The following is a 57,671-nucleotide window of genomic DNA, read 5'->3' as shown; positions in this document are numbered from 1 at the left end:
GTGCGCCCCGCCGAGGAACTTACCGGCCCTGGATGCGGCCGCGCGGCCCGGAGGTCCTGCGCACTCCGCCCGGCGCGAGCGGAGTCCGCCGCCGCGCGAGCCGCACCCCACCGATCACGCCAATCTCCGGCGCGGCGAACCCGCCGGCGGCCTCCCGCGCCCTCGCCACGGGGACCCGGCCGTCCCCCGGACCGCCCCCGGAATGCTCGCGACGAGCGCCGCACCGGGGCTCCGTACCGGCGTCGAGCGCCTGCGCCCACGGTAGTTACCCGTCGGTAACTCAAGGCTCAAAGCCGTACACGAATTGCACACATCCCCTCTACATACTCGTCCCGATGGTCTAGATTGACCGTGCTTCAGCGGTTCGGCCACGAGGCGATCAGTGAATGATCTCGAGTTCCGGCGCTTCGGCAGGCCGGCGGTCACGTCCCCTGCGCCGGATCGCGGAAGTGATCGATTCATGGTGCCCGTAAGGGGATCCCGGGTGCGGGGAGCAGCCGGGAGTTCCGCGGGTTCTGGCGTACCTCGAGAGTCTGGCGGCACGGGCTGACGCCCTGTCGCCGGGGTGGGTTGCTCATGAGGCGCCTAGGGGGCGGGGATTGTCGTGCGCGGAGGGCGGGGGCCTTCCGCGGGGGATGAACGACGCGGTGGGCGGGGGCCCTCCGTGGGAGAGGAACAGTGTTAGGCGAGCACGTCGAACCACTGGGACCTGGGGGGTTCTGTGCGGCAGGGGGGATTAGTCAGCCCGTTTCCGACGGCGCGCGGGCGTCTTGCGGACGGGGCGATCAGCGGCACCACGATCGACTGGGAACAACGGTATCGCCGTACCGTGATCACCAGCGACGCCGTGACCACCGCTTTCGTGGTGGCGGCGATAGGCAATTTCTTCGGGGCCCGGGACGCGGCCAACTGGCACGAGAAGTGGGGAATTCTCGCATTCGGCACCTGGCTGCTGGTGCTGGGGGCGCTCGCGGTGAGCCGTTCATGGGCTCCGGTCGTACTCGGGCAGGGCGCCGAGGAATTCCGCAGGCTCGGCCGCTCCCTTTTCACGGCGACCGTCGTGCTCGCGCTCGGCGGAATAGCCCTCACCTCGCGCAACATCAAGTTATGGATCTTCGTCGCGGTCCCCGCGATCGCGATCGTCACCATGACCACGCGCTATCTGCTGCGCCTCTGGCTGCACCGGCAGCGCAAGGAGGGGCGGTGCCTGAGACCGGTGCTCGCCGCCGGCAGCAGGGCCACCGTGCACGACCTGATCACCCGCACCCGCAAGTTCCCGCACCTCGGCTGGCGGGTGGAGGCGGTGTGCACGACGGACGGTCTCGGACCGGACGGCGACCAGTTGGACGGGGTGCCGGTCGTCGGCCGGCTGGCGGAGGTCGCCGGTCACGTCCGCCGTGACGGCTACCGCGTCGTCGCGGTCACACCGGACCCGCACTGGTCACCGGACCGGCTGCAGCGGCTGGCCTGGAACCTCGAGGGCAGCGATGCCGAGATGGTCGTGGCGCCCGTGCTGATGGAGGTGGCCGGCCCGCGGCTGCACGTCGACGCGGTGCTCGGGATACCGCTGCTGCGGGTCAGCATGCCGACCTTCACCGGGGGCCGCCGGGCGATCAAGGGCGTCGTCGACCGGCTGGGCTCGGCGCTCCTGCTGGTCCTGTTCGCGCCGCTGATGATCCTCGTCGCGCTGGTCGTGCTGGTGGACAGCCGGGGCGGGGCCTTCTACCGCCAGCGCAGGGTCGGCAAGGACGGCCGCGAGTTCACGATTCTCAAGTTCCGCACCATGGTCGCCGGGGCCGACAGGGCGCGGGCCGAGCTGGCCGAGCGCAACGAAGGCGCCGGACTGCTGTTCAAGATGCGCCGGGACCCGCGGGTGACGCGGGTGGGAACGGTGCTGCGCCGGTACTCGCTCGACGAACTCCCGCAGCTGTTCAACGTGCTCACCGGATCGATGTCGCTCGTCGGTCCACGGCCTCCTTTACCGGAGGAGTCCGCCGCCTACGGCCCGGACATCCGGCGGCGGCTGCTGGTCAAGCCCGGACTCACCGGCCTGTGGCAGATCAGCGGACGCAGCGATCTGCCGTGGGAGGAGGCGGTCCGGCTGGACCTGCGGTACGTGGAGGACTGGTCGCTCGCCCTGGACACGGTGATCTTGTGGAAGACGCTGCGTGCGGTGCTGTACGGGCACGGGGCCTACTGATGCGCGGGGGGCGCCGCGAAGGCGCGCGGAACGCAGGCCGTCAGGGCCTGCCTGGGGGGAGGAACGAGTCATGAGAGTCAGCGTTTTCGGGCTCGGCTACGTGGGCTGTGTGTCGGCCGCGTGCCTGGCCGGCATGGGTCACGAGGTCGTCGGGGTGGACGTCAACCAGGTGAAGGTCGACCTGGTCAACGACGGCAAGGCCCCGGTGGTCGAGGAGCGGATCGGCGAGCTCATAGCCGAGGTCGTGGAGTCCGGGGCGTTACGCGCCACCGCCGACGTCCGCGAGGCGATCAGGGACAGCGAGGTGTCGCTGGTCTGCGTGGGCACGCCGTCCGAGCCCAACGGCAGCCTGTGCACCACGTATCTGGAGCGGGTCACCGAGGAGATCGGCGCCGCGCTGGCCGAGCGGGGCGGGCGGCACACCGTGGTGTTCCGCAGCACCATGCTCCCGGGCACCTGCATCGGCCTGCTGCTGCCGATCCTGGAGAAGTACGTCGGCGGCACGGCCGGGGTGGACATCGGGGTCGCGGTCAACCCGGAGTTCCTGCGCGAGGGGACGAGCGTGCGGGACTTCTTCGACCCGCCCAAGACGGTCATCGGCGAGCTCGACACGGCGAGCGGCGACACGGTGATGAAGCTGTACGAGGGCCTGCCCGGCGAGGTGTTCCGGGTGCCGGTCCCGACGGCCGAGGCGATCAAGTACGCGGACAACGCGTTCCACGGCCTCAAGATCGGCTTCGCGAACGAACTGGGCGCGGTGTACCAGGCGCTCGGGGTGGACTCGCACCAGGTGATGGACGTCTTCCTGGCCGACCGCAAGCTGAACATCAGCCCCGCCTATCTGCGGCCCGGCTTCGCCTTCGGCGGCTCCTGCCTGCCCAAGGACCTGCGCAGCCTGGTCCACGCGGCGCAGCGGGCCGACGTGTCGGTGCCCATCCTGTCCCACGTGCTGCCCTCCAACGCCGACCATCTGCAGCGCGCGGTGGAGCTGGTGGAGCGCACCGGGAAGCGCCGGGTGGGCCTGTTCGGCCTGTCCTTCAAGCCGGGCACCGACGACCTCCGCGAGAGCCCGCTCGTCGAGCTGGCGGAGCGGCTCTTCGGCAAGGGGTACGACCTGAGGATCCACGACGCCAACGTGAGCCTGTCGCGGCTGCTCGGCGCGAACCGCGAGTACATCGAGACCCGTCTGCCGCACCTCGCGCACCTGCTCGCGGACTCCGTCGAGGAAGTGCTGGAGCACGCCGAGGTGTGCCTGGTCGGGACCAAGGACCCGGCCGTGCTCGCGGCGCTGCCCCACGGCGACGGTCCGGTGATCGTCGATCTCGTCCGCCTTCCCGACGCCGACGCGCGCCGAACCGAACCGGGGTACATGGGTCTTGCTTGGTAACACGTTCGACGAGAAAGCCGGCGGCGGCCGGACGGGCCGGCGCGCGCTGGTCCTGGTGGAGAACCTGTCGGTGCCGTTCGACCGGCGGGTGTGGCAGGAGTGCACGACGCTGCGCGACGCGGGCTGGCGGGTGGACGTCATCTGCCCCCGGGGAAGCAAGCGGGACACGGAGGCCGAGACGGTCGTCGACGGGGTGCGCATCCACCGCTATCCGTTACGCGCGGCCACCGGAGGACCGGCCGGCTACCTGCGGGAGTACGGGTCGGCGCTGTGGCACACGTTCCGGCTGGCCCGCAAGGTCGGCCCGGTCGACGTGGTCCACGCCTGCAACCCGCCCGACCTCCTCTTCCTGCCGGCGCTGTGGCTGAAGCGGCGCGGCGCGCGGTTCGTCTTCGACCAGCACGACCTGGTGCCGGAGCTGTACCTCTCGCGGTTCGGCCGCGGCAAGGACCTGCTGTACCGCGCCGTGTGCGCGCTGGAGCGGCGGACCTACCGGGCCGCGGACATCGTGCTGGCCACGAACGAGAGTTACCGGGACGTCGCGGTGCGCCGTGGCGGCCGGCGGCCCGAGGACGTCTTCGTGGTGCGCAGCGCTCCCGCGGTCGACCGGTTCCAGCCGGTGCCGCCCGAGGAGGAGTTGAAGCGCGGCAAGCCTCATCTGCTGTGCTACCTGGGCGTCATGGGGCCGCAGGACGGCGTCGACTACGCCCTGCGGGCCCTCGCGAAACTGCGCGACGACCTCGGGCGGACCGACTGGCACGCGGTGTTCGTCGGCGCGGGCGACGCCTTCGACGCGATGGTGGAGCTGTCCCGGCGGCTCGGACTCACCGACCAGGTGGAGTTCACCGGGCGCATCCCGGACGCCGAGCTGGTGCGCTATCTGTCCACCGCGGACGTGTGCCTCTCCCCCGACCCGTGCAATCCGCTCAACGACGTGTCGACCATGAACAAGGTCCTGGAGTACATGGCGATGGCCCGGCCGGTCGTCTCGTTCGATCTGAAGGAGGCGCGGGTCTCCGCCGGTGACGCCGCCGTCTACGCGAGTGCCGACGACGAGGCGGAGTTCGCGGGGCTCGTCGCGATGCTGCTGGACGACCCGGAGAAGCGGGCCCGGATGGGCAAGGTGGGCCAGGAGCGGATCACCGGGGAGCTCTCCTGGCGGAACTCGCAGGCGTCGCTGCTCGCCGCCTACACCGCCGCCTGCCGCGACCGCGCCCCGGTGGCGGCGGACGGCCCGGCCCGTACGGGGAGAAGGCCGCGCCGTTGAGCGACGACACGATACGCCTGGTCACGATCGGGCGGATGCTCCGTCGGCGAAGCCGGTTCCTCGCCGTTCTCGTCGTGGTGGGCGCGCTCGTCGGCTACGGCACCTCGATCCTGTTCCCGCCCCGCTACACGGCGTCGGCGTCGGTGCTCCTGCCGGGGCAGTGGGAGGAGCGCGAACTGCTCACCCAGGCGGAGATCGCGAGCAGTTCGGCGGTGGTCGACCGGGTGGCCGCCTCGCTGCGCTGGAGCGGCGTCAGCGGCAGCGACCTGCGTGACCAGGTGAGCGCCAAGGCCGCCGACGGCAACATCATCAAGATCTCGGGTACGGCCGGCACACCGGAGCGCGCGCAGCGGCTCTCCGACCGGGTGGCCCAGGAGTTCGTCACGTTCGCCGCCCGGATAGCGGGCGACAGCACCGACCCCGACGCCGCGGCGGGGCCCGAGGCGCTGCGGCAGGAGGTGCGGCGGACCAACCGCCGCATCACCGACCTGGCCGACGCGGCCGACCCTGGGCGGACCGTGGAGGGCGTGCAGGCCCGGACCGAGCTGGAGAAGCTGCGCACCGCGCTGCAGGACGCCATGAAGAAACTGGACGAGGCCGACCCGACGGCCAACGAGGCGGGCATGGTCGTCATGGGCCCCGCGGCCCGGCCGGCCGGCGAGGCGCCGCCGACGAGGACGCAGTTCGTCGTCGCCGGGGCGCTGCTGTTCCTCGTGCTCGCGGTCGTCGGCCATCTCGCCGCCGCACGGATGAACCGCCGGATGCGCACCGAACCGGAGATCGCCGCCGCGCTCGGTGCGCGGCTGCTGGGCTCGGTCGGGGTTCCCGACGAAGGCCGCGCGCACCGTCCGGGGGCCCGCGGCGCGCGGGCCCGGACGCGCCGGCTGCTCGGCATCGACACCCGGTGGGACGTTCCGGCCCCGCAGGCGCCCGTCGACGAGGCCGGCATGAGGCTCCGCTACCGGCGGGTGTGCGCCCGTCTCCGGGACCGGCTGCCCGCGTCCCGGCTGCTGGTGGTCGTGCCGGACGGGGACGGGGTCGCCCGCCGGGCGGCCGAGCGGCTCGTCGCCGAGGCCGGGAACGATCCTTCCCCGGCCCCTGCGGGCAGGAAGTACCCCACGCTGCGCGTGGTGGAGGTCCCGGTCTCCCTGCCGATGGTGCCGGACCGCGGCGCCGAGTCCGGTGCCCTGGTCGTGGTCAGCGCCGGCAGCCGGACCGCCGAGGAGCTCGCCCAGATCGCCGAGGCGTGCGCGGACGGCAGGCACGAGGTCGTCGGCGTCGTCGTCGCGGGCACGGTCCGGGTCCGTCCGGCGCGTACCGCCGGCCGTCCGGCGGACGACGCCGTCGAGGCGCTCGCGGTGCGCGGACACGCGGCGGGAGGTGCCGTGTGACGACGGACAGGACTTCCGAGCCGGCGGCCGCCGCTCCGCTGCTGGATCTGCAGGCGCTCGTGGTGGCGGTGCGCAGGCGCCGCCGCCTCTGGTACTCCATGGCGCTGCTGGGGCTGCTGGCCGGCGCCGCGTTGGCGGTGCTGCTGCCGCCGCCTCCGACCGCGGTGACCAAGGTGCTGGTCACGCACCAGGAGGACCAGCCGAACGACACCGGGACGCTGATCCGCACCGACGTCGAGCTGCTGGGGACCACGCGGATCGCCGACAAGGCCCTGCGGTCCCTGAAGTCGGCGGAGGACCCCGAGGACTTCCTGCGGGACTACCGGGGCACCGGCCTGACGAACAACCTGCTGCGGATCGAGGTGACGGGCGACAGCGACGCGGACGCGGTGGCCCGCGCCGAGGCACTGGCCCAGGCGTTCGTCTCGGACCACGTGAAGCGGATGCGGCAGGCCGCGCAGGCCGAGTCGCAGGCCCTGCTCGACCAGCGCGACCGTATGCGGGGAGAGCTCGACGAGGTCAACAAGGCGATCGGGGACCGCACACCGGAGAGCGACCCGAAGGCGTCGGCGAGCCTGGAGTCGCTCTTCGCCCGCCGGGCCGAACTCAACTCGCGCATCGCCGACTTCGACGAGCGCTCGGCGGAGGCGCGCACCGGCACGCCCAAGGTCATCGCCGGTACGCAGATCGTGGACGCCCCGCGCGCGATACGGCACTCCCTGCCCAGGGCCGTGGTCACCGACGGCGTGATCGGGTCGGTCCTCGGGCTCTTCGTCGGGCTCGCGCTGGCCGCGGTCGGCACCGTGGTGGCGGACCGGCCCGTGCTGCGCCGGGAGATCGCGGCGAACCTGGGCGCCTCGGTCGTCGCGGAACTGCGCCGCACGCGCCGCCGGCAAGGCGGGCGGTGGCAGCGCCCGCGGACCCGGAGGGCACGCGAACGGCTCACCCGCACTCTGGCGCGCACCGTGGGCGACCTCGGGGAACCGGTGTCGCTGCTCGAACTGGGCTGTGCCCGCACCGCCGGCGCGATCGCCCTGGACCTCGCCGGGGCACTGTCGGACCGGGGGCCGGTCGTCGTCGTCGACGGCCTGCCCGGCCCGGAGCTCTCGCGCCGCACCGGGCCGGGAGGCCCGGCCGTGGTCGGCGGCGAGCAGGTGGCGGCCGTCGCGCCCGGGGAACGCCGGCTCGGCGTCGGCTCGGTGGCGCCCGGCACGGCGTGGACCGACCTGAGATACCTCGGCTCGCGGACCGTGCTCGTCGTACGGGCCGGGCACGGCAGCACCGCATGGCTGCACACCGTGGCGCGGCAGCTCGCGGACCAGCGGATCACGGTGATCGGTGTGGTGCTGATCGACCCCGATCCGCGTGACCGGACCGACGGCACGCTGTGGGACGGCCCGCACTCCGCGGCGCGCGTACGCGGTGAGCGGCGGGCCCGGCAGAACAGTGGGGGTACCTCCCACGCCGTCGAGACGGTGGGCGAGGGCCTGCCGCGGACGGAACGGCCGTCGGTGCCTGCCGCACGGGTCCCGGACAGCGACCAGGAGGCACGGTAGAACATGTGTGGCATCGCAGGCACGTACCGATGGCCGGACGGGAAGGCCGTGGCCGACCGGCTCACCGAGGTCCTCGCCCATCGCGGGCCGGACGGGGCCGGCCGCTACAGCCACCCGGTCGGCGACGGCGAGGTGCACCTGGGACACCGGCGCCTCGCCATCCTCGACCTGTCCGCGACCGGCGCCCAGCCGATGGTCTCGGGCGGCCTCGCCCTCACGTACAACGGCGAACTGTACAACGCGCCCGAGCTCCGGGCCGAACTCGCCGCCACCGGCGTGCGCTTCCGCGGTACCTCCGACACCGAGGTGCTGCTGGAGGCGTGGCGGCGCTGGGGGACGGACTGTCTGCCCCGGCTGCGCGGCATGTTCGCGTTCGCGGTCTTCGACGAGCGCACCGGCGACCTGGTGCTCGCCCGCGACCAGCTCGGCGTCAAGCCGCTGTTCCTGCTCCGGCGAGGCGAGGGCCTGGTGTTCGCCTCCGAGCTGAAGGCGCTGGCGGCCGTGACCGGCGGGAAGCTGGAGGTGGACCACGCCGCGCTGGTGGCGTCGCTGCTGTACTACTGGGTGCCGGACTCGCGCTGCGCGTTCCGTGAGGCGGAGAAGCTGCCGCCGGGGAGCTGGCTGCGGTGCCGGGCCGACGGCCGGGTGGAGCGCGGCCGGTTCTGGAACCTGAAGGACGTCGCCGCCGAGGGCAGGGAGCGGGCCCGGGCCGGCGAGCGGCCGGACCTGGCCGCGATCGTCGAGGAGTCGACCAGGCGGCACCTGCTCTCCGACGTACCCGTGGCGACCTTCCTGTCCGGCGGTCTCGACTCCAGCTATCTGACGGCGCTGGCGGCCCGCCACCGGCCCGGGATCTCCGCCTACACGATCGGATTCCGCGCCGAGGACTCCCGGTTCGAGGCGATGCCGGACGACCTGCGGTACGCCCGGCAGGTGGCCGGGCGGTTCGGCGTGGACCTGCACGAGATCGAGATCGCCCCGGACGTGCTCGACCTGCTGCCGCGCATGACGTACCACCTGGACGAGCCGATCGGCGACCCCGCCGCCATCAACACGTTCCTGATCTGCCAGGCCGCCCGGGAGGCCGGGGTCAAGGTGATGCTGTCGGGGATGGGGGCCGACGAGCTGTTCGCCGGTTACCGCAAGCACCTGGCCAACCTGCTGGCGCTGCGCTACCAGCGCGTCCCCGAACCCCTGCGGCGCGGCGTGTCCGGGGTCGTGGACCGGCTGCCGGTCGCCTCGGCCCGCCGGGGGTACCGGTCGGTGCGCTTCGCGAAGCGGTTCCTCTCCTTCGCCGATCTGCCGGAGGAGACCGCGTTCCGGCGCAGCTACACCATGTACGACCGGGAGGAGCTGCTCGCCCTGATCGATCCGGATCTGGCCGGGACGGTCGACGACGTGCTGACCGAGCACGCGGACGTCTACGAGGACAACGACCTCGACGACTTCGTCAACCGCATGTGCCTGGGCGACGCCCGGATGTTCCTGCCGGGCCTGAACCTCGCCTACACGGACCGCTCCAGCATGGCCGCGTCGACCGAGGTGCGGGTGCCGTACGTGGACGTCGAGGTGGTGCGGGCGGCGTTCGCCGTGCCCGGCGACCGCAAGATCACCGGACGGCAGGGCAAGGCCGTCCTCAAGGAGGCGGCCGCGTCGGTCCTGCCCCGGGAGATCGTGTACCGGCCCAAGGGCCTGTTCAGCGCCCCGCTGCGGGCCTGGATGAGCCGGGATCTGGCACCGCTGGTGCGCGAGGTGGTCAACGACGGCGAGCTCGTCCGCTCCGGGCTGCTGCGCCGCGACGCCCTGGCCCGGATGGTCGCCCAGGACGCCGCCGGGCAGCGGGACTTCTCCAAGCATCTGTGGCATGTGCTGACCCTCGAGTACTGGTACCGCGGCGCGGTCTGCGGGGCCGGCCAGAACGCTTCATCGACGGTGTAGGCCCCGGCGCGAGGACCGCCACCAGGACAACCGGCACGGGCGACCGGCGCGGACGACCGGCAGAGAGACAAGAGGACTTCGGGTGAAACAGGTTGTGCAGAACTACAAGAGCGGCGAGCTGGCGCTGCTCGACGTGCCGGTGCCGGGCTGCAAGCCGGGCGGTGTGCTGGTCCGCAGCGCGTACTCGCTGATATCCACCGGGACCGAGCTGATGAAGGTCTCCGAGGCCGGCATGTCGATGCTGGGCAAGGCCCGTTCCCGGCCGGACCAGGTGGCGAAGGTCGTGCAGAGCGTGGCCACCAACGGCGTGCCCGCCACCTACCGCAAGGTGATGGGCAAGCTGGACTCGTACACGCCGCTGGGCTACTCGCTGTGCGGGGTGGTCGAGGAGGTCGGCGCCGGGGTCGACGACGTGAAGGCCGGCGACCTCGTGGCCTGTGCCGGCAACGAGCACGCGCTGCACGCCGAGCTGAACTGGGTGCCGAAGAACCTCTACGCCCCGGTGCCGGACGGTCTCGCGGCGCGGCACGCGGCCTTCGGCACCGTCGGGTCGATCGCCCTGCAGGGCGTCCGCCAGGGCGAGTCGCGGCTCGGCGAGGTGGCCCTGGTCATCGGCCTCGGGCTGATCGGGCAGCTGGTGACGCAGCTCCTCACCGCCTCGGGCGTCCGCGTCGTGGGGGCCGACCCCGACCCGGAGCGCTGCGCACTCGCCGAGCGGCTGGGCGCGGCGGCCTGCGGCGATCCCGCGTCCGCTGCCGTGGAGAGCGCGGTCGCCGAACTCACCGGCGGCCACGGCGTGGACCAGGTGTACCTGGCCGCGGGCGGCGGCAGCAACCAGCCCGTCGAGCTGGCCGCCCGGCTGTGCCGGGACCGCGGCCGGGTCGTCGACATCGGCAAGTGCCGTCTGGACCTGCCGTGGAACGCGTACTACGAGAAGGAGCTCGACGTCCGGTTCTCCCGCTCCTACGGTCCCGGGCGCTACGACCCGGAGTACGAGCTGGAGGGGCGTGACTACCCGATCGGCTACGTGCGCTGGACCGAGCGCCGCAACCTGGCGTGCTTCCTCGATCTCGTCGCCCGGGGCCGCGTCGACGTGGAGCCCCTGGTCTCCCACGTCGCCGGCTTCGACGACGCCGTCGAGACGTACCGGCGGCTGAAGGACGGCGATCTGAAGGCCGTGGCCGTGCTGTTCCGCTACCCGGAGCAGGCGGCGGAGAAGGAGGCCGCGGCGCCGGTACTGACGGTACCCGCGGTGCGGCGCAACGGCGCGGCGCCCGCCCCGGCGCGGGCCGCGGGCCCGGTGCGCCTCGCGTTCGTCGGCGCGGGCAACTACGCGACGTCTATGCTGCTGCCGCACCTGGCCGGGCGCGACGGCGTCGAGCTGTCCACGGTCGTCACCACGACGGCGCTGTCCGGGGCCAACGCGCAGCGCAAGTTCGGTTTCGCCGGGGCGACCACCGACCTCGACGCCGTGCTCGGTGACACGTCCGTCGACGCGGTGTTCGTGGTCACCCGCCACAGCTCGCACGCCGAACTGACCCGCAAGGCGCTGCTGGCCGGCAAGGCGGTGTTCGTGGAGAAGCCGCTGGCGCTCACCGAGGACGAACTGGCCGGTGTGCTCGCCGCGGTGGAGGAGTCCGGCAACGACCGGCTGCAGGTCGGCTTCAACCGCAGGTTCGCGCCGCTGCTGCGGGAGGGAAAGCAGCGGTTCGGCGCCCGCACCGGCCCGGCGAGCCTGCGCTACCTGGTCAACGCGGGCCGGCTCGACCACGGCAGCTGGTACCTCCGGCAGGACACCGAGGGCTCCCGATTCGCCGGTGAGGGCGGGCACTTCATCGACACGGCGAGCTGGCTGCTCGACGCCGACCCGGTGTCGGTGTACGCGGTCGCCGCCCCCGGCAACGAGGACCTCCAGGTCGTACTGCGCTACCCGGACGGGTCCACCGCCACCATCAGCTACGTGACCACCGGTGCGGCCGGCTTCCCCAAGGAGACGCTGGACCTGGTCGCGGACGGCAAGGTACTGCGGCTGGACGACTTCGTCCGTGCCTCGCTGTTCGTGGACGCAGGTGGCGCCCGCAAGCGGTGGGTGAGTTCGCGGCTGCCCAAGGCCCGGGACAAGGGGCAGGAGGCCGAACTGGCCGCGTTCGTCAGGGCCGTGCGGACCGGTGGGCCGATGCCGGTGCCGCTGGAGTCGCTGGCCGCCACCACGGCGGCCACCCTCGCCGTGCGGACCGGCCTGGCGGGCGGCGTGCCGGTGACACTGGCGGGGGCCCGATGACGGTCGGCTCGGGGAGCGCGGGCTGGTATCTGCGGCGGCTGTCCCGGATGGGGCCGCGGGAGGTCGGCGGCCGGGTGGGCGACACCGTGCGCAGGCGGCGGTGGCGCTCCGCGCCGCCGCCCGACTGCCCCGGCGTGACCGGCGCCCGGTTCACCGCGGTGCTGCCCGCCGGGACGGTCTCCGCGGTGCCGCCGGACGCCGCCAAGCGTCTCGTCGCCGAGGCGGACCGGCTGATGGCCGGGCACGCCACGTACTTCGGGGTGGACCGCGACGACCTGGCCGACCCGGACTGGTGGTTCGACCCGAGAACCGGACGCCGGGCGCCGGCGGGCTACGCCTTCGACGTGCCCTACCGCGACGAGGACGCGGTCGGCGACATCAAGCAGATCTGGGAGCTGTCCCGGCACCAGTACCTCACCCGGCTGGCGGCCGCCTACGCGCTCACCGGGGACGAGCGGTACGCCGAGCGGGTGGCCGCGCACCTGCGGTCGTGGTGGGCGTCCAACGCGCCGCTGCGCGGGGTGCACTGGACCAGCGGCATCGAGCTGGGGATCCGGCTGCTGTCCTGGGTGTGGGTGCGCCGGCTGCTCGACGGCTGGCCGGGCGCCGCCGCCCTGTTCGAGGACAACCCGGTGGCGCTGAACCAGATCTGGCACCACCAGCGCTGGCTGGCCGCCTTCCCGAGCCGGGGGTCGTCGGCGAACAACCATGTGATCGCCGAGGCCGCCGGGCAGTTCGCCGCTGCCTGCGCGTTCGGCTGGTTCCCCTCCTCGGCGCGCTGGCGGGCCGAGGCGCTGCGCTCCCTCGAACGGCATCTGCGCGCCAACACCTTCCCCTCCGGCCTCAACCGGGAGCTGGCCACCGAGTACCACGGGCTCGTACTGGAACTCGGCCTGGCCGCGGTGGCGGAGGCGGACGCCGCCGGTGTGCCGGTTCCCGCGACCGTCCGGCTGGTGCTGCTGCGGATGACCGACGCCCTCGCGGCCGTCGTGGACGACCGCCTGCGGCCGCCGCGCCAGGGGGACGCGGACGACGGGCACGGTCTGGTCGTGGACGGCGCGGGCACCGACCGCTGGGCCTCGCTGCTGGCCACCGGGGACGCCCTGTTCGGCCGGCTCGCCTGGTGGCCGACGGTGACCGGCACCGACGTCCGCACCACCCTGCTGACGGCGCTCCTGCGGGCCCGGCCCGCCCCGGCCGCGGCCCGCCTGGCGAGCCGCCCGGCCCACTTCGCCGACGCGGGCATGACGATCCTGCGCGGTCCGGAGAAGATCTGGTGCCGCTGCGACGGCGGTCCGCACGGCTTCCTGTCCATCGCCGCGCACGCCCACGCGGACGCACTGTCCGTGGAGGTCCGGCACGACGGGGTCGACGTGCTCGCCGACCCCGGGACGTACTGCTACCACGGGCAGCCCGAGTGGCGGCGGTACTTCCGCTCGACGCTCGGGCACAACACCCTGGAGCTGGACGGCGTCGACCAGTCCGGCTCGGGCGGCCCGTTCCTGTGGACCCGGCACGCCCGCACCCGCGTCCTGGCCGTGGACGCCGGCGCCTCGGACGGCGGGACGGCCCGCTGGAGCGCCGAGCACGACGGCTACCCGAGTTCCGTGCACCGCCGCCGGGTGGAGCTGACGGCCGCGAGCGGGGAGCTGCGGGTGGTCGACGAGGTGCGCGGCGGCCGGCGGCCCGTGCGCCTGGCGTTCCACCTCGGCCCGGCGGTCACCGCGGACCTGACGGGCAGCCGCGCGGTGCTCACCTGGACCCGGGACGGCGAGGACCGCTCCGCGGTGCTGGACCTGCCCGGGCAGCTCGACTGGCGGGCGCACCGGGGCGAGAGCGCACCGCCGCTCGGCTGGTACTCCGCCGGTTTCGGGCGCAAGGAACCCACCACCACGCTGGTCGGCACGGGTGTCGCCGACGGCGTGGAGGGGTTCGTCACCGTACTCGGGTTCCGGGGCTAGGGGGGAGGAGCGGCGTGGGGATCAAGGGGCGTTACCGGGCATGGCCGGCGGCACCGCTGGTGCTGGCCCTGCTGGCGACGGCCGGCTGCGACGGCACGCCGGACGCGCGGCCGGAGCCGACCGCCGCGCCGTCCGCGTCCGTGGCCCGGGTGTGCGCCGAGCCCGCGGCCGGGCCGGCGAGGGCCCCGGCGGGCGCGGTGACGGTCGACCCCGCGGTGACCGGTGACCTGGCCGCCAAGACCAGGAGCCACCCCGCGCACACCACGTTCTGGCTGCGGCCGGGCACCCACCGGCTCGAGTCGGACCGCTTCGCGCAGGTCGTCCCGAAGAAGGGGGACGTCTACCTCGGCGCGCCGGGCGCGGTGCTCGACGGCCGGAAGAAGAACCAGTACGCGTTCGGCGGCACCGCCCAAGACGTCACCATCCGCTATCTGACCGTGCGGCGCTTCGTCGCACCGCACGACGAGGGTGTGGTCAACCACGACTCGGCCGACGGATGGGTGATCGACCACGCGACGATCCGGGACAACTCCGGCGCCGGGCTGATGGCGGGCGCCCGTCAGCGGGTCAGCGCCAGCTGCCTGCGCGACAACGGCCAGTACGGCATGAACGCGTACAAGGGCGGTGGCGGTCTCGACGGCCTGGTGGTCGAGGGCAACGAGATCGTGGGCAACAACACCGGTGACTGGGAGAAGCGGCAGCCCGGCTGCGGCTGCACCGGAGGCGTCAAGTTCTGGGCCGTCGACGGCGCCGACGTACGCGGCAACTGGGTGCACGACAATCGCGGAACCGGGCTGTGGGCGGACACCAACAACAACGACTTCCGCATCGAGGGGAACCTGATCGAGGAGAACGACGGTGCCGCGCTGATCTACGAGACCAGCTACAACGCGGTCATCCGCCGCAACACGATCCGGCGGAACAACTGGGTGGAGGGCCGCAAGTACGCCGAGCGCGGCGACACCTTCCCGTTCGCGACCCTCTACCTGTCCGAGTCCGGCGGCGAGCCACGGATCCACGCCCGCACCGACAGGATCGAGATCTCCCGGAACGTGCTGGAGAACAACTGGTCCGGGATCACCCTGTGGGAGAACGCCGACCGGTTCTGCAACAGCCCGGCCAACACCTCGTCCGGAGACTGCACGCTGCTGGTGAAGCGCAAGAGCCGCTGCGCCCGGCCGAAGATCGCCACCGCGCCGCTGTACGCCGACTGCCGGTGGAAGACGCAGCGGGTGGACATCCACGGCAACCGCTTCGTGCTGGACAAGTCCGTCGTCGACTGCACGGCCAAGTGCGACCGCATGGCGGTGCTGGCCAACTACGGCACCTACCCGGACTGGTCGCCGTACCAGGGCGAGCGGGTCGCCGAGGCGATCACCCGCAAGCAGCACAACCGCTGGCACGACAACGTCTACGTCGGACCGTGGAAGTTCGTCGCCCACGACCCGAGCCGGATCCTCGACTCCTGGCAGTGGCAGGCCGCGCCGTACGACCAGGACGCGGGCAGCACCTTCCGCGGACGGGACGGTGGCTGACATGACGCCGGACCACTCGCCGAGGATCGTCGGGACCGTCTGGGGGCTGCTGGTCCTCAACACGCTCGGCTCCGCCGGGGCGAAGACCATCGTCCCGCTGCCCCGCTCCCTGATCCAGATGGTCACCATGGGCGCGCTGGTCGCCGCGTTCACGCTGGCGCTCCTGGTCAATCTCCGGCTGCGCGTGCGGCCGAGCGCCTACGTGTTCCTGCTGACCCTGCTGCTGGTGCCGAGCGTGATCTCCAGCGCGAACCTGGAGTCCGGGTTCGGCGCGCTGTTCCGCTGCGCCCGGCTGGCTCTGTTCGTCGGCACGCTGTGGCTGCTCAGCCGCTGGTGGGACGGCGGCCTGACGTTCGTCCGGCACCACATCCGGATGTACTTCGCGGTGCTCGGCTCGGTGGCCGCCGGCCTGGTGCTGTCGCCGGGCGCGGCCCTGCCCGAGCTGTACGGCGGGCGGCTGGTGGGCGCGTTGTGGCCGCTCACCCCGCCGCAGATCGGCCAGTACGCGGCGGTCATCACCGGGCTCGCCGTGCTGCTCCTGCTGGGCCGCCGGACCGACCGGACGAGCGCGGCGGTGGTCATCGTGCCGTCGCTCGTCCTGCTCGCGCTGACGCACACCCGCACGGCCACGCTCGGTCTGTTCCTCGGCCTGGCGCTGGCCATCGGCTCGCTGTTTCTGACCAGTGCGGCCGCCCGCCGGTTCTTCACCTGGGCGGTGCTGTGCGCCGTGGTGGCCGCCGTGGGGTTCGGTTCCTGGCTGCAGGCGTGGTTCCTGCGCGGGCAGAGCCAGGAGAACTTCTCCAGCCTCACCGGGCGGGCCAAGGTCTGGGACGCGCTGCTGTCGGCGCCGCGCACGCCCTTGGAGTACCTGTTCGGCGCGGGCCTCGGCGACAAGTCGTTCGGCGGGCTGCCGATCGACAACAGCTGGCTGGCCGTCTTCAACGAACAGGGTGTGACCGGTGTCGTGCTGGTCGCGGCGGTCATCGTGGTGCTGGGCGGCGTCGCGCTGCTGCGGCCGCCGTCGCTGTCGAGGGCCTGCGCGATCTTCCTGATCAGCTACTGCGCGATCGCGTCGTACACCGAGGCGGGGCTGGGCGACGCCTCGCCGTATCTGCTGCATCTGGGCGTGGCCGCCACGCTGCTGGCGGCGCCCGCCGCGACCACTCCCCCGCCGGCGCCCGAAGCCCCTCGGCGGCGCGTCCCGCGATGGGCCCGGACATCGGAGGTGATGTGAGCATGCACGTCCTCGTGGTGCACAACCGTTACGCCTCGGCGCAGCCGAGCGGGGAGAACAAGGTCGTCGACCAAGAGGTGGCGCTGCTGCGCGAGGCCGGCCACCGGGTCGGGGTGTTCGAGCGGCGCAGCGACGACATCGCCGCCCGGTCGCTGCCCGCCAAGGCCGCGCTGCCGCTGCTGGTGCCGTGGAACCCGGGGGTCCGCCGGGAGCTCGCCGACCGGCTGCGCGCCGAGCGGCCGGACGTGGTGCACGTCCACAACGTCTTTCCGCTGCTGTCGCCCTCGGTGCTGGCCGCCTGCGCCGACGCCGGGGTGCCCGCCGTCGCGACTCTGCACAACTACACGCAGGTCTGCCCGCCCGGCACGCTGCAGCGGGACGGCCGGCCGTGCACCGAGTGCGTCGGGGCCCGGACACCGCTCCCGGCCGTCCGCCACGGCTGCTACCGCGGCTCCCGGCTGGCGACGGTGCCGCTCGCGGTCAGTCTGTCGGCCAACCGGCGGCGCTGGTGGTCCGGTGTGGAGCGGTTCCTCTGCATCTCGGCGGCGCAGCGCGACGTGCTGGTGCGGGCCGGTATGCCGGCCGGGCGGCTGGCGGTGAAGCACAACTTCGTGCCCGATCCGGGCGCCCTGCGCACGGGCCCCGGGGAGCACCTGCTCTATCTCGGCCGGCTCGCGGAGGCCAAGGGCGTGCGGCTGCTGATGGCCGCGTGGGACGAGATCGCCGCGGGCGGCGGTGCGGGCGTGCCGCTCGTGATCGCCGGTACGGGGCCGCTGGAGCCGGAGGTTGCCGCCTGGGCGGCGGGCCGGGACGACGTGCGGTACGTCGGCCTGTACGACACGGCGCAGTGCAGGCAGGCCGTCGCGCGGTCGGTCGCCGTGGTGGCCCCCTCGACGTGGCTGGAGGCGTTCGGCCTGGTGGTCGTGGAGGCGATGGCGGCGGGGGTGCCGGTCGTCGCCGCCGGGCACGGGGCGTTCGTCGAACTCGTCGAGGACGGGGTGACCGGCCTGCTGCACCGGCCGGGCGAGGTCGCCTCGCTCGCGTCCTGTCTGCGCCGGATCACCGCCGATCCGGTCCTGGGCGGGGAGATGGGCCGGGCGGCCCGGCGCCGGTACGAGCGGGACTTCAGTCCGGCCGTCGGTCTTGAGCGCCTGGTGGAGGAGTACCGCACCGCGATCGCGGGGCGGTCGGCACTGGCTCGTGGCGGGGACACCCGCGCGGGCAGGGGGGATGGGGACAACAGATGACACGATGCCGACTCTGCGGCTCGGAGGCGATGGCGAGCGTCGTCGATCTCGGGGCGACGCCGCCGTGCGAGAGCTTCCTCGCCGCGGACCAACTGGACCGGCCGGAGCCTGCGTACCCGCTGCACCTGCGGGTCTGCACCGACTGCTGGCTCGCGCAGATCCCTCCGCTGATCACTCCGGAGGAGACGTTCAGCGAGTACGCGTACTTCTCGTCGTACTCGACGTCCTGGGTGGAGCACGCGCGCACGTTCGTCGCCGACGCCGCGCGGCGGGTGGGGCTCAGCACCGGCTCCTTCGTGGTCGAGGTCGCGAGCAACGACGGGTACCTGCTGCGGCACGTGGTGGACCGGGGGGTCCGCTGCCTGGGCATCGAGCCGTCGGTGAACGTCGGCGCGGCGGCGCGGGAGGCGGGGGTGCCCACGCTCACCGAGTTCCTGAGCCCGGACACCGGCGCGGCCGTCCGCGCCGAGCACGGCCCGGCGGACCTGGTCGTGGCCAACAACGTGTACGCGCACATCCCCGACGTCATCGGGTTCACCGAGGGGCTGCGCGCGCTGGTCGCCGACGACGGCTGGGTCTCCATCGAGGTGCAGCACCTGCTGACGCTGATCGAGGAGAACCAGTACGACACGATCTACCACGAGCACTTCCAGTACTACACGGTCGCGTCCGCGATCCGGGCGCTGGCGAGCGGCGGGCTCACGCTCGTGGACGTCGAGCTGCTGCCCACGCACGGCGGCTCCATCCGGCTGTGGGCCCGGCCGTCGGAGGCGGCCGGTGAGCCGTCGCGGAACGTGGCCGACGTGCTGGCAAGGGAGAAGGCCGCCGGGCTCCAGGAGCTGTCGGGGTACGCCGAGTTCTCCGCCCGGGTCGCCAAGGTGCGCCGGGACCTCCTCACGTTCCTGATCGGGGCGGCCGAACGCGGCGAGACGGTCGTCGGCTACGGCGCCCCGGGCAAGGGCAACACGCTGCTCAACCACTGCGGCATCCGGCCCGACCTGCTCGCGTACACCGTCGACCGCAACCCCTACAAGCACGGCAGGTTCACCCCGGGCACCCGCATCCCGGTCCTGCCGCCCGAGCGGATAGCCGCCGACCGGCCGGACTACGTCCTCGTCCTCCCGTGGAACCTGCGGGCGGAACTCGTCGAGCAGCTGTCCTTCGTGCACGAGTGGGGCGGCCGGCTCGTCTTCCCCATCCCCGAACTGAGCGTCGTCGAGGCCGCGTCCCGAGAGGTCACAGCATGAAGGTCGTACTGTTCTGCGGCGGTTACGGGATGCGCATGCGCAGCGGCGCGGCGGACGACGTGCCCAAGCCGATGGCGATGGTCGGCCCCCGGCCGCTGATCTGGCACGTGATGCGCTACTACGCCCACTACGGCCACACGGAGTTCGTCCTGTGCCTGGGGTACGGGGCGCACCACATCAAGGACTTCTTCCTCCACTACGAGGAGACGACCTCCAACGACTTCGTGCTGCGGGGCGGGCGGACCGAGTTACTGTCCACCGACATCTCGGACTGGACGATCACGTTCGCGCAGACCGGCATCGAGTCGCCGATCGGCGAGCGGCTGCGCCGGGTGCGGCACCACCTGGACGGCGACGAGATGTTCCTCGCCAACTACGCGGACGTGCTCACCGACGCCCCACTGCCGGAGATGATCGACTCCTTCGCCCGTCGCGACGCGGGTGCCTCGATGATGGTCGTGCCGCCGCAGTCCTCGTTCCACTGCGTGGACCTTGGCGAGAACGGCCTGGTGGGGGGCATCACCCCGGTGAGCGAACTGCCGCTGTGGGAGAACGGCGGCTACTTCGTTCTCCGCCAGGAGGTCTTCGACCACATTCCGGAGAACGGCGACCTGGTCGCCGACGGCTGCGGTCAACTGGCCAAGCGGGGACGGCTGGTGGCGCACCGGCACCGCGGCTTCTGGAAGCCGACCGACACGGTGAAGGAGCGGGCCGCGCTCGACGAGGCCTACGCCCGGGGCGACCGCCCGTGGGCCGTGTGGGAACGCGACGGCGCGGGGGTGAGCGCGTGAGAGGGCTCGGGGCCGGGCCCGTGGACCGGATCGTCGCGGTGGGCGCGCACTGTGACGACATCGCCATCGGCGCCGGCGGCACGCTGCTGACGCTTTGCCTCGCACGGCCGGGTGTCCGCGTCGACGCGCTGGTGCTCTCCGGCGGTGGCGGTGAGCGGGAGCAGGAGGAGCGGGCCGCGCTCGCCGCCTTCTGCCCCGGCGCCGACCTGCGGCTGACCGTCCTGAAGCTGCCGGACGGCCGGATGCCCGTGCACTGGGAGGAGGCCAAGGCCGCGGTCGAGGAGCTGCGCGGACAGACCGAGCCGGACCTGATCCTGGCCCCGCGCACCGACGACGCGCACCAGGACCACCGCGGCCTGGCGCGGCTGATACCCACCGCGTTCCGCGACCATCTCGTACTGGGCTACGAGATCGTCAAGTGGGACGGCGACCTGGGCCGTATGGCGGCGTATCAGCCTCTCTCACCACAGACCGCCGAACGGAAGGTACGACTGCTGCAGGAGCACTACGCCTCGCAGCGGCACCGGCCCTGGTACGACCGGGAGGCCTTCCTCGGCCTCGCCCGGATCCGCGGTATCGAATGCCACGCGCGCTACGCCGAGGCGTTCGCCGTCACCAAACTCACACTCAACCTGGGGGGTTGAACCTTGCGCGTACTGCTGACCGGACACCAGGGCTATCTGGGCACCGTGATGGCACCGGTGCTCGAGGCCGCCGGACACGACGTCGTCGGCCTGGACTCCGGCCTGTTCGCCGACTGCGTGCTGGGCCCGCTGCCCGGGGACCCGCCGGGACACCGCGTGGACCTGCGCGACGTCACGGCCGACCACGTGGCCGGGGTGGACGCTGTGATCCACCTGGCCGCCCTCTCCAACGACCCGCTGGGATCGCTGGCGCCCGAACTCACCTACGACATCAACCACCACGCGTCCGTACGCCTCGCCCGGCTGGCCCGCGAGGCGGGGGTGCGGCGCTTCCTGTACGCGTCGACCTGCTCCGTCTACGGCGCCGCCGGCGGCGACGAGCTGGTGGGCGAGGACGCCCCGCTGCGCCCGGTGACGCCGTACGCGGAGTCCAAGGTGCGGGTGGAGGACGATCTGCACGCGCTCGCCGACGGCGACTTCACCCCGGTGTACATGCGCAACGCCACCGCCTTCGGCTACTCGCCCCGGCTGCGCGCCGACATCGTGCTCAACAACCTGGTGGGGCACGCCCTGCTGTCCGGCGAGGTGCTGGTGCTGTCCGACGGCACTCCGTGGCGCCCGCTGGTGCACGCCGCCGATATCGCACGGGCCTTCACGGCCGCGCTGACCGCGCCGCGGGAGGCGGTCCACGACCGGGCGTTCAACATCGGCAGCGAGGTCAACAACGTCACCGTCGCCGAGATCGCCGGGCAGGTCGCCGAGGCGGTGTCCCGCTCCGAGGTGGTGATCACCGGGGAGACCGGCGCCGATCCGCGCTCGTACCGGGTGGACTTCTCCCGCTTCCGCGCCGCGATACCCGGCTTCGACTGCGAGTGGACGGTGAAGCGGGGCGCCCTCGAACTCGCCGACGCCTACCGCGAGCACGGGCTGACCCGGGAGGACTTCGAGCAGCGCTTCACCCGCCTCGCCGTGCTGCGCGGGGCGTCCGAGGCCGGCACCGTCGACGACACCCTGCGGTGGCGCCGGTGACCGAGGTCGGCGAGGAGATGCACGCGCTGGTGGAGCGGCTGTACCCGCTCTGCCGGAGCATCACCGGCGACGGCGTGCGCGCCACCCTGGAGATCGTCGACGAGTACGTCCCGCTCCAGGTGCACGAGGTGCCGACCGGGACGCAGGTGCTGGACTGGACGGTGCCGCAGGAGTGGAACATCCGGGACGCGTACGTCGCCGACGCGGCGGGCAACCGGGTCGTCGACTTCCGTGCGTCCAGCCTGCACGTGCTCGGCTACAGCGTCCCGGTGTCGGCGACCATGCCGCTGGCCGAGCTGCGCCCGCACCTGTACACCCTTCCGGACCAGCCGGCCCTGGTCCCGTACCGCACCAGCTACTACCAGCCGGAGTGGGGGTTCTGCCTGTCCCAGGAGACCCTGGACGCGCTGCCGGACGGCGAGTACGAGGTGCGGATCGACTCGACCCTCGCCGACGGCCATCTCACCTACGCCGAGCACGTGGTCCCCGGCCAGGTCACCGACGAGGTGATCGTCTCCTGCCACGTCTGCCACCCGTCGCTGGCCAACGACAACCTGGCCGGCGTCGCGGTGGCGGTGTTCCTGGCCAGGGAGCTGGCCGAGCGGAACCCGTACTACACCTACCGGTTCATCTTCGCTCCCGGCACCATCGGGGCGATCACCTGGCTGGCCCGCAACAGGGAACGGGTGGGGAAGGTCGGACACGGCCTGGTGCTGGCCTGCGCGGGCGACCGCGGCCCGCTCACGTACAAGCGCAGCAGGCGCGGCGACGCGGAGATCGACCGCGTGCTCACCCACGTACTGGCCGCGTCCGAGCGTCCGCACCGCGTCACCGGGTTCACCCCGTACGGCTACGACGAGCGGCAGTACTGCTCACCCGGGTTCGACCTGGGCGTGGGCTCGCTCACCCGGACCCCGTACGCGGGCTACCCGGAGTACCACACCTCCGCGGACAACCCGGACTTCGTCTCCCCCGAGGCGATGGCGGACACGCTCGCCGTCTGCCGCGAGGCGTTCGCCGTCCTGGACCGCAACCGGCGGTACGTCAACCTCAGCCCGTACGGGGAGCCGCAGTTGGGCCGGCGCGGGCTGTACGAGTCGCTCGGCGGCCGCAGCGACGCCAAGCAGGCCCAGATGGCCATGCTCTGGGTGCTCAGCCTCTCCGACGGCGAGCACGGTCTGCTGGACATCGCCGAGCGGTCCGGGCTGCCGTTCGACACCGTGGCCGCCGCTGCCGACGCCCTGCGCGGCGCCGCACTGATCAAGGCATGACGCCGATGACCACCGAGGGGGAGAAGACGATGGCACCGGCGGCACCGGCCACACCCGCCGGGCGCAGTGCCAGGCGGGCCGTCGTCGGCCGGCTGTCCTGGGGGCTGGCCGACCAGGCGGCCTCCAGCGTGTCCAACTTCGCGGTGGGCATCTACGTGGCGCGCTCGCTGGGGCCGACCGCGTTCGGTGTGTTCAGCCTGGCCTGGGTGACCTACGGCGTCGTGCTCAACGTCTCCCGCGGGCTGGCCACCGACCCGCTCGTGGTGCGCTTCAGCGGGGTGCCGGAGGCGTCCTGGCGCGGGGCCGTGGCCCGGTCCTCGGGTACCGCGCTCGGCGTCGGCACCGCCCTCGGCGCGGTGTGCCTGGCGACCGGTCTGGGCGTCGGCGGCGGCGTGGGGGCCGCGTTCGCCTGCCTCGGCGTCGTGCTGCCGGGGCTGCTGCTGCAGGACGCCTGGCGGTTCTCGTTCTTCGCCGCGGGCACCGGGCGGAAGGCGTTCGTCAACGACCTGGTGTGGGGCGTCGCGCTCGTCCCGGCCCTGTTCGCGGCGGCGCGCGCGGGCAGCGTGGCCGCCTTCGTGCTCGCCTGGGGCGCGTCCGCCGCGGTGGCCGCCGCGTACGGCTGTCTGCAGACGGGCATCAGGCCCCGGGTCTCGGGGGCGCGCGGGTGGCTGCGGGAGCAGCGCGACCTCGGCTACCGGTACCTGGTCGAGAACGTCAGCCTCAGCGGCGCGAGCCAGCTGCGGGCGTACGGGCTCGGCGCGATCGTCGGCGTCGGCGCCGTGGGCGCGGTGCGGGGCGCCGAACTCCTGCTCGGCCCGTTCCTCGCGGTGCTCATGGGGCTGTCGCTGGTCACCGTCCCGGAGGCGGCACGGGTGCTGCGGCAGGCCCCGCACCGGCTGGGGAAGTTCTGCCTCCTCCTCGGCGGCGGCCAGGCCGGCGCCGCGCTGCTGTGGGGCGGGGCGCTGCTGCTGGTGCCGGACCGGCTCGGCGAGCTGGTGCTCGGCGACGTCTGGCACTCCGCGGCCGAGCTCATCATGCCGGTGACCCTCAGCGTCGCGGGCGCGGGTCTCGGCACCGGAGCGGCGGCCGGGCTGCGCGCGCTCGGCGCGGCCCGCCGCAGCCTGCGCTGCCAGCTGTTCGCCTCCGCCTGCTACGTCGGCGGCGGGCTCGGCGGAGCGGCCGTGGGCGCGACGGTCGGCTCGGCCTGGGGCGTCGCCGCCGCGACGGTCAGCGGCTCGGCCGTCTGGTGGCTGCAACTGCGGTCCGCCCTGCGCGAGCACCACCGCGATTCGATCCACGAAGTGAGGACTTCATGACCGACCGACCCAGGCTGAGCATCGGCCTGCCCGTGTACAACGGCGAGGAGTACCTGGCCGAGTCGTTCGACGCCCTGCTCGGCCAGACCTACGAGGACTTCGAGCTGATCGTCTCCGACAACGCCTCGACCGACGGGACCGAGGACATCTGCCGCCGCTACGCCGCGAAGGACTCGCGCGTCCGGTACCTGCGGCTGCCCCGCAACGTCGGCGCCACGCCTAACCACAACCGTGTGTTCGCCGAGGCGCGCGGCGAACTGTTCAAGTGGGCCTCTCACGACGACCTGTACGCCCGCGACCTGCTGCGCCGCTGCGTCGAGGCGCTGGACGAGCGGCCCGGCGTGATCCTCGCGCACACCGGCCAGGCGGTCATCGACGGCGACGCCCGGCTGAAGGTCCCCTACGAGTACGGGCTCGCCACCGACTCGCCGCACGCGCCGGAGCGGTTCCGCAGCGTGCTCTTCGAGCCCGGTGGCGACGACTTCTACGGGGTGCTGCGGGCCGACGTGCTGCGCCGGGTGAAGCCGCTCGACAGCTACCACCACGCGGACCGCACCTTCGTCGCCGAGATCGCCCTGCACGGCCCCTTCCACCAGGTCCCGGAGGTGCTGTACTTCCGCCGCGACCACCCCACCCGCGCCGAGCGGGCCAACCCGTCCAAGCGTTCCCGGTGCGTCAACCTGGACCCGCGCCGGGCGGGTCCGCTGCACCCGACGCCCCGGCTGCTCGCCGAGTACGTGTGGGGCTTCGTCGCGGCGATCGGTCGGGCGCCGCTGTCGCGGGCCGACCGGCGCGCGTGCTACCGCCACCTGTCCGCGTGGATGACCAGCCGGGTCAGACCGGGCGCCGGCGAGCGGGTCGAGGACCGGACGCCGGCCGGCCCGGACGCGCTCGGTGTCTGTGTGGACGCCCTCGTCGCCGGCCGTGAGGGGAGGCGGGCATGACCTCCCGTGACGGGACCCCGGTGCGTGTCGGGGTGTTCGGCCTGCTCGGCTCCGGGAACCTGGGCAACGACGGATCGCTGGAGGCCGTGCTCGGGTACCTCCGCGCCGAGCACCCGGAGGCGGTCGTGGAGGCGCTGTGCGGCGGCCCCGAGGTCGTCGCGGCGCGCTACGGGATCCGTGCGACGCGGCTGCACTGGTACCGCGGCGAGTACCGGACCGCGTCACGGGCGGGCGCGGTCGCGGCGAAGGGGCTCGGCAAGGTCGTCGACGCCTTCCGCACGGCCGCCTGGGTGCGCCGTCACGACGTGGTGATCGTGCCGGGCATGGGCGTCCTGGAGGCCACGCTGCCGCTGCGGCCGTGGGGCTTCCCGTACGCGCTGTTCCTGCTCTGCGCGAGCGGCCGGCTGTTCGGCACCCGGGTCGCCCTGGCCGGTGTCGGCGCCGCCCCGATCGGCGACCGCGCGACCCGGGCCCTGGTGCGCTGGTCGGCGCGGCTGGCCTCGTTCCGGTCCTACCGGGACGACCTGTCCCGCGACGCGATGCGGGCGATGGGCGTGGACACCGCGCGCGACGCGGTCCACCCGGACCTCGCGTTCGCCCTGCCGGCGCCGTCGGCCACTGACCCGGGTTCCGCGGGCCCGGTCTGTGTCGGCGTCATGGACTTCCACGGCGGCAACGACGACCGCGCCCGGGCCGAGGAGATCCACAGGCGCTACCTCGACGGGACGACCCGCTTCGTCCGCGCACTGGCCGAGGACGGCAGGCCGGTCCGGCTGCTGACGGGCGACGAGTGCGACCGGCAGGTGGTCGACGCCATCCTCGACGCGGTGGACTCCCCGCTGGTCACCGCCTCCGAGGCGGCCTCGCTGACCGACCTGATGAAGGAGACGGCGGCCGCCTCCACCGTGGTGGCGACCCGCTACCACAACCTGATCTGCGCGCTGAAGTCCGGCACGCCGACGCTCGCCCTCAGCTACGCGGCCAAGAGCGACGCGCTCATGGCCCGGATGGGACTCGACGCGTACTGCCACCCGGCCCGCGAGGTCGACGCCGGCCGGCTGCTCGAACAGTTCCGGGAGCTGGAACGGCGGTCGACGGAGCTGCGGCGGACCCTCGCCGAACGGAACCTGGCCGCCACCGGGCAGGTGAGGCGCCAGTTCGCCGCGATGACCGCGTCCCTGTTCCCCATGACCGACCCCGCACACGCACACGCCCACGCCCCGCAGGAGAGTCCATGAAAGCGACCGAGGTACCGGCGATCGCCGGCGCCCTTCTCTTCGAACCGGCACCGCACGCCGACGAACGCGGCTTCTTCTGCCGCACCTTCGACGCCGACGTGGTCCGCTCGGTGGGCCTCGACCCGGACGCCTTCGTCCAGGACAGCGTCTCCCGCTCGGTCCGGGGCGTGCTGCGCGGACTGCACCTGCGGTCCGGCGCCGGCGAGGCCAAACTGGTGCGGTGCTCGTACGGGAAGGTCTTCGACGTCGTCGTGGACCTGCGGGCGGACTCGCCGACCTATCTGGGCCAGGCCTTCTTCGACCTGTCCGACGAGACCCAGGCGACCGTGTACGTGCCCGCCGGATGCGCGCACGGCTTCCAGGCGCTGACCGCGACCGCCGACGTCTCGTACCGCATCGACCGCCCGCACGACCCGGCCGAGGACGTGACGATCGCCTTCGACGACCCGGAACTCGCCATCCCCTGGCCGCTGCCGGCCACATCGATGTCCCCGCGGGACCGCGAGGCGCCGAGCCTCGCCGAGGTCCTGAAGCACAGGGAGAGTTGAGGCAGGCGTGACCACCGACGAATTCCGGCTGCCCCGGTCACGGGAGGCGAACGAGCGGCTGCACGCCCTGGTCCCCGGCGGCGCGCACACCTACGCCAAGGGCGACGACCAGTACCCCGAGGGCCTGGCCCCGGTCATCAGCCACGGCCGCGGCGCCCACGTCTGGGACGTCGACGGCAACCGCTACGTGGAGTACGGCTCCGGGCTGCGGTCGGTCAGCCTCGGCCACGCCCACCCGCGCGTGACCGAGGCGGTGCGGCGGGAACTCGACCGCGGCAGCAACTTCGTACGGCCGTCGATCATCGAGGTCGAGGCCGCGGAACGCTTCCTGGCCACGGTGCCGACCGCGGAGATGGTGAAGTTCGCGAAGAACGGTTCCGACGCCACCACCGCCGCGGTGCGCCTGGCCCGCGCCGCGACCGGGCGCCCGCGGGTGGCCCTCTGCGCCGACCATCCGTTCTTCTCCGTCGACGACTGGTTCATCGGCACCACGGCGATGTCCGCCGGCATCCCGGAGCAGGTCGGCGAGCTGACCGTGTCGTTCCCGTACGGCGATCTGGCCGCCACGGAGGAACTGCTCACCCGGTACGAGGGCGAGGTCGCCTGCCTGATCCTCGAACCCGCCACCCACACCGAGCCCCCGCCCGGCTATCTCGCCGGCCTGCGCCGGCTGGCCGACCGGCACGGCTGCGTCCTGGTCTTCGACGAGATGATCACCGGCCTGCGCTGGTCCGAGGCGGGCGCCCAGGGCCTGTACGGCGTCGTCCCCGACCTCTCCACGTTCGGCAAGGCGCTGGGCAACGGCTTCGCGGTCTCCGCGCTGGCCGGGCGCCGCGAGCTGATGGAGCGCGGCGGGCTGCGCCACCCGGGCGACCGGGTGTTCCTGCTGTCCACGACGCACGGCGCGGAGACGCACTCGCTGGCGGCGGCGATGGCCGTGCAGGCCACCTACACCGACGAGGGCATCACCGCACGGCTGCACTCCCTCGGCGAGCGGCTGGCCGCCGGTGTCCGCGACGCCGCGGCGAGCACGGGCGTCGGCGACCACATCGTCGTCCGCGGCCGGGCCAGCAACCTGGTCTTCGCCACCCTCGACGAGAAGGGCCGGCCGTCGCAGGAGTACCGCACCCTGTTCCTGCGGCGGCTCCTCGCGGGCGGGGTGCTGGCGCCGTCGTTCGTGGTGAGCAGCGCGCTCGGCGACGCCGACATCGAGCACACCGTGGAGGTGGTGGCCCAGGCGTGCCAGGTGTACCGCAAGGCACTGGACGCGGGCGACCCCACCCCCTGGCTGGGGGGCCGGCCCGTGAAGCCGGTGTTCCGCCGCCTGGCGTAGACCTTCTGACGCCCCGTCAGTCAGCTCGCGGCCGGCCGACGCCGACCGACCGGTCATCCGGCCGGTCGGCCGTCGGAGCGCCCATCCGGCCGGCCGTCCGGTCGATCACCCACGCGGTCGCGGGTGTCACCGCCAGCGCGGTGCACAGGCCCCCGAGGGCGTCGGTCGGGTAGTGCGCGCCCAGGGCGACCTCCGCCCAGCCCATGACGGCACCGGCGGCCAGCGCGGCGCCGAGCACGAGCAGCGTCCCGGCCGTTCTGCCGAGGCCGAGCCGGCCGGTCGCAACCAGCGCCGCCACAAGAGCGAGCGCGGTGAGGAAGGCGGTGTGCCCGCTGGGATAGGACAGGTTGTCGTCGCCGTGGATGGTGCGCCCCACCAGGTGCTTGAGCAGTGTCGCCGCCCCCACGGCCGTACCGACGCCGGCCACGGCGAGCACCGCCGCACGGGGAAGCCGAAGCAGCAGACACCCCGTCACGGCACCGACGACCACGACCGCCGCCCCCGCGGGCTCCCCCAGGAAGTCCACGCCCAGGGCCACGTACCGCCACGGCGGCCTCACCCCGTCCACCACCGCCAGAACCCGCGCGTCCGCCGCCCCGGGCCCGCCGTCCCCGGCGTACGACCACCCGAGCACGCCGACCACCAGCGCCGCGAGGACGCCGACCATCCCGGCCCACACCCGTAACGCCGCCGGCAGCACCGCACTCCCCCGCCGGCCGGTCACACGCCCACCGCGTCCGGCCGGCGTGCACCATGCCCGCACACCCTGCAACCCACCCGGCAGATGCGACGCATCTCCCCCCCTCCCGTCGGGCTTCTTCGCCAGCCTAACCAACGATGCGGCCCGGCAGACCGCCTACGGAAAGCGGACGGAAACCGCGTCCGCGGCGGTCAGCCCTCGCTCAGACGTGCCGAAGCGTGTACTCCGCGTCGGCGTACGCGCCGCCCTGCAGAGGATCATCCGCCGACCGCCCTTCCGGCGGGACGCGGGACGCGAAGGCTTCCGCGTCGTCCACCGGCGTGTATCCGAGGGCCTTGCCGGCATCGATGTCCCAGAAGCGGCGCGTGTTGGCGGAAACACCGTAGACGGTCGTGAACCGGATACCGGGAGCGGTGAGAGCCGCGCGGACGAAGCCGAGGCAGTCGCGCGGGCTCAGCCAGGTGGCAAGGTGACGCCGCTCGGTCGGCGCGTCTTCGAAGCTCCCGATGCGCAGGCACACCACGGACAGCCCGAACTTGTCGGCATACAGGCGCCCCAGAGCCTCGACCGCCACCTTGCTCACTCCATAGAGACCGTCCGGCCGCGGTGGCATCTCGGGCGTGACGTTCTCCGAGACCGGATAGAAGCCGGTGAGGCGGTTGCTGCTGGCGAGCACCACCCGCCCGACGCCTTGCCGGCGCGCGCCCTCCAAGACGTTGTGCGTTCCCCGGACATTGCCGTCCAGCAGTTCCGGCAACGGCGCCTCATCCGGGACCCCGCCCAGATGCACCACCGCATCCGCCCCCTCCAGGGCCGCCGTCACCGCCTCGGCGTCGCGCAGATCGAACTGTCGCACCTCCTCCGTCGGCGACCGCGCGCAAAGGCCGACACGGTCGACGAGCACCAGACGTTCCGCTTCAGCACGCAGGCCGGCCCTCATCGCCGACCCGACACGCCCGGCCGCACCAGTGATCACCACAGTCCCGAGACTCTTCTCCATGGCGGCCACTCTGCCTCACCCCACCGACAGCCCCACCCCAGAAGGTCTCGTCGGAAGGTCTCTTCAGAAGGTCTCTTCAGAAGGTCTCTTCACGACGGGGCAGAAACCCGCCTTCAGTGCGTCTCGTCGGAGGCCGCCGCCGCGGGGATCCACGGACGGTCGGCCTCGGACCCCGTGGCGGGCGGGCGCTCCGTACGCCCCATACGCCCCGTGCGCAGATACATCCTGCCGACGGCCGCGCACTGCAGCGCCATGGAGCTCGCCATGGCCAGGCAGATGCCGGGGAGTCCCCAGCCCGACAGGCCATAGGCGAGAGCCAGTTGGAGCGTCGTGCCGCACAGGGTGACGCGGGCGAGGGCGGGGCTCGCGCCGCTGCCCTCGAAGACTCCGCCCAGCGCGATGAAGCAGGCGAGCAGGACCAGGTACGGCCCCAGGCAGCGCAGGTAGAGGGCTCCCGCCTCGGCCACCTCGCCCTGGCTGCCGAAGGCCCGCATGATCCATGGGGCGGCCGTGAGGAGGATCAACAGGGCGGAGAGCCCGAGCGCTCCGGAGAGCAGGAGCGCCTGGCGTCCGACGGCACGCCGTTGGTCGTGCCCGGCGCCGAGCAGGTGGGCGGTGTGGATCGCGGCGGCCTGGCGCACGGAGTAGAAGGCCATGGTGGCCACGTACATCGCCTTGGTCGCGATCCCGTACGCGGCGACCTCGTCGACCCCGATCCGGGCGACGACGGCGACGAGGGCGAGCGCGCCCGCCATCCGGACGACGAAGTCGGCCGACATGGGCAGCCCGGTCCGGGCGGTTCTGCGGGCGTCGGCACCCAGCGATCCGATCCCGCACTCAGCCGCTTCGGCCGGCCGACGCGACGCCCTGCCGCGGTGCAGCACGACGAGACCGCAGGCGAGCGCCGCCGAGCGGCCCAGCACCGTCGCGATCGCCGCTCCGCGGACCCCGAGGCCGCAGCCGAGGATGAGCAGCGGGTCCAGTACGAGGATCGATCCGTTGGCGACTGCCGCGAGCCGCATCGGCGTCCGCGTGTCCCCCATGCCCTTGAGGATGCCGTCGACGACATTGGTCGCGAAGAGCACCGCGATTCCCGGCAGGGCGATGGCGAAGTAGCCGGTGGCGAGGCGCAGCGAGCCGCCTTCGCCGCCCCCGAGCAGCAGCCGGGCGAGCGGTTCGCGGCACAGGTACCCGCCGACGGCGACGACGGGCGTGATGACCGCCCACAACGCCCAGCCGCCGCGCACGGCGGAGTGCGTCGCCGCGCGGTCGCCCGCTCCTCTGGCCCGTGCGACCAGCACCGTCGTGCCCGATCCGGCGACGAAGATGACGCCGAGGAGCAGATTCTCGACGTTGGTGGCGACGGCCACGGCGGCCACGGCGTGTCCGCCGAGCCGGGCCACCCAGACCATGTTGATGATCCCGGCCGTGACGCCCGAGAGAAGTTCGGCATAGACCGGATACGCCAGCGTCACCAGCTCGCGTCGGTGCTCCGCTGCCCTCATGGTCGCCCCCTCTTTTCGCTGTACCTCGATTCGAGGTACAGCGAAAAGAGATAGCATGACCGCTCGGGACGGGCAAGGAGCCCGGACGGGCGCGGGAAGGGTTCGGCGATGCTGGAGCTGTCGATTCTGGGGTTCCTCCACGAGGAGCCCCTGCACGGATACGAACTGAAGGCCCGTATCCAGGGCCTCAGCGGCCACATCCGCCCGGTCAGTGACGGCGCGCTCTATCCCGCCATCACGCGGCTGGTGCGGGCGGGCCTGGTCGAGCAGCGCACCGAGCCCGGGAGCGGCGCGGCGCCCCGGCGGGTCCTGTCCCTCACCGAGGCGGGCCGGGAGGATCTGCGGACCCGGCTGCGGCACCCCAAGGACATCGAGATCAGCGACGGGCAGCGCTTCTTCACCGTGCTGGCGTTCCTGCGCCATCTCCCCGACCGCGCGGAGCAGGCCGCCGTCCTCCGCCGCCGGCAGGACTTCCTCGACACTCCGGCGAGCTTCTTCTACCGCGACGGTGAGCCGGTACGGGCCGAGGAGGCGCCGGACCCCTTCCGGCAGGGCATGCTGCGCATCGCCCGCGCCACCGACGCCGAGGAGCGGAAGTGGCTGACGGAGACGATCGGGAGCCTGGAGGACTGAGGCGGCCGCGACCGGGGCGGTCGCGGGCGGACGCGCGACCCGGCGACCCGGCGACCCGGCGACCCGGCGACCCGGCGACCCGGCGACCCGGCGACCGCATGATCCGGATGACGTCCGCACGTCCGAGTGGTCACCATGTGAGGGGAGGACGTGGACGAGGAGGCGAGTCCATGAACCGCGGGACCGACGTCAGGACGCGGCTCCGGCACCGGCAGCGCAATCCGCTGCGCCGGCGCTCCGACCTCGCGGAAGCCTGGATGACCCTGGTGATGTGGGCGGTCGTGGTGGTGGGAGGTCCGATCGCAGGAGTGGCGACCGCTTACGCGGCCCAGGGCACGTTCGACCAGGAGCGCGCCGACCGGCATCCCGTGCGGGCCGTCGTCCTCACGCATGCCCCCCGGGGCCCCGCGGCCGACGAGAGCGGGAGCCACGGGATCCCCGCGACCGTCCGGTGGGCCACGCCCGACGGCACGCAGCGCACCGGCCGGACGCGGGTGAGCCCCGACCCGGACACCGGTCTGCGACGCGGGTCGCCCGTCACGGTGTGGCTGGACACCCGGGGCGCGCTCACCGCCCCACCCACCGGAAGGACCGAGGCGGCCATCGAGGCCGCGGTCTTCGGATCCGGTGCCGCTCTCGGGCTCACCGGGGCCGCCTTCGGCGCGGCGTCCCTCGGCCGGTGGACCCTCGACAGGCGGCGCCTCGCCCAGTGGCAACGGGAGTGGGAGCGGGTGGGCCCGCTGTGGAGCCGGCAGGCCCACTGACGGCCAGGGGGTCTGTCCGGTCAGCGCCGGACGGTCCAGGTGAGGGAGTCGGCCGTCGAGGCGGTGATCCCGGGGTCGCGTACGGCGGTGGTGGCGTCGATCGCCCTCACCGTCACGGTGTGACGGTGGCCGTCGCGGCGCACGCCGAGCCGTGCCGGGACCACATGGGTCCGGCCTGCCGCCTTCGGCACCTCGACGCCGTCGACGTACCAACGCAGCCGCACGTCGGAGAGGCCGTCGGTGGCGAGTGGCGCCGGTTCCACGCGCAGCTGCCCCGTACGGCGGACCGGCCGGCCGGGCGGGGTGAGCGCGGTGAGCAGGTCGGCGTCGCGGTAGAAGCCGGCGATCATCGCCTCCCGGCCGGGCAGGTTGAACCGGTCGGTGCCCAGTGACCGCATGATCGAGTTCTCGGTCGGCCGGTAGATGCCCTCGGGGTGGTAATAGGCGCCTTCGTACGTGCCCACGGTGCCGCCGGACGGGTCGGCCTCGCCGAGCCACCGGTACCACTTGGTGCGCGTCGCCCGCAGCTCCGCCTCGGTGTGGACGGTGGTGTTGGCCTCGGCCGGCTCCGGATCGGGCCAGGCGCCATAGCCGTCGTAGGCGTACTCGTCGGCGAGCAGGCCGACCGAGTGGGCGAACTCGTGCGCGGCGATGAGGCTGGACTGCTCGTTGTCCGAGGAGAGCGTGGACAGCCCGGTGTACCCGAGCGAGTTGTCGAGGTCGAAGTAGCCCGCGCCGCCGTACTTGGCGGAGTTGGCGACCACGACGACCAGGTCGGCGTCGGGGGCCCGGGAGGCGTAGGACTCGGCCTTGTCGAGGTCCGTGCAGATCAGGCGCTCGACGGAATCGCACCAGAAGTACGAGCCGAGGGCCGTGTCCTTCACGTCGTCGGGCCCCGACTCGCCGGATATCCCCGACTCGCGGGAGACGGCGTCGACGGTCCAGACGTTGAACAGGCCCTCGTAACTGCGGTAGGGCTCCACGTCCATGACGTCGGCCCAGCGGGCGGCGGCGTCCGCGTGGAAGTCCTCCTGCTGGTCCGCGGTGTAGCCGTCACCGATGATCACCACGTCGAGCCGGTCCTCGACCGGGCCGGTGCGGGCCTGCGGGCGGACGGCGGCAGCCGCCGCGCCCTTGTCCGGGGCGAGCGAACGCGCCCTTCCCGATATCTCCTGAGGCGAGCGGGGCGCGACGCGGGTCTGCCTGCCTTCGGCACCCGGCTCGGGGAAGTACTCGACGCGGACGGTCGGTGCGGTGGTGTCGGCGCGGGCCGGTCCGGCGGGGACCGGCCCGGCCGCGGCCGGGGACACGGCGATGACCGTGAGGGCGGCACTGGCCAGCAACGCCTGGCCGGCGCGAGTGAGAGGGCGCAACGTCAGTCTCCGTACACCAGAGGGAAGTTGGGACGACCATGGGGTTAAGCGGCGATGTAAATCCACTTAACTGGTCGCTCAACATAGAAGGTGACGGGCGCCCCCACAAGAGGCTCGGCGCGTCAGTGCGCGAGGCCCTCCACGAAGAGCCGGGTCAGCGCGGTCGGCGCGGTGATGGCGGTGCCGACGACCACGCTCGACGCGCCCGCCGCAAGGGCCTCGGCGGCCTGGGCCGGGGTGGCGATGCGGCCCTCCGCGACCACCGGCACGTCGATCACCGCGGCGAGGGCGGTGACGAGAGCGAGGTCGGGCGCGGTCTGGCGCGGGGAACCGGGGACGTAGCCGGACAGGGTCGTCGACACCAGGTCGGCGCCCTGAGCGGCGGCCTCCCGGCCCTCCTCCAGGGTGGAGACGTCGGCCATGACCTGGGCACCGGCCGCGTGCACGGCGGCGACCAGATCGGCGAAGGTACTGCCGTCGGGGCGCGGCCGGGCGGTGGCGTCGGCCGCGACGACCGTGGCACCCGCCTCGACCAGGGCGAGGGCGTGGCGGACGGTGGGCGTGATGTAGACGCCGGTGTCGCCGTCCTTCCACAGGCCGATCACCGGCAGGCCGACGGCCGCGACGGTGGCCGCGACGACCTCGGGATCGTTGACGCGTACGGCCGCGGCGCCGCCCGCCTCGGCCGAGCGGGCCATACGGACCAGAGTGTCGGTGTGGCGCATCGGGTCGCCGGGCGGTGCCTGGCAGGAGACGATCAGGCGGCCGTCGAGGGCTGCGGACAGGACTTCGGACCGGGCGTCGGACCGGGCTTCGGACGGGGGCGGGGCCGGGGTCATGGGCGGGCTCCTGTGGGGTGGGGGTGGTGCAGGGGCACGGTGCGGGTCAGCAGGGCGGCCCCGAGGACCGCCGCGTCGGCACCGCCGCACGGCGGTGTGGGACGCAACGCCCGCAGCGGGGGCATGAGTTCGGCGGCGAAGGCCGCGCACAGAGCGTCCCAGTACAGGGCGCCGATGCGGGGCACGCCACCGGCGACGACGACACGGTGCGGGCCGAGCGTGTTGGCGAGACCGCCGAGGGCGCGGCCGGTGGCCCGGGCTCCGAGCGTGATCGCCGCCGTGGCGTGCGGGTCGCCGTGGGCCGCGCGTTGGGCGACGGTCTGGAGGCGGTCGGCCGGGTCTCCGCCGAGCCGTGCGCAGTGCGCGGTGATGGCGGGGCCGGCCGCGATCGCCTCCAGGTGGCCGGTGGCCCCGCAGGTGCAGGACAGGCCGTCGGCCTCGGGGCTGGGCAGGTGCCCGAGATGTCCGGCGATCCCGGCGGCGCCGTGCAGCATCCGTCCCGCCGCGGCGACGGCACCGCCGACTCCGGTGCCGACGGCGGCGTAGAGCAGGGTGCCGTCGGCGCCGAGGTCCGCGAGTTCCGTCGCGGCGGCCGCGCGTACGTCGTTGTCGCAGGCGACGGCAAGGCCCGTGCGGGCGGCGAGGCCGGCGGCGAGGGCGGTGCCCGCCCAGCCGCGGATCGTGTCGGTGGCGCTGGTGACGGTCCCGGACACGGGGTCGATGACGCCGGCCGCGGCGACACCGATCGCGGCCGTGCCCGGCGCCCAGACCTCACGGGCGGCCTCGGCCAGCACGTCGAGCACGGCCTGCGCGCCCCGGGTCGACGGGGTGGGCAGGGTGTGCCGGGTCAGTACGGTGCCGTCGCCCCCGACCAGGGCGGCGGCGATCTTCGTGCCGCCCAGGTCGAGGCCGATGGCCGGTGCGCCGGGGGGCGATGGTGCGCCGCGGTGTGTGACCGGCACCGGAGCGCCGGTACGCGTGACCGTCATCGGTGCGTCGAGGTGCTGTTCCGTCATCGGACGGGGAGCAGTCCGGCGCCGCGCAGCCGCTCCTCGACATGCGCCACCGCGGCGTCGCCGAGCTGGACCTGCGGTTCGGCGGTGGTGCCGTGGGTGAAGATCCCGAGCAGCCGCAGCGCGTGCTTGAACGCCCCGATGGCGGAGGAGTTGCGGCCCATCTCGCTCTCCGGGCCCGCGTCGACCATGCCGAACAGCTCGACGAGCCGCTCCTGTTCCCCGACGGCACCGTCCAGGTCGCCGCCGCGCACGGCGTCGTAGAGGCGCACGTATCCGGCCGGGTCGACGTTGCCGAGACCCGGCACGACGCCGTCCGCTCCGGCCAGCAGGGCGGCGTCTACGGTCAGTTCGGAGCCGGTGAGGACGCTGAACGAGGGGGCCGGGCCGTCGGCGCGGCCGTGGCGTCCGCCCAGCTCGACAAGGAGACGGCGCAGGCCGCCCTCGTCGCCGCTGCTGTCCTTGAGGCCGGCGAGCGTGCCGTCCTCGGCGAGTTCGCGGACCAGGGTGGCGGAGAGCTTGCTGTGCACGGAGACGGGGAGGTCGTAGGCGTACAGCGGAAGGCCGGCCCGGGCCCGCAGGGTGCGGAAGTGGCGGGCGATCTCGCGGGGGTGGGTGCGCGCGTAGAAGGGGGCGGTCGCCACGAGGGCGTCGGCGCCCGCCTTCAGGGCGGCGTCGGCGTGGTCGAGCACCCGGGGGGTGGTCATGTCGATGACGCCGGCCAGCACGGGGACCCGCCCGGCGACGGCCTCGACGACCGTCTCCAGGGCGACGGACCGCTGCCGGTCGGTGAGGAAGGCGACCTCGCTGCTGGAGCCCAGGGCGAACAGCCCGTGCACTCCCCCGCCGACGAGGTGCTCCACGTGCCGGGCGATCGAGGCGGTGTCGATCTCGCCCGCCGCGTCCAGAGGGGTGCAGACGGGCGGCACGACGCCGCGAAGGGGCTGGGACGAGGACATGGTGTCTCCTGGGCTGTGCGAACGGTGGAACGGGTGGAACCGGGCGGCCCGCCCCCGGCCGGGAGCGGGCGGCCCGTGGCCGGTCTACGACGACGTGGTGACGGTGAGCGTCGAGTCGCCGTACGAGTGCTGGGTGCCGCGGACCTCGTAGGTCGCGGTCGTCGACACGCTGCCCGCGGCGGTGCCCGCGGGGACGGTGACGGGGATCCTGACGTTGGCGCCCTGGCCGGGGTTGAGCGCGGGCATGGTCACGGCCGGCGCGCTCCAGCCGCTCGGCAGCTTGAGGGAGACCGTGCCGGAGGGGAGGGCGACGTCGTTCTGGCTGACGACGCGGACGGTGACGTCGGTGGTGCTCCCGGCGGGCAGGGAGGCGGGCGGGGTGACGGTGACGGGCGCGCAGACCCCGCCGAGCCACTTCAGGTCGAAGGAGGAGTAGGTGATGTGCTGGTAGTCGGCGCGCTCCCACAGCAGGCCCACCCGGGGGTCGGAGCCGGTGCCGTCGCCGAGCGGGGTGAGTGTCGAGTACGCGGACGACCCGGACTCCACGGTCCTGCGCACCGGCCAGTTCTTCCCGTTGTCGCAGGAGAGGCGGACGGTGAGGTTGCTGCGGTTGCCGGTGGTCGCGGTGTTGCTGAACATCAGCCAGGAGGCGCGCGGGTGGGAGGCGTCCACGTCCGGTGCGAAGCGGGCGATGGAGCCGTTGTTGCCGGGGTCGGGCAGTTCGGTGTCCTGCTGGAGCGCGGTGTAGGTGACGCCGCCGTCGCTGGAGTAGGCGACCGTGCGGTACGGCTTGGAGCGGTTGTTGAGCATGACACGGCCGTCGGAGAGTTCCACGGTCTTGTTCTCGTCGCCGCCGGGGCCGACGGGGGTGCCCGTCCTCCAGGTGGCGCCGTGGTCGTCGCTGTAGGCGCTGACCGCGTAGTTGGCGCCGTTGGAGCGGATGGCGTACTGCTGGATCAGACGGCCCTTGTAGGTGCCGTGCCGCAGCTGGATACCCTCGCCGGAGGCCGCGAACATGCCGCCCCAGGCGGGGTTCTTGATGTCGGCGGTGATCCGCTCGTGCTTCCAGGTCACGCCGTCGTCGTCGGAGTAGCTGTAGTCGGCCTGGAGGACGTCCGGGTCGGACTCGTCGTTCCCGGTGGCCGAGCCGAAGAAGCCCTGGTTCACGGAGGCCGCGTAGAAGAGGAAGATCCGTCCGGTGTCCCGGTCGACGAGGAGGCTCGGGTCGCCGTAGCCGTTGGGTGCGGCGTCCTTGCGTACCGTCTGCTGCGTCTGCCAGGTGGTGCCGCCGTCGGTGCTGCGGCGCAGGACGACGCCGATGTTGCTGGGCAGGTCGCCGAGGGTGGGGCGGGCGTCGTAGGCGGCGAGCAGTGTGCCCTTGGTCGTCCTGGTCAGGGCGGGGATGCGGTAGTAGGGGGAGCCGGTGCCGGCGGTGGCGAGGTCCTGCGAGGTGAGGGTGCCGGCGGTGGCGCCGTGGGCGGGGACGGTGGCGGCCAGGACGGCCAGGGTCGCGACGGCGGTGACGGTGACGAGGGGGACTCTTCGCTTCATGGACGGGCCTCTTCTCGTGTGGGTCAGGCGAGTTGTGGATCGAGCGGGGCGGAGAGGGACGAGGGGGACGCGACGGCCTCGGGGCGGGATGCGGCGAAGAGCCGCTTCACCCAGGCGAGTTGTTCGCGGCGGTGGTGGCCGCCGCCGCCCTCGTGACCGTTGAACTCGTAGACGCGCAGGTCCTTGGGGCCGCCGTGGTTGTGGTAGGCGGCGAAGCAGGTGGAGGGCGGGCAGACGGCGTCCATCATGGCGATGGAGAACAGCGCCGGGGCCGTGGCGCGGGAGACGAGCAGGGCCGCGTCGACGTAGGACAGGGTGGTGAAGACGGTCTCGGCGCGGTCGCGGTACAGGCTCAGGTACTCCGCGATCTCGGTGTACGGCGGCGCCCCGGCGATCTGCGCCCCGCGCCGGATGTCGCACAGGAACGGGGTGTCGGGCATGACACCGGCCAGGCCCGGCAGGAGTCCGGCCACCGCGAGCGCGATGCCGCCGCCCTGGCTGTGTCCGGTGACGACGATCCGGTCCGGGTCGACGGCGGGGTGCTCGCGGGCGGCCTCGACGAAGCGGACCGCGTCGGTGAACACGCGCCGGTAGTAGTGGTGGTGGGGGCTGTCCACGCCGCGGGTCAGGAAGCCGGGGACGTCGCCGCCCTGGGCGGCCGTGTCGGGGGTGTCGCCGCCGGCCGTGGACCAGCCCTGGCCCCGGGTGTCCATGATGAAGTGCGCGTGGCCGGCGTTCGCCCAGAGGACCTGCTCGTGCGGCAGACCGCGTCCGCGCCCGTATCCGAGGAACTCCACCACACAGCCGAGCGGGGCGCCGGCGCCGACGGGCAGGTGCAGCCAGCCCCGGACGGGCTCGCCCGCGAATCCGGGGACGGTCACGTCGTAGGTGGCCACCTGGGTCAGGCCGGTGTCCACGGGCGTGAAGCGGGGTGCGTTCTCCTGCGCGTCGGCCGCGGTCCGGGCCTCCCGCAGGGTCTGGTCCCAGAAGGCGTCGAGGTCCGCGGGCTCGTCGAGGTCGGGCCGCAGTGCGAGGCACTCGGCGAGGGTGAGGTCCGTCAGTGGCATGAAGGGGCCCCGGTGGGTGAGGCGTGCGCGTGGCACAGCGGAGTACGGGGTTCCGGAGGGAGCCGGTCCCCGAAGAAGATGGAGAGCAGACGTCTGATGTCTGCTGTCCTGGGACCCTAGAGATCCTTCCGACGGCCGTCAAGTGCCGTGTGGACGGCGGGGTGCGGTAGGGGTTAACCCCGGGTTCCGGGGCCTTGGGCCGGGGCGCGGGGCAGGATCAGGGCCTGGCCCTGTCCCGGACCCGGGCGAGGGCCGGCGTCCGACGCGGGCCAGGGCGCTGCGGGTTTCGGGGGCCGGCCGTGGCGCCTGCGGCGTGGTTTCGCCCCCTCCGCCCCTTCCCGTCCCGATCCCGGGGCTCCGCCCCGGACCCCGCTCCTCACACGCCGGAGGGGCTGGATTCAAGGAGCTGGATTCACCCGCAGGGGCTGAACACAAAAGGCCCCCCTCGGTGAGGGGGGCCTTTGCCGCCGTCGGGCGGGGAGCCGGGTCAGCGGCGGGCGCGGGCCTCCGCGATCCGCTGCCGCACCGGAGCGTAGTGCTCGGCGAGGGCCGCGGCGAACTCGACGGGGTCCCGGCCCTTGACCGCGTCCACGATCCGCTGGTGGTTCGCGATGGTGGCCGCCTCGTGCTCGTGCGTGAAGACGTCGAGATGCGGGGCGACGATGACGTAGACGTCCCAGAACGCCGTGGACAGCTGCCCGATGAGGTCGTTGCCGATCGGCGCGAGGAGCAGGGTGTGGAAGGCCCGGTCCGCCTCGACGAAGCCGCGCCCCTCCCCGGCGCCGGCCCTGCGCATGTCGTCGACGTGACCGGCGAGGCTGGCGATCTGCTCCTCGCCCAGGGACGCGACGATCCGTTCCGCCATGCCCCGCTCGAAGAGCTCGCGCGCCTCGACGAGGTCGTACATCACCCGGAAGTCGTCGTCGGGGCTGAGGAGACCACGGAAGGTCAGGCTCTCCACCAGGGCGGACAGGCTCAGCCGCCCGACATACGTGCCCCGCCCGTGCCGCACCTCGACGATGTCGAGCGCGGTGAGGATCCTTATCGCCTCCCGGACACTGGAGCGGCTCGCACCGAGGGCCTCACACAGCTCGGGCTCGGTCGGCAGCGGGTCTCCGGGACGCAGCCTGTTGTGCAGGATGTAGGCCTTGATGCCGTCCACGACCTCCTGTCGCAATGGTTGTCGTGCCGATTTGGGCTCCGGCGTGGTGCGCCCCAGCGCACCTTGTCCCACCGCCACCTCTTGACCCCTCTCACTGGCCGGGCTACGTTCCCACGTTATCAAGCATCAGACATCAGACGTCTGATGCCTTTCGGTGAGGTGTCGACTCCGCTCGCGTCCTCCCCGCGCAACCATCCCTTGTCTCCCGCATGGAGGACACCTTGTCCGCGCGCAGTGCAGCCGGCGTCGATCGCCGCACCTTCATGAGATACACCGGCGCCATCGGTGTGGCGACCGCGGTCACCGCCGGCCTGACGGCCTGTGGGGGCCCGGCCTCCAGTGGAGACGGCGCCACCGGTTCGGGCAGCGGCTCCGACACCATCGAGGCCGGCCTCTCCTACCCGCTCTCCACGGGCTTCGACCCGATGATCACCTCGGGCGCGACCCCGTACGCCGCGAACATGCACATCTTCGAGGGCCTGGTCGACCTCGACCCGGCCACGCTGGTGGCGCGGCCCGCGCTGGCCACCGGGATGCCCAAGAAGATCAACGCGACCACCTACCGGGCCACCCTGCGCAAGGGCGCGACCTTCCACGACGGCTCGGCGGTCACCGCCGACGACGTGGTGTTCAGCTTCGAGCGCGTCCTGGACGAGAAGAACGCCTCGCTGACGGCGCAGTTCGTGCCGTTCATCGACAAGGTGAGCGCGGTCGACGAGTCGACGGTCGAGTTCAAGCTGAAGTACGCCTTCGCGCTCTTCCCGTCCCGGATATCCGTGGTGCGGATCGTGCCGAAGAAGATCGCGGGGGCCGACGCCAAGGCGTTCGACGCCAAGCCCGTCGGCTCGGGCCCGTACCGCTTCGTGTCGGCGGTCCGCGAGGACAAGATCGTCATGGAGAAGTACGACAAGTACAACGGCCCGCACCCGGCCAAGGCCAAGAAGATGATCTGGCGGCTGATGTCCGACCCGTCCGCGCGGGTCAGCGCGCTCAAGTCCGGCCGGGTCCAGGCCATCGAGGACGTGCCCTACATCGACGTCAAGGGCTTCACCGGCAAGGACAAGGTCGAGTCCGTCCAGTCCTTCGGCCTGCTCTTCCTCATGTTCAACTGCGCCGACAAGCGTTTCGAGGACAAGCGGGTGCGCCAGGCCCTGCACTACGCGCTCGACACCGAGAAGATCATCTCGACGGCGCTGCTGGGCAACGCCGAGGCCGCCACGGGCTACGTGCCGGCCACGCACCCCGACTACCAGAAGGCCTCCACCGTCTACGGGCACGACGTGGCGAAGGCCAGGAAGCTGCTCGCCGACGCGGGCGTGGGCAAGCTCTCGTTCACCCTGCTGCTCACCGACAACGGCTGGGTCAAGGACATCGCCCCCCTGATCAAGGAGAGCTGGGCGGCGATCGGGGTCGACGCCAAGCTCGACATCGCGCAGTCCGCCGCCCAGTACGCCAAGATCGACAAGGGCGACTTCGACGCCCTGGCCGCACCGGGCGACCCGTCCGTCTTCGGCAACGACGCCGACCTGCTGCTGCGCTGGTTCTACTACGGCTTCTGGCCGGAGAACCGCTACGGCTGGAAGGGCACCGCCGCCTACAAGCGGACCAAGTCGCTGCTCGACAAGGCCGCGGCCGAGGCCGACGACACGAAGCGCAGGAAGCTGTGGAGCGAGGTCACCGACCTCGTCGCCGAGGAGGCCGCCCTCTACCCGGTGCTGCACCGCAAGCTGCCCACCGCGTGGCGGGACGGGTCGCTGACCGGGTTCAAGCCGCTGCCCACCACCGGGCTGTCCTTCCTCGACGTCGGCCGGGGCTGACCCGCACGCCCACGCCGTCGGGCCGCCGCCCCTGCCTCCCGGGCGCGGCGGCCCCCGCCCCATCCCCAGGAGGTGTCCGACACATGCGCGCGGCGTCGCGGCGCCCGGCACGCACGCTCGCGGCGTTGCCGAAACGCCCGCGTGGCTCCGCCACGAGGGCGCCCCGGCGCCTTGCGATCGCACGCACCAGACCCCGCTCCTTCACCCACGCTCATGTATCAGACACCCCCTAGGAACCTCACGATGGTTGCATTTCTCCGGCTCGCGCTGCGCCGCGTCGCGATGATGCCGGTGATGGTCCTCGGCATCGCACTGCTGGTCTTCGTGGTCCTCCAGTTCTCGCCGACCGACCCCGCGTACAACGCGCTCGGCGACTCGGCGAGTCCCGAGGCCCGAGCCGCGTTCGCCGAGGCCCACGGCCTCAACGACCCCCTGCCCGTCCGCTACTTCGCCTTCCTGGGCGATCTGCTGCGGGGAGACCTCGGCGTCACGATGTCGCCCAGCCAGCCCGTCACCGACCGGATCGCGGCCGCGTTCCCGCTCACGCTGCAGCTGACCCTGCTCGGTCTCGCGCTGGCCGTCGTGCTGGCGCTGGTCTTCGGCGTCACCAGCGCCGTCTACCGCGACCGCTGGCCGGACCAGATCTTCCGGGTGCTGTCGATGGCCGGCATCGCCCTGCCCTCGTTCTGGCTCGGTGTGCTGCTCATCCAGCAGTTCGCGCTGACCATGCCGCTGTTCCCGACCGGAGGCTACGTCAACCCGGCCGACTCCTTCACCGGCTGGCTGGAGAGCCTCACGCTGCCCGCGCTGTCCCTCGCGCTGCCCGTCGCCTCGTCGCTGGCCCGGCTCATCCGCACCTCGATGGTGGCCGAACTGGACCGCGACTACGTCCGCACCGCCCGGGGCAGCGGCCTGCCGCCGTTCCTGATCATCCGGTCGGTCCTGCGCAACGCGCTCGTCACCCCGATGACCGTGCTCGGCGTCAAGGTCGGCTACATGCTCAGCGGCGCCGTCGTCATCGAGGCGATCTTCGACCTGCCCGGCATGGGCAAGCTGATCCTCGAAGGCGTCAACGGAGGCGACGTCGGGCTGGTCCAGGGGACCGTGCTCACCATCGCGATCGCCTTCCTCGTCGTCAACGTCGTCGTCGACCTGCTCTACCTGCTCGTCAACCCGCGCATCAGGACGGTGTGATGTTCGCCCCAAGCTCCCTCGCCGGGCGGCTGTCCCGGCCCGGTACCCGCCTGCGCCGCCTGCCCGTGCCCTCCCGGATCGCCCTCGGCGTCCTGCTGGTCGTCGTGCTGGGCGCCGTGTTCGCCCCGCTCCTCACCCAGGACCCGCTCGCCACCGGCATACCGGCCCAGGCACCCGGCGCCGAGCACTGGTTCGGCACCGACCGGGCCGGCCGCGACGTGTTCGCCCGGGTGGTCCACGGTGCGCGTTACTCCCTGGTCATCGGTCTCGGCGCGACCCTGCTCGCCCTGGTCCTCGGTTCGCTGCTGGGCGCCCTGGCGGCCACCTCGCGCAAGCTCGCCGACGAGTCGGTGATGCGCACGCTCGACGTCGTGATGTCGTTCCCGCCGATCGCGCTGGCCGCCGTGCTCGTCGCCGTGTTCGGGCCCAGCGTCCCGGTCATCATCTTCACCATCGCCTTCGTCTACTCGCCCTCGCTCGCCCGGGTCGTACGGGCCAACGTGCTGGAGCAGTACGGCGAGGACTACGTCGCCGCGGAGCAGGTCATCGGGGCCCGCCGCTCGCACATCGTGGCGCGGCACGTGGCGGTCAACTGCGCCGCGCCGGTGCTGGTGTTCGCGACGGTCATGGTCGCCGACTCCATCATCTTCGAGGCGAGCCTGTCCTTCATCGGCGCCGGTGTGCAGGACCCCGACCCGAGCTGGGGCAGCGTGCTGGCCTACGGCCGGCAGATCCTGCTGTCGGGCGGCTGGTGGGCGACCCTCTTCCCCGGCCTGTGCGTGCTGGTGACGGTGCTCGCGCTGAACGTCCTCTCCGAGGGCATGACGGACGCCGCCGCCTCACCGGACACGTCCCGCACCGGCGGCACCGACTCCGACGACAACGCCGCCGCCCTCGCGCCGGCGACCGACGAGTCCGAGGTGGACGCCGCGCTCGCCGAGCTCGCGACCCGGCTCACGGCCATGGAGCCCGCCGTGCCGCCGCTGCGCGAGGACGCGCCCGAACTGCTCGTCGTACGCGACCTGTCCATCCGCTTCCCCGACCGGTACGGCGACACCCGCGTCGTCGACGGCATCTCCTTCACCGTCCGCGAGGGCGAGACCCTGGGCCTGGTCGGCGAGTCCGGCTGCGGCAAGTCGATCACCAGCCTCGCGGTCATGGGGCTGCTGGCCCGCAACGCCGAGGCCGGGGGCGAGATCCTCTACCGGGGCCGCGACCTGCTGAAACTGTCGCCGAAGGAACGCCGGGCGCTGATGGGCCCGGAGATCGCCATGGTCTACCAGGACGCCATGTCGTCGCTGAACCCGTCCGTGCTGATCGGTACCCAGCTGAAGTGGCTCACCTCGCGCGGCGGCACCCGCACCCCCGCCGAACTGCTCGGACTGGTCGGCCTCTCCCCCGAGCGCACCCTGCGCAGCTACCCGCACGAGCTCTCCGGCGGCCAGCGCCAGCGCGTCCTGATCGCCATGGCGCTCTCCCGCGACCCCCGGCTGCTCATCGCCGACGAGCCGACGACCGCGCTCGACGTCACCGTCCAGGCCCAGGTCGTCGAACTGCTGGTGCGCCTGCGTGACGAACTCGGCTTCGCGATGGTCCTCGTCTCCCACGACCTCGCCCTGGTCGGCGACCTCGCCCACCGGGTCGCGGTGATGTACGCCGGCCAGGTCGCCGAGGCCGGCGACACCCGCTCCCTGCTGACCGCCCCCGCGCACCACTACAGCCGCGGACTGCTCGGCTCGGTCGTCTCGCTGGAGTCGGGCGCGCAGCGGCTGCACCAGATCCGCGGCGTCGTGCCCGCGCCCCGGGCGTTCGGCCCCGGCTGCCGGTTCGCCTCGCGCTGCGCCGCCGCCACCGAGCTGTGCGCCACCACCCCGCCGGCCGCCGCCGAGCGCGACGCCGGACGCGACCACGTCTTCGCCTGCCACCACCCGGCGCCCGCGGACCGGGCGGCGAAGTCGCTGGAGAGTGCCCGATGACCGCACCGGAGGACAGCACCATGGATCCCATCGTCCGGCTCGACCGCGTCCACGTACGGCACCGGGCCCGCAGCGGCGGGATCTTCCGCCGGGACGCGGTGCACGCGCTCACCGACGCCTCCCTGGAGGTCAGGCGCGGCGAGATCCTCGGCCTCGTCGGCGAGTCGGGCTGCGGCAAGTCCACGCTGGCCCGCGTGGTCACCGGACTGCAGCGCCCGACGGAGGGCCAGGTGTCCTTCCGCGGACAGGACCTGTGGAGCATGAGCGCCGCAGAGCGCCGTACCCGGTTCGGCCCGGCCGTCGGCGTGATCTTCCAGGACGCGTCCACGGCGCTGAACCCGCGGCTGCCGGTCCGGCAGATCCTGCGCGACCCGCTGGACGTGCACCGCCGCGGCACGCGCGCCGAGCGGGAGGCGCGCGTCGAGGAACTCCTCGACCTGGTCGGCCTGCCCGGCCACACCCTGAACGCGCTGCCGGGCCAGCTGTCCGGAGGCCAGCGCCAGCGCGTGGCCATCGCGCGCGCCCTCGCCCTGGAACCGGAGCTGATCGTCGCCGACGAACCCACCAGCGCCCTCGACGTCTCGGTGCGCGCCCAGATCCTCAACCTCCTGGTGGACCTGCGCGCCCGGCTGGGCCTCGGCATGGTGTTCATCTCGCACGACGTGCAGACCGTGCGCTACCTCGCGGACCGGATCGCGGTGCTGTACCTGGGCCGGGTCGTGGAGGAGGGCGCGGCGGCGCAGGTGTCCGGCGGCTCCCGGCACCCGTACACCGAGGCCCTGCTCTCGGCCACGCCGAGCCTGCTGGAGCGCCCCGAGCGCATCGTCCTGCACGGGCCGGTGCCCTCGGCCACCAACCCGCCCTCCGGCTGCCCGTTCCGCACGCGCTGCTGGAAGGCGGACGACGCCTGCGCCACCGCCTTCCCGGCGGCGACGGACGGCCCCGACGGCCACCGCTGGCACTGCGTCCACCCGCAGCCTGCCGCCGGGCCGGCCCTCGCGCTGCCGCTGCCGGCGGACGCCTCCGGGGGCGCGTGACCGCGGGCGCGCAGCGCGCGGGCGGCGGCGCCGGCCACCGCACGACGGCCCGGGGCACTCCTGACACGGCGGGAGGCCCCGGGCCGCCGTGCGTCGTCGCCCGCCGGCACTCCGAGCCGTACGCGGCCCGCGTCGGCACCGACCAGGACATCCACGACGGCGACCGCGGCGACGCGGCGTACCCCGGGCTGCCGGAGCGGCCGCGCGAGGCCGGCGAGCCCGTGTATTCGTCCGCGGCGGGGTCACTCGCCCGGTGGAGAGGTACGGAGGGAGCCGAGGGCCATGCGAAACGACGAGCTGATCGGAAAGGTGCGGGCGCGGGCCGGGCTGGCCGACCGGGGCGCGGCCGAGCACGCGACGCGGGCCGTGCTGTCGACGCTGGCGGAACGCGTTCCGCAGGGGCTGGCCGAGCACGTCGCCGCGCAGTTGCCGGGGGATCTGGCCGCGTCCATGCGGCCGCAGTCGCCGTCCGCCGGGGGCGAGCGGCGGCGGGGCGCGGGTGAGCGTTTCGGCCTCACCGCGTTCGCCGGCCGGGTCGCCTGGCGCGCCGGTGTGCCGGAGGACATCGCGCTGCGGGACGCGGTCGCCGTCATGGAGGTGCTCGACGCGGCGGTCGCGCCCGAGGAGATGGAGAAGCTGGCGGGGGTGCTGCCGTCGGACATCCGGGCGCTGCTGCCCGTCGAACGGGCCGAGGAGACGGGCGCGTAGCCGTACGAGCGAGGCGACCGCAGGCGTGCGCTCCGGCCGCCGGGCCGCACCGCGCCGCTCCCCCGGGCGGGCGCGGTCCCTCACCGGCACGGGGGAAAGCGGCGGGAACGTACACGATCGGGCTGCCCGAGTGTGCCCGGCAACGGGTAGCGCTTCAGTGGGCAGGCCGTCACGGCTCGGTGCCGCCGAACGGAACACATCCTTCCGCCACCGGGTGTGGAAGGCCCGGGAGCGGCAAGGCGCGGTTCGGGCGCTCGCTCAGCGGCCCGCGCACGGCCGGCCCGTCATCTCGAGAACGGAGTCATCATGGGACACGGCGGAAACGTCATTCAGGAACTCACCATCGACCACCGCGAGGTCGACGAGCTCTTCGCGCGGATCGAGGGGCTGCCGGCCGGGGACAAGCGGCAGCGGGAGCTCGCCGACCAGCTGACCATGGAACTTGTACGCCACTCGGTCGCCGAGGAGGAACACCTCTACCCGGCGGTCCGCCGCTTCGTCGACGACGGCGACGACCTGGCCGACAAGGAGCTGGAGGACCACGCCGAGGTCGAGCGGATGCTCAAGGAGCTGGAGGGCTGCGAACCGGGCGACGGCCGTTTCGACGCGCTGGTGGCCCGGCTCAAGACGTCGGTCACGTCGCATGTGAACGACGAGGAGAACCGGCTGTTCCCCCTGCTGGCCGAGTCCTGCCCGCCGGGCGCCCTCGACGAGCTCGGCGAGAAGGTCCGCTCCGCGAAGAAGACCGCCCCGACGCGGCCCCACCCGGCCGCGCCCGACACCCCGCCCGCCAACAAGCTCCTCGCGCCCGGTGCCGGCATGGTCGACCGGGTCCGCGACATGCTCACGGGCCGCGGCCGCTGAGCACCTGACCGGTCACGGGACGAGCACGGAGCCGGGCCGGGCCCCGCACGGGGTTCCGGCCCGGCTCCGTCGCGCCCGCGCCGGCCGGGACGCGGCGTCGCGGCTCAGGCCGGGTCCGCGGGAGCCCTCTGCGACAGGTCGATGTCGCCCTCCGGGTCGGCGGCCAGGGACCGGGCCAGGGCGGGGAGCAGCGCGGCGGCGCGGCCGACGGCCTCGCGCACGGACGCGCTGAGGCCGTCGATGATGTCCTCGTCGCCGCGGGGGCTGATCTCCGGCTCGCAGCCGAGGACGACGACGCGCGGCAGCGGAGCGTCCCCGAGGTGCCGCGCCAGTGCCAGCACCTTGACCGGGTCCATGCCGTGGGCCTCGGGCGCGGCGGCCGCGTCGTCCTGCGGTTCGGGCTCGATGACGTACAGGGTGCCGGGCGCGTCACCGCGTGGTGAGGCGTCGACGAGGACGACGGCCGCGTATCCGTCCTGGAGGCGGTAGGCGAGGTCGAGGCCGCGGATCCCGAAGTCGTGGACGTCGACCCCGGGCGGGAAGGGGACGCCGCGCAGGGCCTTGATCACCTCGGGTCCGAAGGCGTCGTCGGCGAGGAAGATGTTGCCGATACCGGCCACCAGGACGCGCGCGCCTTCCGGTGCCGTCTCATCCGCCCCGTCCTCCTTCCGTACCGGGAGGGTGGTGGGGGCCGCGCTGTCTGCCATGAGCCTCACTCCTTCGGTCCTCGAACGCCGTGGCCGGCTCCGCTGCCCCATTCGGGGCGGATGACAGCGACGCCGGGCGTTCCGCCGCACCGCACCGGACCCGCTGCGTCACCATGACACGGCCCTCGGGCGATTCCCGGGCGTGCGTCAAGGGTGCGGAGGTGCACATGCGGATCCTGCTGGTCGCCAGCGCGTTCAACAGTCTCACTCAACGGGTCCACGCGGAACTGGGCGACCGCGGCCACACGATGACGTTCACTCAGGTGAGCGACTCCGCGTCCGTCAGGTCGGCCGTCGCCCGGCACCGGCCGGACCTGGTCCTCGCACCGATGCTGAGGACGGCGATCCCCGAGGACGTGTGGTCGCGGCACGTCTGCCTCGTCGTCCATCCGGGGCCGCCCGGCGACCGCGGCCCCTCCTCCCTGGACCGGGCCGTCCAGGAGGGGTGCCGCACCTGGGGCGTCACCGTCCTGCAGGCGGAGGCGGAGGCGGAGATGGACGCGGGCCCCGTCTGGGCGTCGGCCTCCTTCGACGTGCCGGAGGTGGGCAAGAGCGACCTCTACCGGGGCGAGGCGGCGGACGCGGCCATGGAGGCCGTCCTGTCGGCCGTGCGGCGCTTCGCCTCCGGCGGCTTCATCCCTCAGGAGCAGACGGACGTCGAGGTGCGGACCCGGCCGTCGCTGCGGCAGGACGCCCGCCGCATCGACTGGTCCACGGCGTCCACGGAGTCGGTGCTGCGCGTCCTGCGGGCCGCCGACTCGCAGCCGGGGGTCCTCGACGAACTCCTGGGCGCCGAGTGGTTCCTGTACGGAGGGCATCCCGAGGACCGGCTGCGCGGGCGGCCCGGCGAGGTGCTGGCCACCCGGGCGGGCGCCGTCTGCCGGGCGACCACCGACGGCGCCGTGTGGATCCCCCGGCTGCGGCGGCGCCGGACGCCCGGCGCCCCGCGCTCCTGCCGGCTGCCCGCGGTCCTCGCGCTCGGCGGCCGGCTGGCCGGTGTCCCCGAGGTGTCCGTGCCGTGGCACCTGCCCGAGCGGCGGCGGACGTACAGCGACATCCGCTACTCGGAGCAGGGGGAGGTCGGCTTCCTGCGGTTCTCGTTCCCCGCCGGTGCGATGTCCGCCGCGCAGTGCCGCCGGCTGCTCGACGCCTACGACTTCGCCCGCTCCCGCCCGACGTCCGTCGTGGTGCTCGGAGGCGAGCGGGACTTCTTCTCCAACGGCATCCACCTCGACGTCATCGAGGCGGCCGCCGACCCGGGCGCCGAGTCCTGGGCGAACATCAACGCCATGGACGACCTCGTGGAGGCGGTCCTGACGACCACCGACCGGCTGGTGGTGTCCGCGCTCGCCGGCAACGCGGCGGCCGGCGGCGCCATGCTGGCCCTCGCCGCCGACGAGGTGTGGTGCAGGGCGGGCACGGTGCTCAACCCGCACTACCGGCTCATGGGCCTGTACGGCTCCGAGTACTGGACCTACACGCTGCCCCGCCGTGTCGGGCACGACCGGGCCGAGACGCTGACCCGGGACGCGCTGCTGGTCGGCGCCGCGTCCGCGGAGCGCATGGGCCTGGTGGACCGTGTCGTCGACGCCTCTCCCGGGGAGTTCGCCGGCCGGGTCGCCGGGATGGCGGCGGAACTCTCGCGCCACCGGGCGCACGAGCGCATCGCCCGCAAGAAGGCGACGCGGGAACGCGACGAGGCCGTCAAGCCGCTGGCCGCCTACCGGGACGAGGAACTGCGCCTCATGCGCCGCACCTTCGACGACCCCGCCGCCCCGTACCACGCGCTGCGCTCGGCCTTCGTGCACAAGCAGCCCCCGCCGGCCGTCCCGGTCTGAGGGGTGCCCCGGCCGGAGGTCACCCGGTCGGCGCCAGAACAGGCGCGCCCGAGCGGGTCGTGTGAACGTGGACGACGAGGACGAGGAGATCCCATGCTGGACGATCCGGTGCAGTGCCGGCCCGGCGAGCCCACCGGCGTGAGCTCCCGCGACGACGCCGTCGAACGGGTGCGCGCGGTGGCGGACGCCATCCTCTACGAGGGCTATCTGCTGTACCCGTACCGCAGGTCGTCACCGAAGAACCGGGTGCGCTGGCAGTTCGGCGTCCTCGCGCCCCGCGACTGGGTGGAGGCCGACGGGCCCGTCGCCCCCGGCATCTCCGGTTCCGTGGAGTCGTGGTGCCAGCAGACCGAGTGCCTGATGTCGGCGGAGGCCGACGCCACGGTCCGCGTGCGGGTGCGCCACCTCCAGCTCCAGCACAAGCAGGTCGAGCGGTGCGAGGCGGACGGCCGCCACGTGGCCGTGGAGTCGCTGGAGGCGGACGGCACGGTCCACGTGACGTTCGACGAGGCGGTGCCCCGGGAGACCACGGCCACCGTCCCGCTCGCCGAACTCCTCACCGGTGAGCGGACGTTCGCCGTCGGCGCGCCCGCAGGCGAGGAGACCGAGCCGCTCCCCGGCGGCCACGGGCGGACGGTGCGCCGGCGCCGCCCCCTGGAGGCCAGGGCCGTACTGCGCGCGGAACGCCTGACCCCGGCCGGGGCGCGCCCCGCCACGGACCCGCGCGACGGTGCCCGCGCCCACTACCGGCTCCGCGTCCGCGTCGAGAACACCGCCCCCTCCCCCGGCCGGGACGTGCCCCGCTCCGAGGCGCTGCGGCACGCGCTGGTCGCCACGCACACCGTCCTCGGCGGTGACGGGGTCGCGTTCCTGTCCCTGACCGATCCGCCGGAGGGGTTCGAGGCGCACGCCCGGGCCTGCCGGAACCTGCACACCTTCCCCGTCCTGGCGGGCGACGAGGGCGCGTACGACCTGATGCTGTCGTCGCCGATCATCCTCCCGGACCGTCCGAGAGTGGCGCCCGAGAGCCCCGGCGACCTGCACGACGCGGCGGAGATCGACGAGATCCTGACCCTGCGCACGCTGCTCCTGACGGACGAGGAGAAGCGGGAGGCCCGGGCGACCGACCGGCGCGCCGCCGACATCCTGGACCGGGTGGAGGCGATGCCGCCCGAGGTCCTCTCCCGGCTCCACGGCGCGATCCGCTCGCTGAAGCCCTCCCCCGTGCCCGCCCCCGCCGGCGCCCCGGAGGGGCCGCCCCGGGCGAGTGTCCCGTGGTGGGAGGAGGGCGGCGACGACGGTCTGTCGCCGTCGACGGACAGCGTGCTGGTCGACGGTGTCGCCCTGCGCCGGGGCAGCGCCGTGCGGCTGTGCCCGAGCGGGCGGGGCGCGGACGCCCACGACATGTTCCTCGTCGGCCGGTCCGCCCACGTCACCGGCGTCTTCCACGACGTCGACGGCAGCGTACGGCTGGCCGTCACCCTCGACGACGATCCCGCGGCCGAACTGAACGGCTGGTACGGCCGGTTCCACTACTTCCGTCCGGAAGAGGTCACCCCGCTGGACGCCGCCCCGGACGAGGAAGGACGCGATGGACGCCATCGAGCTGTTGACGCATGACCACCGCATGGCCGAACCCCGGCGCGACGTCGGGGAACACGTCCGGGAGGAAGAGGAGGGCCTGCTGCCGCGCCTGCGCGACCCGGTCTCCCAGCGGGACCCCGACGACCTCGGCCGGGTGCTCGGCAAGGCCGAGCGGACGGCGCCGGCCCCGCCCCACCCGAGCGCGCCGGACAAACCCCCGGCCCTCACCCCGGCGGGCCCCGTGGCCGCCGCGTACGACCGCATCCGCGACCGGCTGCAAGGGAGGCCGAGGACATGACCACCGCAAGCGGCACCACCGAAGTCAGCGAGGAGACCGCTCACTCCGACCGGAGGGACGGTTTCGACGACATCCACGTGCTGTGGATCTCCGAGGGCATGAGCTGCGACGGCGACACCGTGTCGATGACCGCGTCGAGCCGTCCGTCCATCGAGGACGTGGTCCTCGGTCTGGTCCCCGGCCTGCCCAAGGTGCACCTCTACAACAAGGTGCTCTCCCCGAGCCTCGGCGGCGAGGACTTCCTCGCGCCGTTCCGCGCGGCGGCCCGCGGCGACCTGGAGCCGTTCATCCTGGTCATCGAGGGGTCGATCCCGAACCAGAACATCATCGAGGGCGACGGCTACTGGACCTCCTTCGGCAACGACCTGGAGACCGGCGAGCCGCTGACCCTGAACTGGTGGATCGACCGGCTCGCCCCCAGGGCCTGGGCGATCGTCGCCGCCGGCACCTGCGCGACGTACGGCGGCATCCACGCGATGGCCGGCAACCCCACCGGCAGCATGGGCCTGTCGGACTACCTGGGCTGGGACTTCACGTCCCGCGGCGAGCTGCCGATCGTCAACGTCCCCGGCTGCCCGATCCAGCCGGAGAACTTCATGGAGACCCTGCTCTGGGTGCTCTACCACGCGGCCGGATCGGCGCCGCCGCCCCCGCTGGACCACATGCTGCGTCCCCAGTGGCTGTTCGGCAAGACCGTGCACGAGGGCTGCGACCGGGCCGCCTACTACGAGCAGGCCGACTTCGCGCAGGACTACAGCTCCCCCAAGTGCCAGGTGAAGGTGGGCTGCTGGGGCCCCGTCGTGAACTGCAACGTGCCCAAGCGCGGCTGGATGAACGGGGTCGGCGGCTGCCCGAACGTCGGCGGCATCTGCATCGGCTGCACGATGCCGGGCTTCCCCGACGCGTTCATGCCGTTCATGGACGAGCCTCCCGGCGGCAGCCTGTCCTCACTGCTGATCAAGCCCTACGGCGCCTTCATCCGGCGGATGCGCGGCATCACCAACATGGCCGTCAACCGCGAGCCCAAGTGGCGGCACAACCAGCCCGAGCTGACCAGCGGCTACGACCCGTACTGGCGCGCCTGAGCGCCCGCGGCCGCCCGCGCCCGATCCACACTCCCCCACGACGCGACGAGCGAGGTAAGGACCGACATGACGCAGACCGAGGATCGGGCGGCGGGGCGCAAGCCCGCGCAGATCGTCGACATGTCCTGGGATCCGATCACCCGGATCATCGGCAATCTCGGCATCTACACGAAGATCGACTTCGCCAACCGGGAGGTGACCGAGTGCCGTAGCACCTCGTCGCTGTTCCGCGGCTACTCGGTGTTCATGAAGGGCAAGGACCCCCGGGACGCGGGGTTCATCACCTCCCGCATCTGCGGCATCTGCGGGGACAACCACACCACGTGCTCCGACTACGCCCAGCAGATGGCGTACGGGGTCAAGCCGCCGCCGCTCGCCGAGCACATCGTGAACCTCGGCGAGGCGGCCGAGTACATGTTCGACCACACCTTGTTCCAGGACAACCTGGTGTTCGTCGACTTCTGCGAGGCGATGGTCAAGGCGACCAACCCCGGTGTGCTGGCGCGGGCCGAGCGGACCGAGGCGCCGAACGCGGGCATCCACGGCTTCAAGACCATCGCCGACATCATGCGGGCGTTCAACCCGTTCGAGGGCGAGGTCTACAAGGAGTCGCTGAAGGTCAGCCGCACCACACGCGAGATGTTCTGCCTGATGGAGGGACGCCACGTGCACCCCTCTACGCTGTATCCGGGCGGCGTGGGGACCATGCCGTCGCCCACCGCCTTCAGCGACTACCTGACCCGCCTTCTGGAAGTCCTCGACTTCATCAAGAAGGCCGTGCCGATGAACGACGACGTCTTCGACTTCTTCTACGAGGCCCTGCCCGGGTACGAGGAGGTCGGGCGCCGCCGGATCGCGCTGGGCTGCTGGGGCGCGTGGCAGGACTCGAACGTGTGCGACTACCGCTACGAGACGATGAACGACTGGGGCAAGGCGATGTTCGTCACCCCGGGCATCATCGTCGACGGCAAGCTCGTCACCAACAACCTGGTCGACATCAACCTCGGCATGCGCATCCTGCTGGGCAGCTCCTTCTACGACGACTGGACGAACGAGCAGCCCTTCGTCACCCACGACCCGCTCGGCAACCCCGTCGACATGCGCCACCCGTGGAACCAGACCACCGTCCCCGTCCCGCAGAAGCGCGACTTCGACGGCAACTACAGCTGGGTCATGAGCCCGCGCTGGTACAACAAGGACACCGACGAGCACCTCGCCCTGGACACCGGCGGCGGCCCGCTGGCCCGGCTGTGGTCGACGGCGCTCAACGGCCTGGTGGACACCCCGTACATCAAGGCCACCGGGCACAGCGTGCGGATCTCCCTGCCCAAGAGCGCGGAGCTGCCGGAGACCACGCTGGAGTGGAAGATCCCGCAGTGGAGCAACACCATCGAGCGGGACCGGGCGCGGCCCTACTTCATCGCCTACGCGGCGGCGATGGCCTTCCAGTTCCTGGAGCGGTCGATGCAGCTCGTCCGCGCCGGCGACACCAAGGTCTTCGAGCCCTTCGAGGTGCCGGACGAGGCGATCGGCTGCGGCTTCCACGAGGCGGTGCGCGGCGTCCTCTCGCACCACCTGGTGATCAAGGACAAGAAGATCGCCAACTACCACCCGTACCCGCCGACGCCGTGGAACGCCAGCCCCCGGGACAGCTACGGCACCCCCGGCCCCTACGAGGACGCCGTGCAGGGCCAGCCGATCTTCGAGGAGAACGGCCCGGACGACTTCAAGGGCGTCGACATCATGCGCACCGTGCGCAGCTTCGACCCCTGCCTCCCCTGCGGTGTGCACATGTATCTCGGCAAGGGCAACACGCTGAAGAAGCTGCACTCACCGACGTTCGGGGCGTCCCGTGACTGAGACCGTCCGCGACCGGCTCGACGAGCGGGCGATCGCCCGGCGGCTCGCCCGTCTCGACGAGCTGCTGGAGGGCATCGAGGCGGCCCCGGGGCCGATGACCCAGGCGGCGATCGAAGCCGTCCAAGCCCTCACGGAGGTCTACGGGGAGGCGCTCGCCCGGGTCCTGGACGGCGCGGGAGCGGAACTGGCCGACCGGCTGGCCGGGGACGAACTCCTCGGTCACCTCATGGTCCTGCACGGCATCCACCCGGAGCCGGTGGACCGCCGGGTCTCCCGGGCGGTCGACAACCTGCGGCCCGCGGTCCGCAAGAGCGGCGGGGAGATCCATCTCGCCGGCGTCGAGGACGGCGTGGCGAACGTCCGGCTGCGGGCCGGCGGATGCGGGTCGTCCTCGACCGCCGTGGAGGACGCGGTCCGGGAGGCCGTCCTCGCGGTCGCGCCCGAGCTGACGGACGTGCGGCGCGTGCCGGAGCCGGAACGCGAGAAGCGCGGGCAGGCGGCCTTCGTGCCGCTGGACGCGCTGACCGGCCGGACGGCCGGGGCCGGGAAGCCGTCGTGACCGGCGGCGCCCTGGCCCGTGTCATCCGCCGCGCCGCCGAGGAGTCGGCCGCGGCGGCCGAGGCGTGCGACCTGTGCCGCGCGCCCGTCGCGGACGACCACCGGCATCTGTACGACACCGGCCGCGAGGAGGTGCTCTGCGCGTGCCGCCCCTGCACCCTGCTGTTCGTCAAGGACGCGGCGAGCGGCGGCCACTACCGGCTGGTCCCGCGGCGCAGGGTGCGGCTGCCCGAGGTCCCGGCCGACGCGCTGGGCGTCCCGGTCGGTTTGGCGTTCTTCGTACGGCGTGCCGACGGCACGGTGACGGCGCACTATCCGAGCCCGCTCGGTGCCACCCGGTGGGAGGTCGGCGCCGAGGCGTGGCGGGACACCGTCGCGGGCTGCCCCGAGCTGGGCACACTGGAGACGGACGTGGAGGCGCTGCTGGTCAACACCGCGCGCGGCGCCCGGCACCACTGGATCGTCCCGGTCGACGACTGCTTCCGGATGGTGGCGGTGGTACGACGGGAGTGGAAGGGCCTGTCCGGCGGCGACGCCCTGTGGCCGGCCGTCGAGAGGTTCTTCGGTCAACTGGAACAACCCGCGCGATCAGCGGGGTGAGGAGACCACGATGGGCAGGATTCGCACCGGCAGGCCCGACGTACGACCCGACACTCCGGCGCACGTCGACGGAATCCGGCAGGGCAACGCGCTCACGGACACGCCGCAGCCCGGGCATCACGCGGACGGCACCGCCGACGCGCGGCGCTCCACCGGGGTGGACTGGAGGAAGCACGACGCGATCTTGAAGATCATGCCGAACATCTCCCCCGCATGACACGTCCGCGCGGGGCCGTCGGCAGCCACGGAGAAGAGCCGATCCACGGAGGTACGCATGAGGGCCAAAGGGCTCATGAGGATGAGAAGAAGAAGACGGCACAGGGCCAGGCGTGTCCTGATCGCCCAGGCGGTCCTGGTGACCGGCGCCGCGGCCGCCCTGGTGGCCATGGAGTATCCCGGACTGGTACGCGAGATCAAGATCTGGCGGATGATGGGCACCTCGTCGGGGGCGCGACGCCCCGGGTGAGCGCTCCGCCGCCGGAACACGCCCGGTGCGGCCGGGGGGGGGCCCCCCCGGGGGGGGCGGGGGGGGGCCCCCCCCCCCCCCCGGGGCGGCGGGGGGGGGGGGGGGGGGGGGGGCGGGGGGGGGCGCGCGCGCGCGGCGCGCCCGCGGGGCCGCCC

At 73.1% G+C, this 57,671-nt stretch carries 49 protein-coding genes; 38 read left to right on the top strand and 11 right to left on the bottom strand.

Annotated features, from left to right (window positions below; all coding sequences use genetic code 11):
• Positions 1-721 precede the first annotated feature (721 nt).
• From ACFY93_RS28945 to ACFY93_RS28845, 21 genes are all read left to right on the top strand, one after another.
• Positions 722-2,200 carry an exopolysaccharide biosynthesis polyprenyl glycosylphosphotransferase gene (locus ACFY93_RS28945; protein WP_391364401.1) on the top strand — a complete coding sequence of 493 codons (1,479 nt, stop codon included), beginning with the start codon at positions 722-724 and terminating at the stop codon, positions 2,198-2,200.
• A gap of 70 nt (positions 2,201-2,270) precedes the next feature.
• Positions 2,271-3,587 carry a nucleotide sugar dehydrogenase gene (locus ACFY93_RS28940; protein WP_391364399.1) on the top strand — a complete coding sequence of 439 codons (1,317 nt, stop codon included), beginning with the start codon at positions 2,271-2,273 and terminating at the stop codon, positions 3,585-3,587.
• Positions 3,577-4,854, top strand: coding sequence for a glycosyltransferase (locus tag ACFY93_RS28935; RefSeq protein ID WP_391364397.1), 1,278 nt, complete (start codon positions 3,577-3,579; stop codon positions 4,852-4,854). Before ACFY93_RS28940 ends, ACFY93_RS28935 begins: the two co-directional genes overlap by 11 nt.
• A complete protein-coding gene (locus tag ACFY93_RS28930; RefSeq protein ID WP_391364395.1) occupies positions 4,851-6,245 on the top strand; it encodes a Wzz/FepE/Etk N-terminal domain-containing protein in 1,395 nt (464 codons plus the stop codon). Before ACFY93_RS28935 ends, ACFY93_RS28930 begins: the two co-directional genes overlap by 4 nt.
• A complete protein-coding gene (locus tag ACFY93_RS28925; protein WP_391364393.1) occupies positions 6,242-7,801 on the top strand; it encodes a Wzz/FepE/Etk N-terminal domain-containing protein in 1,560 nt (519 codons plus the stop codon). Before ACFY93_RS28930 ends, ACFY93_RS28925 begins: the two co-directional genes overlap by 4 nt.
• Positions 7,802-7,804: 3 nt before the next feature.
• Positions 7,805-9,739 carry an asparagine synthase (glutamine-hydrolyzing) gene (gene asnB, locus ACFY93_RS28920; RefSeq protein ID WP_391364391.1) on the top strand — a complete coding sequence of 645 codons (1,935 nt, stop codon included), beginning with the start codon at positions 7,805-7,807 and terminating at the stop codon, positions 9,737-9,739.
• Between the two features lie 82 nt (positions 9,740-9,821).
• Positions 9,822-12,020, top strand: a complete 2,199-nt coding sequence (locus tag ACFY93_RS28915) for a Gfo/Idh/MocA family oxidoreductase (RefSeq protein WP_391364389.1) — start codon at positions 9,822-9,824, stop codon at positions 12,018-12,020.
• Positions 12,017-13,981 carry a heparinase II/III family protein gene (locus ACFY93_RS28910; RefSeq protein WP_391364387.1) on the top strand — a complete coding sequence of 655 codons (1,965 nt, stop codon included), beginning with the start codon at positions 12,017-12,019 and terminating at the stop codon, positions 13,979-13,981. Before ACFY93_RS28915 ends, ACFY93_RS28910 begins: the two co-directional genes overlap by 4 nt.
• A 14-nt stretch (positions 13,982-13,995) precedes the next feature.
• Entirely contained in the window at positions 13,996-15,516 is a 1,521-nt protein-coding gene (locus tag ACFY93_RS28905; RefSeq protein WP_391364386.1) for a right-handed parallel beta-helix repeat-containing protein, read from the top strand.
• 1 nt (position 15,517) lies between these two features.
• On the top strand, positions 15,518-16,750 hold the full coding sequence (locus ACFY93_RS28900) for an O-antigen ligase domain-containing protein (RefSeq protein ID WP_391364384.1): 1,233 nt from the start codon (positions 15,518-15,520) through the stop codon (positions 16,748-16,750).
• Between the two features lie 2 nt (positions 16,751-16,752).
• Positions 16,753-17,997, top strand: coding sequence for a glycosyltransferase (locus ACFY93_RS28895; RefSeq protein WP_391364382.1), 1,245 nt, complete (start codon positions 16,753-16,755; stop codon positions 17,995-17,997).
• Positions 17,994-19,244, top strand: coding sequence for a methyltransferase domain-containing protein (locus ACFY93_RS28890; protein WP_391364380.1), 1,251 nt, complete (start codon positions 17,994-17,996; stop codon positions 19,242-19,244). The genes ACFY93_RS28895 and ACFY93_RS28890 overlap by 4 nt, the downstream gene beginning before the upstream one ends.
• A complete protein-coding gene (locus ACFY93_RS28885) occupies positions 19,241-20,035 on the top strand; it encodes a glucose-1-phosphate cytidylyltransferase (protein WP_391364378.1) in 795 nt (264 codons plus the stop codon). Before ACFY93_RS28890 ends, ACFY93_RS28885 begins: the two co-directional genes overlap by 4 nt.
• Positions 20,032-20,679, top strand: a complete 648-nt coding sequence (locus tag ACFY93_RS28880; protein ID WP_391364376.1) for a PIG-L family deacetylase — start codon at positions 20,032-20,034, stop codon at positions 20,677-20,679. The genes ACFY93_RS28885 and ACFY93_RS28880 overlap by 4 nt, the downstream gene beginning before the upstream one ends.
• Positions 20,680-20,682: 3 nt before the next feature.
• On the top strand, positions 20,683-21,708 hold the full coding sequence (locus ACFY93_RS28875; protein WP_391364374.1) for an NAD-dependent epimerase/dehydratase family protein: 1,026 nt from the start codon (positions 20,683-20,685) through the stop codon (positions 21,706-21,708).
• The gene (locus ACFY93_RS28870; protein WP_391364372.1) at positions 21,696-22,979 is read left to right on the top strand and encodes a DUF4910 domain-containing protein; all 1,284 of its coding nucleotides are present in this window, start codon (positions 21,696-21,698) and stop codon (positions 22,977-22,979) included. Before ACFY93_RS28875 ends, ACFY93_RS28870 begins: the two co-directional genes overlap by 13 nt.
• Positions 22,980-22,984: 5 nt before the next feature.
• A complete protein-coding gene (locus ACFY93_RS28865) occupies positions 22,985-24,295 on the top strand; it encodes a hypothetical protein (protein WP_391364370.1) in 1,311 nt (436 codons plus the stop codon).
• Positions 24,292-25,239: a glycosyltransferase gene (locus tag ACFY93_RS28860; protein ID WP_391364368.1), complete on the top strand. Its 948-nt coding sequence runs from the start codon at positions 24,292-24,294 to the stop codon at positions 25,237-25,239. The genes ACFY93_RS28865 and ACFY93_RS28860 overlap by 4 nt, the downstream gene beginning before the upstream one ends.
• Positions 25,236-26,477 carry a polysaccharide pyruvyl transferase family protein gene (locus tag ACFY93_RS28855; protein ID WP_391364366.1) on the top strand — a complete coding sequence of 414 codons (1,242 nt, stop codon included), beginning with the start codon at positions 25,236-25,238 and terminating at the stop codon, positions 26,475-26,477. The genes ACFY93_RS28860 and ACFY93_RS28855 overlap by 4 nt, the downstream gene beginning before the upstream one ends.
• Positions 26,474-27,025: a dTDP-4-dehydrorhamnose 3,5-epimerase family protein gene (locus tag ACFY93_RS28850; RefSeq protein ID WP_391364364.1), complete on the top strand. Its 552-nt coding sequence runs from the start codon at positions 26,474-26,476 to the stop codon at positions 27,023-27,025. Before ACFY93_RS28855 ends, ACFY93_RS28850 begins: the two co-directional genes overlap by 4 nt.
• A gap of 7 nt (positions 27,026-27,032) precedes the next feature.
• On the top strand, positions 27,033-28,358 hold the full coding sequence (locus ACFY93_RS28845) for a glutamate-1-semialdehyde 2,1-aminomutase (protein WP_391364362.1): 1,326 nt from the start codon (positions 27,033-27,035) through the stop codon (positions 28,356-28,358).
• 16 nt (positions 28,359-28,374) lie between these two features.
• Here the strand turns inward: ACFY93_RS28845 and ACFY93_RS28840 are convergent, their stop codons facing one another.
• The 3 genes from ACFY93_RS28840 to ACFY93_RS28830 all read right to left on the bottom strand — a co-directional run bounded on the left by ACFY93_RS28840 (position 28,375) and on the right by ACFY93_RS28830 (position 31,563).
• Positions 28,375-29,082, bottom strand: coding sequence for a phosphatase PAP2 family protein (locus ACFY93_RS28840; RefSeq protein WP_391364360.1), 708 nt, complete (start codon positions 29,080-29,082; stop codon positions 28,375-28,377).
• A gap of 178 nt (positions 29,083-29,260) precedes the next feature.
• Complete coding sequence (locus ACFY93_RS28835) at positions 29,261-30,058, bottom strand: NAD-dependent epimerase/dehydratase family protein (RefSeq protein ID WP_391364358.1); 798 nt, start codon at positions 30,056-30,058, stop codon at positions 29,261-29,263.
• A 113-nt stretch (positions 30,059-30,171) separates the two neighbouring features.
• On the bottom strand, positions 30,172-31,563 hold the full coding sequence (locus tag ACFY93_RS28830; RefSeq protein ID WP_391364356.1) for an MATE family efflux transporter: 1,392 nt from the start codon (positions 31,561-31,563) through the stop codon (positions 30,172-30,174).
• 108 nt (positions 31,564-31,671) lie between these two features.
• Here ACFY93_RS28830 and ACFY93_RS28825 point away from each other — a divergent pair, with 108 nt between their 5' ends.
• Positions 31,672-32,196, top strand: a complete 525-nt coding sequence (locus tag ACFY93_RS28825; RefSeq protein WP_391364354.1) for a helix-turn-helix transcriptional regulator — start codon at positions 31,672-31,674, stop codon at positions 32,194-32,196.
• Positions 32,197-32,366: 170 nt separating this feature from the next.
• Positions 32,367-32,960 (top strand): hypothetical protein, encoded by a 594-nt coding sequence (locus ACFY93_RS28820; RefSeq protein ID WP_391364352.1) that lies wholly within the window; start codon positions 32,367-32,369, stop codon positions 32,958-32,960.
• 20 nt (positions 32,961-32,980) lie between these two features.
• On the opposite strand, the gene ACFY93_RS28815 is transcribed toward ACFY93_RS28820, so the two are convergent.
• The 7 genes from ACFY93_RS28815 to ACFY93_RS28785 form a co-directional block, all read right to left on the bottom strand.
• On the bottom strand, positions 32,981-34,333 hold the full coding sequence (locus ACFY93_RS28815) for a M64 family metallopeptidase (RefSeq protein WP_391364350.1): 1,353 nt from the start codon (positions 34,331-34,333) through the stop codon (positions 32,981-32,983).
• A gap of 122 nt (positions 34,334-34,455) precedes the next feature.
• A complete protein-coding gene (locus tag ACFY93_RS28810) occupies positions 34,456-35,172 on the bottom strand; it encodes a putative N-acetylmannosamine-6-phosphate 2-epimerase (protein ID WP_391364348.1) in 717 nt (238 codons plus the stop codon).
• Positions 35,169-36,188, bottom strand: coding sequence for an ROK family protein (locus tag ACFY93_RS28805; protein WP_391364346.1), 1,020 nt, complete (start codon positions 36,186-36,188; stop codon positions 35,169-35,171). Before ACFY93_RS28805 ends, ACFY93_RS28810 begins: the two co-directional genes overlap by 4 nt.
• Entirely contained in the window at positions 36,185-37,144 is a 960-nt protein-coding gene (locus ACFY93_RS28800) for a dihydrodipicolinate synthase family protein (RefSeq protein WP_391364344.1), read from the bottom strand. Before ACFY93_RS28800 ends, ACFY93_RS28805 begins: the two co-directional genes overlap by 4 nt.
• Before the next feature lie 84 nt (positions 37,145-37,228).
• Positions 37,229-38,695: an exo-alpha-sialidase gene (locus tag ACFY93_RS28795; RefSeq protein ID WP_391364342.1), complete on the bottom strand. Its 1,467-nt coding sequence runs from the start codon at positions 38,693-38,695 to the stop codon at positions 37,229-37,231.
• Positions 38,696-38,718: 23 nt separating this feature from the next.
• Positions 38,719-39,762: an alpha/beta fold hydrolase gene (locus tag ACFY93_RS28790; RefSeq protein WP_391364340.1), complete on the bottom strand. Its 1,044-nt coding sequence runs from the start codon at positions 39,760-39,762 to the stop codon at positions 38,719-38,721.
• Between the two features lie 487 nt (positions 39,763-40,249).
• Positions 40,250-41,002, bottom strand: a complete 753-nt coding sequence (locus ACFY93_RS28785; RefSeq protein ID WP_391364338.1) for an FCD domain-containing protein — start codon at positions 41,000-41,002, stop codon at positions 40,250-40,252.
• A 131-nt stretch (positions 41,003-41,133) separates the two neighbouring features.
• On the opposite strand from ACFY93_RS28785, the gene ACFY93_RS28780 reads away from it, so the two are divergent.
• The 6 genes from ACFY93_RS28780 to ACFY93_RS28755 all read left to right on the top strand — a co-directional run bounded on the left by ACFY93_RS28780 (position 41,134) and on the right by ACFY93_RS28755 (position 48,520).
• Entirely contained in the window at positions 41,134-42,741 is a 1,608-nt protein-coding gene (locus tag ACFY93_RS28780) for an ABC transporter substrate-binding protein (RefSeq protein ID WP_391364336.1), read from the top strand.
• A gap of 243 nt (positions 42,742-42,984) precedes the next feature.
• Positions 42,985-43,935, top strand: a complete 951-nt coding sequence (locus ACFY93_RS28775) for an ABC transporter permease subunit (protein ID WP_391364334.1) — start codon at positions 42,985-42,987, stop codon at positions 43,933-43,935.
• Complete coding sequence (locus ACFY93_RS28770) at positions 43,935-45,911, top strand: oligopeptide/dipeptide ABC transporter ATP-binding protein (protein ID WP_391364332.1); 1,977 nt, start codon at positions 43,935-43,937, stop codon at positions 45,909-45,911. The genes ACFY93_RS28775 and ACFY93_RS28770 overlap by 1 nt, the downstream gene beginning before the upstream one ends.
• Entirely contained in the window at positions 45,908-46,948 is a 1,041-nt protein-coding gene (locus tag ACFY93_RS28765) for an oligopeptide/dipeptide ABC transporter ATP-binding protein (RefSeq protein ID WP_391364330.1), read from the top strand. Before ACFY93_RS28770 ends, ACFY93_RS28765 begins: the two co-directional genes overlap by 4 nt.
• Positions 46,949-47,230: 282 nt before the next feature.
• A complete protein-coding gene (locus ACFY93_RS28760; RefSeq protein ID WP_391364328.1) occupies positions 47,231-47,656 on the top strand; it encodes a DUF2267 domain-containing protein in 426 nt (141 codons plus the stop codon).
• Positions 47,657-47,962: 306 nt separating this feature from the next.
• Positions 47,963-48,520 (top strand): hemerythrin domain-containing protein, encoded by a 558-nt coding sequence (locus ACFY93_RS28755; RefSeq protein WP_391364326.1) that lies wholly within the window; start codon positions 47,963-47,965, stop codon positions 48,518-48,520.
• Between the two features lie 104 nt (positions 48,521-48,624).
• On the opposite strand, the gene ACFY93_RS28750 is transcribed toward ACFY93_RS28755, so the two are convergent.
• Positions 48,625-49,227 (bottom strand): hydrogenase maturation protease, encoded by a 603-nt coding sequence (locus tag ACFY93_RS28750; RefSeq protein ID WP_391364324.1) that lies wholly within the window; start codon positions 49,225-49,227, stop codon positions 48,625-48,627.
• A 167-nt stretch (positions 49,228-49,394) separates the two neighbouring features.
• Between ACFY93_RS28750 and ACFY93_RS28745 the strand changes: the two genes are divergently transcribed.
• The 9 genes from ACFY93_RS28745 to ACFY93_RS28705 all read left to right on the top strand — a co-directional run bounded on the left by ACFY93_RS28745 (position 49,395) and on the right by ACFY93_RS28705 (position 57,516).
• The gene (locus ACFY93_RS28745; RefSeq protein WP_391364413.1) at positions 49,395-51,065 is read left to right on the top strand and encodes an enoyl-CoA hydratase-related protein; all 1,671 of its coding nucleotides are present in this window, start codon (positions 49,395-49,397) and stop codon (positions 51,063-51,065) included.
• A gap of 93 nt (positions 51,066-51,158) precedes the next feature.
• Positions 51,159-52,685, top strand: coding sequence for a hypothetical protein (locus tag ACFY93_RS28740; RefSeq protein ID WP_391364322.1), 1,527 nt, complete (start codon positions 51,159-51,161; stop codon positions 52,683-52,685).
• Positions 52,657-52,947, top strand: a complete 291-nt coding sequence (locus tag ACFY93_RS28735) for a hypothetical protein (protein ID WP_391364320.1) — start codon at positions 52,657-52,659, stop codon at positions 52,945-52,947. Before ACFY93_RS28740 ends, ACFY93_RS28735 begins: the two co-directional genes overlap by 29 nt.
• Positions 52,944-54,032 (top strand): hydrogenase expression protein HypE, encoded by a 1,089-nt coding sequence (locus tag ACFY93_RS28730; RefSeq protein WP_391364318.1) that lies wholly within the window; start codon positions 52,944-52,946, stop codon positions 54,030-54,032. Before ACFY93_RS28735 ends, ACFY93_RS28730 begins: the two co-directional genes overlap by 4 nt.
• Before the next feature lie 66 nt (positions 54,033-54,098).
• Positions 54,099-55,892 (top strand): nickel-dependent hydrogenase large subunit, encoded by a 1,794-nt coding sequence (locus ACFY93_RS28725; RefSeq protein WP_391364317.1) that lies wholly within the window; start codon positions 54,099-54,101, stop codon positions 55,890-55,892.
• On the top strand, positions 55,885-56,451 hold the full coding sequence (locus ACFY93_RS28720) for a NifU family protein (protein WP_391364315.1): 567 nt from the start codon (positions 55,885-55,887) through the stop codon (positions 56,449-56,451). Before ACFY93_RS28725 ends, ACFY93_RS28720 begins: the two co-directional genes overlap by 8 nt.
• The gene (locus tag ACFY93_RS28715; protein ID WP_391364313.1) at positions 56,448-57,050 is read left to right on the top strand and encodes a DUF5947 family protein; all 603 of its coding nucleotides are present in this window, start codon (positions 56,448-56,450) and stop codon (positions 57,048-57,050) included. The genes ACFY93_RS28720 and ACFY93_RS28715 overlap by 4 nt, the downstream gene beginning before the upstream one ends.
• Positions 57,051-57,060: 10 nt before the next feature.
• A complete protein-coding gene (locus tag ACFY93_RS28710; protein ID WP_391364311.1) occupies positions 57,061-57,267 on the top strand; it encodes a hypothetical protein in 207 nt (68 codons plus the stop codon).
• Positions 57,268-57,348: 81 nt separating this feature from the next.
• Positions 57,349-57,516 (top strand): hypothetical protein, encoded by a 168-nt coding sequence (locus ACFY93_RS28705; RefSeq protein ID WP_391364309.1) that lies wholly within the window; start codon positions 57,349-57,351, stop codon positions 57,514-57,516.
• Positions 57,517-57,671 lie beyond the last annotated feature (155 nt).

Origin of the sequence: Streptomyces sp. NPDC008313 (assembly GCF_042956125.1) — a bacterium.
Classification (GTDB): Bacteria; Actinomycetota; Actinomycetes; order Streptomycetales; family Streptomycetaceae; genus Streptomyces.
Note: the sequence above shows the minus strand (reverse complement) of the source record. Positions and strands in the feature narration are given on the sequence as shown.

Coding starts and splice junctions, on each gene's coding strand:
- ACFY93_RS28730 (WP_391364318.1), top strand. CDS start 52,944: ATGACCACCGCAAGCGGCACCACCGAAGTCAGCGAGGAGACCGCTCAC.
- ACFY93_RS28745 (WP_391364413.1), top strand. CDS start 49,395: ATGCGGATCCTGCTGGTCGCCAGCGCGTTCAACAGTCTCACTCAACGG.
- ACFY93_RS28725 (WP_391364317.1), top strand. CDS start 54,099: ATGACGCAGACCGAGGATCGGGCGGCGGGGCGCAAGCCCGCGCAGATC.
- ACFY93_RS28770 (WP_391364332.1), top strand. CDS start 43,935: ATGTTCGCCCCAAGCTCCCTCGCCGGGCGGCTGTCCCGGCCCGGTACC.
- ACFY93_RS28895 (WP_391364382.1), top strand. CDS start 16,753: ATGCACGTCCTCGTGGTGCACAACCGTTACGCCTCGGCGCAGCCGAGC.
- ACFY93_RS28775 (WP_391364334.1), top strand. CDS start 42,985: ATGGTTGCATTTCTCCGGCTCGCGCTGCGCCGCGTCGCGATGATGCCG.
- ACFY93_RS28910 (WP_391364387.1), top strand. CDS start 12,017: ATGACGGTCGGCTCGGGGAGCGCGGGCTGGTATCTGCGGCGGCTGTCC.
- asnB (WP_391364391.1), top strand. CDS start 7,805: ATGTGTGGCATCGCAGGCACGTACCGATGGCCGGACGGGAAGGCCGTG.
- ACFY93_RS28900 (WP_391364384.1), top strand. CDS start 15,518: ATGACGCCGGACCACTCGCCGAGGATCGTCGGGACCGTCTGGGGGCTG.
- ACFY93_RS28735 (WP_391364320.1), top strand. CDS start 52,657: ATGGACGCCATCGAGCTGTTGACGCATGACCACCGCATGGCCGAACCC.
- ACFY93_RS28860 (WP_391364368.1), top strand. CDS start 24,292: ATGACCGACCGACCCAGGCTGAGCATCGGCCTGCCCGTGTACAACGGC.
- ACFY93_RS28705 (WP_391364309.1), top strand. CDS start 57,349: ATGAGAAGAAGAAGACGGCACAGGGCCAGGCGTGTCCTGATCGCCCAG.
- ACFY93_RS28795 (WP_391364342.1), bottom strand. CDS start 38,695: ATGAAGCGAAGAGTCCCCCTCGTCACCGTCACCGCCGTCGCGACCCTG.
- ACFY93_RS28790 (WP_391364340.1), bottom strand. CDS start 39,762: ATGCCACTGACGGACCTCACCCTCGCCGAGTGCCTCGCACTGCGGCCC.
- ACFY93_RS28760 (WP_391364328.1), top strand. CDS start 47,231: ATGCGAAACGACGAGCTGATCGGAAAGGTGCGGGCGCGGGCCGGGCTG.
- ACFY93_RS28850 (WP_391364364.1), top strand. CDS start 26,474: ATGAAAGCGACCGAGGTACCGGCGATCGCCGGCGCCCTTCTCTTCGAA.
- ACFY93_RS28810 (WP_391364348.1), bottom strand. CDS start 35,172: ATGACCCCGGCCCCGCCCCCGTCCGAAGCCCGGTCCGACGCCCGGTCC.
- ACFY93_RS28765 (WP_391364330.1), top strand. CDS start 45,908: ATGACCGCACCGGAGGACAGCACCATGGATCCCATCGTCCGGCTCGAC.
- ACFY93_RS28835 (WP_391364358.1), bottom strand. CDS start 30,058: ATGGAGAAGAGTCTCGGGACTGTGGTGATCACTGGTGCGGCCGGGCGT.
- ACFY93_RS28855 (WP_391364366.1), top strand. CDS start 25,236: ATGACCTCCCGTGACGGGACCCCGGTGCGTGTCGGGGTGTTCGGCCTG.
- ACFY93_RS28820 (WP_391364352.1), top strand. CDS start 32,367: ATGAACCGCGGGACCGACGTCAGGACGCGGCTCCGGCACCGGCAGCGC.
- ACFY93_RS28740 (WP_391364322.1), top strand. CDS start 51,159: ATGCTGGACGATCCGGTGCAGTGCCGGCCCGGCGAGCCCACCGGCGTG.
- ACFY93_RS28865 (WP_391364370.1), top strand. CDS start 22,985: ATGACCACCGAGGGGGAGAAGACGATGGCACCGGCGGCACCGGCCACA.
- ACFY93_RS28885 (WP_391364378.1), top strand. CDS start 19,241: ATGAAGGTCGTACTGTTCTGCGGCGGTTACGGGATGCGCATGCGCAGC.
- ACFY93_RS28825 (WP_391364354.1), top strand. CDS start 31,672: ATGCTGGAGCTGTCGATTCTGGGGTTCCTCCACGAGGAGCCCCTGCAC.
- ACFY93_RS28710 (WP_391364311.1), top strand. CDS start 57,061: ATGGGCAGGATTCGCACCGGCAGGCCCGACGTACGACCCGACACTCCG.
- ACFY93_RS28800 (WP_391364344.1), bottom strand. CDS start 37,144: ATGTCCTCGTCCCAGCCCCTTCGCGGCGTCGTGCCGCCCGTCTGCACC.
- ACFY93_RS28830 (WP_391364356.1), bottom strand. CDS start 31,563: ATGAGGGCAGCGGAGCACCGACGCGAGCTGGTGACGCTGGCGTATCCG.
- ACFY93_RS28750 (WP_391364324.1), bottom strand. CDS start 49,227: ATGGCAGACAGCGCGGCCCCCACCACCCTCCCGGTACGGAAGGAGGAC.
- ACFY93_RS28805 (WP_391364346.1), bottom strand. CDS start 36,188: ATGACGGAACAGCACCTCGACGCACCGATGACGGTCACGCGTACCGGC.
- ACFY93_RS28755 (WP_391364326.1), top strand. CDS start 47,963: ATGGGACACGGCGGAAACGTCATTCAGGAACTCACCATCGACCACCGC.
- ACFY93_RS28940 (WP_391364399.1), top strand. CDS start 2,271: ATGAGAGTCAGCGTTTTCGGGCTCGGCTACGTGGGCTGTGTGTCGGCC.
- ACFY93_RS28780 (WP_391364336.1), top strand. CDS start 41,134: ATGGAGGACACCTTGTCCGCGCGCAGTGCAGCCGGCGTCGATCGCCGC.
- ACFY93_RS28890 (WP_391364380.1), top strand. CDS start 17,994: ATGACACGATGCCGACTCTGCGGCTCGGAGGCGATGGCGAGCGTCGTC.